General features: G+C 43.9%; 34 protein-coding genes and 3 pseudogenes. 8 read left to right on the top strand and 29 right to left on the bottom strand.

Annotation, left to right across the window (positions count from 1 at the left end):
* Window positions 1-137: 137 nt before the first annotated feature.
* A complete protein-coding gene (locus ACKTT2_RS14700; protein ID WP_407888052.1) occupies window positions 138-2,468 on the top strand; it encodes a beta strand repeat-containing protein in 2,331 nt (776 codons plus the stop codon).
* Between the two features lie 47 nt (window positions 2,469-2,515).
* Here ACKTT2_RS14700 and ACKTT2_RS14695 read toward each other — a convergent pair whose 3' ends face one another.
* The 23 genes and pseudogenes from ACKTT2_RS14695 to ACKTT2_RS14585 all read right to left on the bottom strand — a co-directional run bounded on the left by ACKTT2_RS14695 (window position 2,516) and on the right by ACKTT2_RS14585 (window position 31,098).
* Window positions 2,516-3,433: a hypothetical protein gene (locus tag ACKTT2_RS14695; RefSeq protein ID WP_407888050.1), complete on the bottom strand. Its 918-nt coding sequence runs from the start codon at window positions 3,431-3,433 to the stop codon at window positions 2,516-2,518.
* Window positions 3,434-3,707: 274 nt separating this feature from the next.
* Entirely contained in the window at window positions 3,708-4,673 is a 966-nt protein-coding gene (locus tag ACKTT2_RS14690) for an SGNH/GDSL hydrolase family protein (protein ID WP_407888048.1), read from the bottom strand.
* 358 nt (window positions 4,674-5,031) lie between these two features.
* Complete coding sequence (locus ACKTT2_RS14685) at window positions 5,032-5,187, bottom strand: hypothetical protein (RefSeq protein WP_407888046.1); 156 nt, start codon at window positions 5,185-5,187, stop codon at window positions 5,032-5,034.
* A gap of 98 nt (window positions 5,188-5,285) precedes the next feature.
* On the bottom strand, window positions 5,286-5,408 hold the full coding sequence (locus ACKTT2_RS14680) for a hypothetical protein (RefSeq protein ID WP_407888044.1): 123 nt from the start codon (window positions 5,406-5,408) through the stop codon (window positions 5,286-5,288).
* 39 nt (window positions 5,409-5,447) lie between these two features.
* Window positions 5,448-6,044: a cytochrome c oxidase subunit 3 gene (locus ACKTT2_RS14675; protein ID WP_407888042.1), complete on the bottom strand. Its 597-nt coding sequence runs from the start codon at window positions 6,042-6,044 to the stop codon at window positions 5,448-5,450.
* A gap of 26 nt (window positions 6,045-6,070) precedes the next feature.
* Window positions 6,071-7,723 (bottom strand): cytochrome c oxidase subunit I, encoded by a 1,653-nt coding sequence (locus ACKTT2_RS14670; protein ID WP_407888040.1) that lies wholly within the window; start codon window positions 7,721-7,723, stop codon window positions 6,071-6,073.
* 407 nt (window positions 7,724-8,130) lie between these two features.
* Entirely contained in the window at window positions 8,131-9,030 is a 900-nt protein-coding gene (locus ACKTT2_RS14665) for a cytochrome c oxidase subunit II (RefSeq protein ID WP_407888039.1), read from the bottom strand.
* Window positions 9,031-9,040: 10 nt separating this feature from the next.
* Window positions 9,041-9,661, bottom strand: coding sequence for a DUF2231 domain-containing protein (locus tag ACKTT2_RS14660; RefSeq protein ID WP_407888037.1), 621 nt, complete (start codon window positions 9,659-9,661; stop codon window positions 9,041-9,043).
* Window positions 9,658-10,152, bottom strand: coding sequence for a DUF2231 domain-containing protein (locus tag ACKTT2_RS14655; RefSeq protein ID WP_407888035.1), 495 nt, complete (start codon window positions 10,150-10,152; stop codon window positions 9,658-9,660). The genes ACKTT2_RS14660 and ACKTT2_RS14655 overlap by 4 nt, the downstream gene beginning before the upstream one ends.
* Window positions 10,153-10,168: 16 nt before the next feature.
* Entirely contained in the window at window positions 10,169-11,623 is a 1,455-nt protein-coding gene (locus ACKTT2_RS14650; protein WP_407888033.1) for an NAD(P)/FAD-dependent oxidoreductase, read from the bottom strand.
* A 1-nt stretch (window position 11,624) separates the two neighbouring features.
* Window positions 11,625-12,572 (bottom strand): heme o synthase, encoded by a 948-nt coding sequence (locus ACKTT2_RS14645; protein WP_407888031.1) that lies wholly within the window; start codon window positions 12,570-12,572, stop codon window positions 11,625-11,627.
* Between the two features lie 123 nt (window positions 12,573-12,695).
* Window positions 12,696-13,235, bottom strand: a complete 540-nt coding sequence (locus ACKTT2_RS14640) for a general stress protein (protein ID WP_407888029.1) — start codon at window positions 13,233-13,235, stop codon at window positions 12,696-12,698.
* Window positions 13,236-13,333: 98 nt separating this feature from the next.
* Window positions 13,334-13,723 carry a LuxR C-terminal-related transcriptional regulator gene (locus ACKTT2_RS14635; protein WP_407888027.1) on the bottom strand — a complete coding sequence of 130 codons (390 nt, stop codon included), beginning with the start codon at window positions 13,721-13,723 and terminating at the stop codon, window positions 13,334-13,336.
* Window positions 13,724-13,987: 264 nt separating this feature from the next.
* Window positions 13,988-15,067: a LysM peptidoglycan-binding domain-containing protein gene (locus ACKTT2_RS14630; protein WP_407888025.1), complete on the bottom strand. Its 1,080-nt coding sequence runs from the start codon at window positions 15,065-15,067 to the stop codon at window positions 13,988-13,990.
* 160 nt (window positions 15,068-15,227) lie between these two features.
* Entirely contained in the window at window positions 15,228-16,559 is a 1,332-nt protein-coding gene (locus ACKTT2_RS14625) for a glycoside hydrolase family 30 protein (RefSeq protein WP_407888023.1), read from the bottom strand.
* 161 nt (window positions 16,560-16,720) lie between these two features.
* On the bottom strand, window positions 16,721-17,551 hold the full coding sequence (locus ACKTT2_RS14620) for a chitinase (RefSeq protein WP_407888021.1): 831 nt from the start codon (window positions 17,549-17,551) through the stop codon (window positions 16,721-16,723).
* A gap of 590 nt (window positions 17,552-18,141) precedes the next feature.
* Window positions 18,142-18,804, bottom strand: coding sequence for a response regulator (locus tag ACKTT2_RS14615; protein WP_407888019.1), 663 nt, complete (start codon window positions 18,802-18,804; stop codon window positions 18,142-18,144).
* A gap of 54 nt (window positions 18,805-18,858) precedes the next feature.
* On the bottom strand, window positions 18,859-19,668 hold the full coding sequence (locus ACKTT2_RS14610) for a PAS domain-containing sensor histidine kinase (RefSeq protein WP_407888017.1): 810 nt from the start codon (window positions 19,666-19,668) through the stop codon (window positions 18,859-18,861).
* Between the two features lie 21 nt (window positions 19,669-19,689).
* Complete coding sequence (locus ACKTT2_RS14605) at window positions 19,690-19,767, bottom strand: hypothetical protein (protein ID WP_407888056.1); 78 nt, start codon at window positions 19,765-19,767, stop codon at window positions 19,690-19,692.
* Between the two features lie 198 nt (window positions 19,768-19,965).
* Window positions 19,966-24,940: pseudogene (locus ACKTT2_RS14600) on the bottom strand (protein kinase domain-containing protein); the annotation flags it as partial.
* An 801-nt stretch (window positions 24,941-25,741) separates the two neighbouring features.
* A complete protein-coding gene (locus tag ACKTT2_RS14595) occupies window positions 25,742-28,030 on the bottom strand; it encodes a CHASE2 domain-containing protein (RefSeq protein ID WP_407888015.1) in 2,289 nt (762 codons plus the stop codon).
* A gap of 183 nt (window positions 28,031-28,213) precedes the next feature.
* Entirely contained in the window at window positions 28,214-28,993 is a 780-nt protein-coding gene (locus ACKTT2_RS14590) for a DUF928 domain-containing protein (RefSeq protein WP_407888013.1), read from the bottom strand.
* 104 nt (window positions 28,994-29,097) lie between these two features.
* A complete protein-coding gene (locus ACKTT2_RS14585; protein WP_407888011.1) occupies window positions 29,098-31,098 on the bottom strand; it encodes a two-partner secretion domain-containing protein in 2,001 nt (666 codons plus the stop codon).
* A 309-nt stretch (window positions 31,099-31,407) separates the two neighbouring features.
* Between ACKTT2_RS14585 and ACKTT2_RS14580 the strand changes: the two are divergent.
* Window positions 31,408-31,574, top strand: a pseudogene (locus tag ACKTT2_RS14580) (DUF4277 domain-containing protein); the annotation flags it as partial.
* 8 nt (window positions 31,575-31,582) lie between these two features.
* On the opposite strand, the gene ACKTT2_RS14575 reads toward ACKTT2_RS14580, so the two are convergent.
* Window positions 31,583-32,212 carry a response regulator gene (locus ACKTT2_RS14575; protein WP_407888009.1) on the bottom strand — a complete coding sequence of 210 codons (630 nt, stop codon included), beginning with the start codon at window positions 32,210-32,212 and terminating at the stop codon, window positions 31,583-31,585.
* A 362-nt stretch (window positions 32,213-32,574) separates the two neighbouring features.
* Between ACKTT2_RS14575 and ACKTT2_RS14570 the strand changes: the two genes are divergently transcribed.
* A complete protein-coding gene (locus ACKTT2_RS14570; RefSeq protein ID WP_407888007.1) occupies window positions 32,575-32,865 on the top strand; it encodes a DUF1634 domain-containing protein in 291 nt (96 codons plus the stop codon).
* A gap of 203 nt (window positions 32,866-33,068) precedes the next feature.
* Complete coding sequence (locus ACKTT2_RS14565; RefSeq protein ID WP_407888005.1) at window positions 33,069-37,157, top strand: two-partner secretion domain-containing protein; 4,089 nt, start codon at window positions 33,069-33,071, stop codon at window positions 37,155-37,157.
* Window positions 37,158-37,212: 55 nt separating this feature from the next.
* Here ACKTT2_RS14565 and ACKTT2_RS14560 read toward each other — a convergent pair whose 3' ends face one another.
* Window positions 37,213-37,695 (bottom strand): hypothetical protein, encoded by a 483-nt coding sequence (locus tag ACKTT2_RS14560; RefSeq protein ID WP_407888003.1) that lies wholly within the window; start codon window positions 37,693-37,695, stop codon window positions 37,213-37,215.
* A 649-nt stretch (window positions 37,696-38,344) separates the two neighbouring features.
* Between ACKTT2_RS14560 and ACKTT2_RS14555 the strand changes: the two genes are divergently transcribed.
* Both ACKTT2_RS14555 and ACKTT2_RS14550 read left to right on the top strand, forming a co-directional pair.
* Window positions 38,345-39,730, top strand: coding sequence for a class II fumarate hydratase (locus ACKTT2_RS14555; protein ID WP_407888001.1), 1,386 nt, complete (start codon window positions 38,345-38,347; stop codon window positions 39,728-39,730).
* A 2-nt stretch (window positions 39,731-39,732) separates the two neighbouring features.
* On the top strand, window positions 39,733-40,338 hold the full coding sequence (locus tag ACKTT2_RS14550; RefSeq protein WP_407888054.1) for a malic enzyme-like NAD(P)-binding protein: 606 nt from the start codon (window positions 39,733-39,735) through the stop codon (window positions 40,336-40,338).
* Here ACKTT2_RS14550 and ACKTT2_RS14545 read toward each other — a convergent pair.
* Complete coding sequence (locus ACKTT2_RS14545) at window positions 40,331-40,534, bottom strand: hypothetical protein (protein ID WP_407887999.1); 204 nt, start codon at window positions 40,532-40,534, stop codon at window positions 40,331-40,333. The genes ACKTT2_RS14550 and ACKTT2_RS14545 overlap by 8 nt on opposite strands.
* 373 nt (window positions 40,535-40,907) lie before the next feature.
* Here ACKTT2_RS14545 and ACKTT2_RS14540 point away from each other — a divergent pair, with 373 nt between their 5' ends.
* Window positions 40,908-42,545 (top strand): alpha-keto acid decarboxylase family protein, encoded by a 1,638-nt coding sequence (locus ACKTT2_RS14540; protein ID WP_407887997.1) that lies wholly within the window; start codon window positions 40,908-40,910, stop codon window positions 42,543-42,545.
* A gap of 286 nt (window positions 42,546-42,831) precedes the next feature.
* Window positions 42,832-43,185, top strand: a complete 354-nt coding sequence (locus tag ACKTT2_RS14535; protein ID WP_407887995.1) for a hypothetical protein — start codon at window positions 42,832-42,834, stop codon at window positions 43,183-43,185.
* Window positions 43,186-43,660: 475 nt separating this feature from the next.
* Here ACKTT2_RS14535 and ACKTT2_RS14530 read toward each other — a convergent pair whose 3' ends face one another.
* The 3 genes and pseudogenes from ACKTT2_RS14530 to ACKTT2_RS14520 all read right to left on the bottom strand — a co-directional run.
* A complete protein-coding gene (locus ACKTT2_RS14530) occupies window positions 43,661-44,767 on the bottom strand; it encodes an RNA-guided endonuclease InsQ/TnpB family protein (protein ID WP_407887993.1) in 1,107 nt (368 codons plus the stop codon).
* 93 nt (window positions 44,768-44,860) lie between these two features.
* Entirely contained in the window at window positions 44,861-45,463 is a 603-nt protein-coding gene (locus tag ACKTT2_RS14525; protein ID WP_407887991.1) for an IS607 family transposase, read from the bottom strand.
* Window positions 45,464-45,583: 120 nt separating this feature from the next.
* Window positions 45,584-46,632: pseudogene (locus tag ACKTT2_RS14520) on the bottom strand (hypothetical protein); the annotation flags it as partial.

The raw sequence follows: 46,632 nt of genomic DNA, 5'->3' as shown, positions 1-46,632 counted from the left end.
CCTGATAGTGGCATTTTTTCCCTGACCCAAGTTGTCCCCTTCATGGCGCTCGCCCTTTTACCCCCCTGAACGGTTACCTTTTTGTCAGCACTGGTGGACTAACTTCTTTCTCGAATGGACAGGGAAATGCCAGCACTGTGAATATTAATGCCCGCGATACCGTCTCTTTTGATGATTACGCTAGTATATTGACTAAAGTGCAATTAGATAGTGTCGGTAATAGTGGTGATATCAACATCACTACTGGCTCATTTTCTCTCTCCCAGGGTCAGATCTCTTCCTTCACTGCCGCAACTGGCTTGGGAAATGCAGGCAATATCAATATCAATGCCCGCGATACCGTTTCGATCGCGCAAGGGGCTTCGTTGTCTTCCAGCACTACTGCACCGAGGATTTCAGGTAGCGTGAACATTAATGCTGGCAATAGCGTCTCTCTTAATAACGGTGCCAGTGTCAGTACTAGGCTGAGCGGTACTCAATCCCTAACTCCTGGTCGTGGTGGCGATATCAACATCAATACGGGCACGTTTTCCCTCACCCATGGCAGTTCCCTGGCATCCGATACAATTGGACGGGGAAATGCAGGCAACGTGAATATTAATGCTCGCGATACCGTCATCATAGATGGTGAGTCTGACCTGATATTCAGCGGCATCTTTAAAATTCAATTCCCCAGCCAGATAACTACAGGAGTGCTTTCAAACAATCTTTTTGGTCGAGGAGCAGTGGGTCAAGGTGGAGATGTTAATATCACCACTGACTCACTGTTTCTGACTAACGGGGGTGCCATCAATACCTCCACGCGGGGACAGGGAAATGCTGGTCGCGTCACTATTCATGCTCGTGACTCTGTAGAGATTCGTGGCACAGCGCCGACTTTTACCGATGTCCGCAGTGGGGTGTTTACTTCAGCCGAGGCAGGTTCGGTGGGAAGCGGAGGGGATGTCATTATCGCCACAGGCTCACTTGCTGTTTCCGACTCGGGCAGAATCAGTACGAATGCTGGGGCACGAGGCAATGATATCTACCGAGGCAATGATATCTACCAACGCAGCAGAATCGACACAAATGCTGGGGCGCAAGGCAATGCAGGAAATATCCAGATTCAGGCAAGCGGGGAAGTCTCGGTTGATGGCGCACAGTTAACTAGCACGCTCGATCCGGTTGCAGTAGGCAGAGGCGGCGATATTGATATTACCGCGCAATCCCTTTCACTGCTCAATGGCGCTCAACTCTCAGCTTCCACCCGTGGAGAAGGAAGCGCTGGTAACATCACCGTCAGTGCTGATACAGTAGGCTTGAGCAGTGGCGGGCCAGTACTGACCACGACTGCGAGTAACAGTCGTGCGGGCGACATCACAGTGAATACTCCTAACCTGCAACTTAGGGGGGCAACTAGTGGTCTATTCGCCGAAACCACCAATGCCGGGGATGCAGGCAACTTGACCATTCAACCCCGTGGCAACGGGCAAAATGTGCGGGTGAACTTGCAACAGGGCGCACAAATCTCTGCTTCCACAAGAAGTAGTGGTCGAGGTGGAACGTTGAAGATCGCTGCCCCAGAGTCGATTACTCTAACTGGAAATGGTTCGGTAATTGCCGCCGAGACGGGTGGCACTGGTACGGGTGGCAACTTAAATCTTCGCACAGGTACACTCAGTATTCAAAACCAGGCACAAGTGACAGTCAGTAGTTCAGACACAGGAAGTGCTGGCAATTTATTTGTGGATGCCGATCGCATCTTTCTCAACAACCAAAGTAAAATTCGGGCAGATACAAACGGTAGTGGTGGGAATCTTAATTTGCGATCGCGCTTAATCTTGTTGCGCAACGGCAGTAACATCACAACCAATGCCACTGGCAACAATATTCCTGGTGGCAATATTGAAATTGATACCCAGTTTTTGGTAGCTGGCAAGAATGAAGACAGCAATATCAGCGCCAATTCACAGGATTTTCGCGGTGGTAATGTCAGCATCAATGCCTATTCAATTTTTGGCATTCAACCGCGTCTTCAGCCTACCCCCCTGAGTGACATTACTGCCACGGGCGCGAACTCTACCTTAAGTGGCACGCTCAATGTCACCACAGCAGGAATTGATCCGACTTCTAGTTTAGTTGAATTACCGACTGAATTCTACGATCTGTCGCGGTTAATTGCTAATACCTGTCCCGCACAAGAGGGTAACTCTTTTATCATCACTGGTCGCGGTGGTTTACCTCCCACTCCGGAGCAGCAATTAGACGATGACGCCGACTGGCAAGACCGACGCAGGTTTACAGTTGCTCAACATACCCCACAGCCTACGCCTCATACCCGAACCAATCACACAAGTCTCAAATCCCACACCCCAATTATTGAAACAACTCAATGGCGGAGAACTCCCACTGGAGAAGTTATCCTAGTTGCCTCCACGCCCGATCGAAGGATGCAGCATCCTTTGAACGAGCCAGTTAGATGCAGATGATTACCTTTGTTGGGTTTGAGGTATCAATGCTCTCAGGTTGAAATTCTTCACTTTGGTAAGTTTGAGCGGGATTGGTAGTACCACTGGTGGATTGAGTGATTCCAGGGACCCTGTAAGTTTTGATATACAAACCAAGTATTGCTCACTAATTCTAGAAGGGCAATCAATACCCAAATCGCTAGAGTGAGCATTGTCGGCAAGATGAGGTTGGGAAAACTATTTTGTAGTTCAACGATGCCAAATAGCAACAAGAATAAAAGCGAAATTCCGAGTAGAAAGGATAATCGAGCGATCGCCAGAATAAATCGTCCCATCTCCAAAATGCGGTTGTAGAGCATGAGGAACCCCTCAAGAATTTCCTCCACATTGTTGATAACCAGAAAAATTTGTTGCATATGCAGACGGGCAGCTAAGGGAAGTTGTTGCTTTTCAGCCCATTCATGTTTGAAGTTCGCTAATAAATTTTCTAGGATTATTATCTCTTCATTATCGGCAGTTGATAACAAGATTGGAAAATCCTTCATTTGCAGAGGGACTAAATAATTAATCACCTCCACTAACATTTCTTCTAACACACTCAATTCGGAGGGAAGTGTCTGAGTCAAACAGATCAGTTGTTCAATTTGCGTTTGCAGGGCACGGTAGTCATCTAATCGCCTTTGAGAAATTAACTGACTTGTTACTGTCAGAAAAACAATTAAAACCCCCAATAATGCAGCCAGAGATTGTGAAACAGCAGAGAAGAACTCGATCGCCACTTGTCGTTTTATCGTTAGCCAAGGAGTTGGGTTGTGAATGGCAAATATTAGTGTCGCCACAAACAGACTTCCCATAAGCCATAGCTGGTAGCGATTTAAAGCAGCGCTACAGACCCGCACTATGGGAGTGTCGCTCAGTTGAACTAAGCGTTGAAGTTTTCGCGGTATTTCAGAACTATCGAATGATTCGAGTTTTTGGAACGGCATGATTGGGGTTATAGTGTTTGGTTTTCAATGAGTGGCGTCATCTGTTGATTCGTGGGTTGTAGTATAAATCCACCAACGGTATCCCATCGTTCCAGCTAAAACTGCGATCGTAATCCCGGCGATCGCTACAATAGACATCTCCGGAAATTAACTATGCATTACCCGAAAGTCTTGGTAGGGGCGCAATGCCTTGCGCCCCTACGTCTTTTCCACCAGATGTCTAATCTATTTCCTTTAAATTATTCATAGGTGGTTTAAAATCATCGATGGAATTTCAAACCTGAAGAGGTACATTTGCTGACACCAGCAATGAAAACGCTGATTTTGCCAGTATCAAATGAACGGCAGTTGTTGGATGCATGATGTCCCAGAAGAAGAACTTGTCTTTATAACCCTGAAATTGGGCTACTCGTTCTAGTTCGGCATCGGTTATATTGGTAAAATTAAATTGCGCTGGATTGGTAAAGACTTGCTTAAACAGTGAATAGACATCAAGTGGAATAATGTTTACACTGGAACCAAATGATTTGCTTAATGCATTGAGGGACGATGCTAAATTAGAGTTGTGGGCTTGAGTTAAGGTATTGAGAGCAGTAGATTGCTGGTTATTACCACGATTTGCCGGAAGATCCCCCAAATCTGGCAAGTTGGGAACCATGATGTGTTTTGCACCAACAGAGACGAGTGATTTGACAGCATTTGTCAAGTTTTCAACAGGTATAGCAGGATTGGTGACACCACCGCCTAAATAATCATTAGCACCTGCCCACACAATATAAATCGCTTTGGAATCAGCCCGATCGTTACCTGTTTTGAACGGGGCGATAAAGCCATCAACTTGTTGTTGTAAACCTAGTAAATTAGCTGAGTTGTTTGCAAGATAAGTATTGGTGCTACCCGTATTGGCTCCTCCAGTTGCAAAGTTAGTATGCAAGCTTGAAGGAAGTTGAAGTAACCGGGCAAGATATTCTACCCAGATCGAACCATTAGAAAAATGCCCTAAAAAGTAAGGTTGTAAGGGTGGAAGCCCTTCTCCCTGAGCTTTTGTTGTGAGATTAAAGGCATTGCCAATATCAGAAAGACTGTCGCCAAAGACATACATTGCGTTAAATTTGCGATGTCTTTTAGGAAAATTCAACGGTAGAATATGTGACAGGAGGGCGTCTATAGTTAAATCTACTGCACTTAAATTAGCATGAATCCCTCGGTAGCGATTGGTAACGTTAAATAAGTCAATCATAATAAATTCCTTTTGAAATCTTAATTTGCGAGCGATATAAAACACCATCGGGCTTTGGATCGCTAATTCCTGAAATGAGGGTAAAAACGAGAGCAATACCGCTGTCTTCCGTTAAGCCAGAGGCTTATCGCAACTCAGTTCGATGTATTGTTTCGATCGGATATTCGCTCAAACGTATATAACTGCGAGTGACCTGTTCTAGTTGGAGCCGAAATGATAAATCGACGCGCCCCTTCCTCCCATTTTGCGCTTGCATCAACAGTGTAGGGACTAACGCCTGTCAACCCACGTTTGTTGTAATTAATCCCCGACCCTATATCGGTAACTATTTCATAGTCCCACCCCATGTTTTTCGCACTCACCCGCCAGCACAATCGACTGACGTTGTAAATCCTCTTTCTGTGGTCGAGTACAAACCCAAAGCATAACAGATTATCTTTCCGTCACGCTCAGCCGTTCCTAAAAGTTTGGCAACATCATATCTTCGCTTGTCCGCCACTAGTACGTTCTGCAACAATTTTACCTTCTTCCTCCCACATAGCTCAAAGTATCAGGATGTACTCCTCACAAATCACTGGCCTCTTGTAGGGAAATCTTGGGCATAGTTTAGATCTACTCAACTTTACCTAGATTAACAGAGAATTTTATTGTGCAGCACTCACCCGATCGCAGTAATCCAATCGTACCAATTATTAACATTCCAGCAATCAATTGTTTTGTTATTTGTGTTTTCATATTTTTATGCTTAACCGACAAGTATTGGGATACGGCGAGCTACCAGATGTAGAGCAACACAAACAAGATAATCCAAATAACATCAACAAAGTGCCAAAATAAGGAGACTGCACTCACACCTTGATGACCAGTGTTGTAATTACCAGGAACCAAGGAACGAAAATATATATATAGCAGCAAGACTATACCAGTTAAGACGTGCATTCCGTGAAAGCCAGTTATCAGATAAAAAGTTGCTCCTGCTAACCCGGCATCTAAACCAAAGGGCATATTGCGCCATTCAATCGCCTGTCCAATCAGAAAAATCACACCCAGTGCAACCGTCAGTAACCATAATCGACGGAATTTGATAAGTTTATGCTGCTTGAGTGCGCGTTCGGCAAATAACATGACAATGCTACTAGAAACTAAAATCACTGTATTGATTGCCGCTCTCGGAATGTCTAACCCAGAAACACCCGGTGGAAACCAATTTGGGTTTTTCCAGCGAAGCAGCACATAAGTGACAAAAAAGCTGACAAAGATGATGCTTTCCGATAGAAGAAATAAGGGAAATCCAAATGCAAGATTATCCCGTGTTGGGATTGAGCGAATGTTTTCTGGGGATGAATTCCCTGGAGCAGTCGGGCTTTGCATTACTAATTCCTAAAATGAAGTTCTCTCTAAATAGACGACACATCGGTTGTTAATCGGTGAGATTCTCCGTAACTATAAGGTTCTAAGGTCACGGTTGGAATTTCTTCAAAGTTTTCGAGCGGTGGTGGCGAAGAAGTTGTCCACTCTAAGCCAGTTGCATTCCAAGGATTATTAGGCGCTTTGTGTCCCCGCAACCAAGAACTTACCATATTGGCTATAAAGGGTAAAGTAGACATACCTAATAGGAAAGCTCCTAAGCTAGCAACCACGTTCCATCCCGTGTACTGAGGGTCGTATGAAGAGATGCGGCGCACCATTCCCTGTAAGCCAACCGGGTGCATTGGAAAGAAGTTGAGGTTTGCTCCAATAAAGGTGAGCCAGAAGTGGAGCTTGCCCCATCCTTCAGAATACATACGTCCGGTCATTTTTGGAAACCAAAAATAGATTCCAGCGTATATCGCCATTGTTACGGTGTTGAAGACTACATAGTGAAAGTGTCCCACGACAAAGTAGGTATTGTTGACGTGAATATCAAAGGGTACTGCAGCTAACATCACTCCAGTAATGCCTGCAAACACAAACATAGTGACACCGCCCAAGGCAAATAGCATTGGGGTCTGAAAATGTAGTTTACCTCGCCAAATTGTCGCAGTCCAGGCAAACACTTTGATTCCCGTCGGCACTGCTACGAGCATTGATGTTGCCATAAACAACATTCGCATCCAGTCGGGTGTGGCACTGGCAAACATATGATGCACCCAAACGAGAGTGCTGACAAGAGAGATGAGCAAGGAGGAAATGGCGACAGTTTTATAACCGAACAGTGGTTTACGGGCAAAGACAGGAATAACTTCTGAAAAGACTCCAAACGCAGGCAACGCCATGACATACACGGCAGGATGAGAGTAAAACCAGAACAAGTGCTGATAAATAACTGGATCGCCCTGTTTGAAGGGGGAGAAAAAGTCTGTACCTAAGGAGAGGTCGAACAGCAGCAAAATCGCTGCACCCGTGAGGGCTGGCAAGCAAAACAGTTGTAGCAATTGAGCACTAAGAGTTGTCCAAACATACACTGGCATCCGAAGGAAGGACATCCCCGGTGCTCGCATTTGCACAATTGTAGTAACTAAATTCACAGCGCCCATGATGGACGAGATCCCAGAGATTGCCACTGCCAATAACCAGATGAATTCTCCATTGATTAAGTGACCAGACGGATTTTGGATGCTGACGGGAGGATAAGACCACCAACCAGCTTGAGCCGTGCCACTAGGTAAGAAAAAACTGAGTAACAACAAGACTCCTACAATTGGGATTAGCCAAAAGGCGATCGCATTCAACACTGGAAACGCAGTTTCTCTCGCCCCGATCGTCAACGGTATCAGAAAATTTGCCAATCCCACATTTGCCGGAAAGATCCACAAAAAGATCATGATTGTGCCGTGCATCGTGAACAATCCATTGTAAAGGGAGCGATCGACGACATCTAATTGTGGAGTCAGCAGTTCGGCACGAACAATCATGGCGAGCAAACCGCCAATCAGGAAAAAGATAAATGCTGTGACTAAATACTGAATGCCAATGACTTTATGGTCGGTGCTAAAGCTGAAGTAGTGCTTCCAGTCCGCCTGTTCAGGTCTGAGCGAGTCTTCAGCAGATGAAATAGAAACGTCTTTCACTGAATTACCTTTTTAGTATAGAGCTTTAAAGTTTGGATTGTAAAAATTGAATCGAGGTAATACCAAATGGAAAAAAGAATGAGACAGATAGTTTGGTGAAACTAAGCCTAAGAGGATGTTTGAAAAGTCACGATCGAGGTATTAAATATTTCTTACCCCACCCTAACCCTCCCCGATGTATTGGGGAGGGAATTAGATTTTTCTTATTTCCCCCCAATACATCGGGGGGACTAAGGGGGGTAATAATGTGATGAAAATGACAGCAAACCACTTTTAAAATATCCTCTAAGTAAGACTTTCTCAATCCAAAATCTAAAATCTAAAATCCACGCATGGTATAAGTCGAGCAAGAGATTTTGTAAAACTGTAGCTCATCTGCAAATCCAGACTGACAGAATGGTGCAGAATTATTGGGCGGGATTCACAACGGGAGGCTTGCGAGGTGGAACAGTGTGCCAATTGCTCCGCAACGGTATTTCCGGAGGTTGAGTATGTTCGGACAGTGCTGGATTTACTGCCGGAACGGGCGGGCGAGTGGCGGCTTGGGCTAACCACTGGCTGTAACGTTCGGGAGAATCGACATACACGTTTGCTTCCATTAGAGCAAAATAAGTACCACTGAATTGAGAGTCGTGCAGTTGATATTGACCGATACGATTGGGGGTGAACTTTAACTCAATTGTCCGGTTCGGAACGATATCTTGCTTAATTCGGAAGTTAGGTACATAAAAGCTATGCACTACATCCTCAGACTGCAACATTAAATGAATTGGCTGGTTGACTGGAAGATGTAACTCCGTACTAGTGACATTCTGGCTGGGATAGTGGAACGACCAAGACCACTGTTTTGCAATGACCTCAACTTGTTCAACAGGGTGCCGATCGCTACTGTCCGTCTGGGCATAGGCGGGGGCTTCTAAGGGGTGTAAATGAACCAGTGGCAAAGCACCGAGAATGTTCATGCGCTGGTAAATATTGTAGCTGTAGGTTGCAATCCACATCACTAGTAAAATCGGAATCACCGTCCAGGTAATTTCCAACTTTAAGTTACCGCGAATGGGAGGTGCATCGCTAGTGTCGTTGCTAGCTGCTCGGTAAAATACAATTGAATAGATTATAATTCCCAATACACCTAGAAAGACGATGGTTCCGAGTTGAACTAGGAAACTAAACAAATGACCAACTGGTTCTGCTTCTGCTGCTGCTGCGATGGGTAGCCAATTATAAGCTTGCTGTCCCATTACATGGCTGGCAAAAATAGTCACTCCTACAAAAATGGCTAATAGTGCAAGATTGAAGTTTCTCATGATAAAACGTTTAGGATTGCTGCAGAACTTGATTGGGGTTTTTGCCTTGTCGAATCAAATGGGCAGCTGTGTTATGCACGCCAAACTCAGCTCCTAATTGCGCCCCCAATGTCCCGTGAACGAACATATATCCCAAAATAAAAATTCCTACTAGCAAGTAACTCCACTGCACTTGCCGAGGATTGGTTTTGCACCAGAGAAAGCGCTGGTATCCCCGCCAAATAGTCATTGCTACAATCGCGGTTAGCAATAGGACTCCGCCTACGCCATGCAACAGCATAGTTGTACCAGCACCCAATCCCCAAGCACTTTTCATATCCGTGGGGGGGTCTGCCAGCAGAATCTCGAAAAAGCCTACCGCCACAGTAAAAAACGAAATTACAGCTGCTGCCACAGTATTATACCACGCCACATCAAAAAAGTTAGATCGACTGACTGGCATTGAAAAAAACTTGAGAATCGATCGCTCTAAAGGAAAGAACGAGCCAGCGAAATCAAAGGCGATCGCGATAATGAACAAACCCAATGTTAGATGCACGAAGTTGGGATGCAGTGGAAATCGATACGGCAATCCGTTCGCCCCCAATTCAATTCCCAATTGCTGAAGTTGTTCGATCGATTGTGCGTTCATTTTATGAGTCCTTGTTTCGTTGCTTCGACCACAGGCAAAGTGTGTAGCCCATATACCCAATCCACTAGATCGCCAAGATAAATTTGCAAACAGACGAGACAAATCAACAATGTTGCTGCACTCAGGTAGATTACAGGTATCTTTAGTGGATTGCGAACCCGAATAATACCGCGCCAAGCTGTGATTGTAACCAAAATAGCTGAAATTGACCAACCATTCACCGTATGCCAATTTAATGCTGGTTGAGCAGCAGCATAGGGTTGTGCCAAGGCTGCTTCAAGTTCACCAAAAATAACGGCAACAAAAACAGCAACTGATGCAACAACTAGGTTCCACCAACTAACTTCAAACATCCGGTGATTGCGGCTGAGATATCCGGCGATGTCACAAAAATAGGCAAAAAATACCATTGCAATTACAAAATGGACGACGACCGGATGAATGGTATCTGGATAAGGAAGATTCTGGTCATTCAATGGCGGTAGGGGCATCGTTTTCTCCTAGGTGCTATGGAGTTGATTGCATAGTTGAATTCGTCTGCGGTTGCCTAAGACGTTCGGCTGGTGGAGTTCGCAATGCTAAATAAGCAGCGATTGAGAAAGCAATGGGGGCAAGAATCGCCAGCACTTTCACTAGCGATCGCTCTCTTCGATTGGTAGAAGAGAGAGGCTGTTTTGTAGCAGTTTCCGAAACTAACTTGGATTGGTGGTAACGATGAAAAACTTCTTCCTGAAGCCATTCGGTTGTCGCCTTAAAATCATGTATCGGAGTAGGTAATAGTTCTAAATATGCTACGTTGCGTATTATATCGCCCGGTTTACCAGTAATTTGCATTTTGTCAAACAGATTTGCCACACCATTGTTCAATCCCAATTTCATCAGAGTACCGCGAAGACTCACATGGATTGGTCTAGGCTTTGCTCCCTTGGCAAGATCAATTAGATTGTGGGCAATGCTTGCGCCTTGCTGATATGCCACCTGTGCTAGAGCGGGTTGTCGCTGTTGTTGCACATCTGCACAATCACCTGCTGCAAACACTTCTGGAAAATCTAGCAGTTGCAGACTTGGAGTTACAAGCGGTAGACCATGCGAATCTAAACGATCTGCTTTTATCTGATGGCTGAGGCTTTGGATGAGTGGATTTGTTGCCGTACCTGCTGTCCAAATGGTCGTTTGTGTCAACAGGGTATTTATTTCCGAGCTATTAGCAGACTGATACTCCAAACTTCCTTTGTGAACCGCTTTCACTCCCACACCTAAAAGCAGTTCAACAGGTACAGAGCGGGTTTTAAAAGCCTGTAATGCTATCTCCTTCAAAGGAGCGTTAGTATCTCCTGAGAGAATGGTGTTGCCATGATTGATTAAGACAATGCGAATCTCATGAATATTGCCACCGAGTTTGGCATACCAGGATGGCAACAGATCTGCTAGCGTTGCTGCCATTTCTACACCTGTTGGACCTGCCCCAACAATAGCAAATGTCAAGAGCGATTGCCGTTGCTGTTCGTCCTTTGTTTGACTAGCTAGCAGCAAGCAATCTCGTAACTGCCGTTCTAAAGCAAATGCATTCTCTCGCGTCCGGAATGCAAATGTGTTCTCTTGCGCTCCTTCCGTTCCCAGATAGCCCTGAACACTGCCGACTGCCAAGACAAGATAGCTGTAGGTATAATCTGAGCCAGAGGCTAAATGAACCTGTTTTTCGTGTAGATCGATCGCTGTCACTGTGTCCCGTACAAAGCTGATATCACTACCTTGTAGCAATTCTTCATAAGTTGGACAGACTGTACGCTCTGGCAGTTCACCCGTCAGTAGCTCATACAGCATGGGCTTAAAGACAAATCGTTTCTGCGGATCGATGAGGATAATTGAACGAAGATCGTGCTGATGACGCAGATGCAAAGCTGTGAAAAGACCTGTAAAACCAGCTCCGACAATAATTGTAGGGCGAGTTGAGGAATTCATTTTAAAAAAGGGAGGTAATGGGTAAACAATCGATTATGATTCCAATCGATAGTAGCATTATGTAAATAATGGAGTAGTAAAACAGCGATCGCGCTAACTCCAAATTTGAGGGAAACTGCATTAACAACCAAGCTTTATAAACAAAAATGCTACCAAGAACGATCGCAACAAGTAGATACAGCCAATTCGTTATATTGAGCGGATAGGCAAGCAGTAAGGTAACTGGAATCAGGATTAAGGTGTAGGCAAAAATTTGTCGAGTCGTAGTTTCATTCCCTGCAACCACAGGCAGCATGGGAACATTAACTTTGGCATAGTCATCTTGAATTACCATTGCCAATGCCCAGAAATGAGGAGGTGTCCATAGAAAGACGATCGCAAACAAGCACCACGCCGCCCAACTCAAATTACCTGTTATGACTGCCCATCCAACGAGAGGTGGAATTGCCCCAGCGGCTCCTCCAATCACAATGTTTAGGGAGTGATGCCGTTTCAACCAATGGGTGTAAACTAGCACATAAACAAGAATCCCTACCATTGCCAAGCTAGCACTTAATAAGTTAGCAAAGACAGCCAGGAGCGTAAACGAAATCAGTGTGAGTGCGATCGCAAAAAGTAATGCCTCATGAGGTTGTATCTGACCTGATGGAAGCGGACGATGACGGGTTCGTGCCATTGCAAAATCAATATCGCGATCGTAAAGACAGTTTATTGTATTTGCTGCTCCGGCGGCACAAGCACCGCTCACTAATGCGATCGACAGAAGCCAGGGATCGACGTGCCCTTTTGCTGCCATTACCATACTGGCAGCCATTACGATCAGTAACAGTAAGATGATGCGAGGCTTTGCGAGCTGAACATAACTTTGAACCACTTGCCAAGTCGTTTGATGGTAACAAGTCGTGGAATGAAAAGTCATGGGTGAAGTTAATATTCTGTCGAGCTTCATGGGATTTCTTCTAAGGAAAAGATTGGGCATTGGGCATTGGGCATGGGGTGAAGCAAAAACACTATTGAAATTAATTATGTCCAATTACTTATCAAGACATCATTGTATGGCTGCTGCTTCAGTCTAAACAACAACTGTTTCATTGACTTGATGACCTGCATTTTGCAAAATCTGTTGCGCTTGATTAATTTCCTCATCTGTACCTGACACAATAACTAGAAACTTGCCTGCTTTGATTTGTATCTCGTAATTTAGGGCTTTGTCTTTTGGAATTCCCAATCCTACAAGAGCACCTACCAGCCCCCCTGCAACAGCAGATCCTACACCTCCCACAACCATACCTTCAAGCCAACCTGCTAATACTCCAGCAACGTGTCCAGCAACAATCACAGGACCTACTCCTGGAATAAAGAGCAAACCGACACCTGTAAGAATACCGAATAGTCCACCAAAAAATGTGCCCCAGTAGCCTGCTTCTCCGGCTCCAGCTTTAGCCGTATCTTTCCATGTCAGAAATCCACGTATATGCTCAGTGGTTTGATAGTCTTTGCCGACGATTGAAATCTTTTGCATATCAAAGCCTGCTCTTTGCAGTTCTAACACAGCGGCTTCTGCTTCAACATGGGATGGAAAAACATTCACAGCTTCATGCTTAACTGACATGGTTCTATCTCCTTGAAAATTACAAATCGTTCTGTTTAGCGGACAAGACCGAATCGAAGCGCCCAAACTACTACATGAGTGCAATACGGCTAAAGCTGTTAAGCCTCTAGCTTATCGCTCGCATAGAGCTTCTTCATAATATTGCGAACGTGGGCTTTCACGGTATTCTTAGTGATGTAGAGCTTCCGGGCGATCGCACTATTGTTATGCCCATCAACAATCAATTGCAACACCTCTAACTCGCGAGCGGTCAAAGGTTCAATTGTAATGGTTTGCATATATTCTGCCTCAACTGCCCGAATAGCGATTGTCTTAGCGCGATCGATACCGTCAGATTGAAAAGGATAAGCTCGTTGAAGCAACTCAGTAACCTCTTGTGCAACAGCCATAAGTGCATAATTAATAGAGGAATTACCAAATAAATCAGTCTGAGTTGGAACTTTTAGGTATTCAAAATCATCTTTAACTAGTAATAGATTGGATGTCATAAAACTATCCTCCGTGAAGCAAACTTAGATATAACAACGAGCATTGCTATCAATGTTTGCATGAACTCAATATATACAATTACCTCTCACTTGTCGTCCACTTTGAGTTGAAATTTTTAATCAATAAAGTGATTGATGAATTAGTCCATCTTAAAATAGAAGGTAAGCTCCAACTAAAGTTGGAATCCAAATTCCAACTTTAATACAACTTGCTGATAAACTAGATCTCACTGAAAAACAATGTAGAGACAGTTGATAGAACATTTAAGTTAGTTTTTGCGTGAAGATTCTTACACTTCGGATTAGGAAATATGCATCTCGCAATTTGGGGTTATTTTTTGTGTCCCAAAGGTATCCACCGCATTTTTCTAATCCTCCAGGGAAAACATTGCCAGCCCAGTCTCCGCACAAAGTCGTATTAATGACCATCTCCATGTCTTTGAAATATCCGGGACACGCATTGAAACTGACATAAGGGTTTCCCCATTTGCTTGGGTCAGGTGAATCTCCAAGGACATCCCTGCGGATGTCAGCACGCTTCCAAAACCAGATTTTGATTGTTTGGTCGTAGAGCCACTCGCAAGCATATACTCCACCGCCATTCTCGTTAAATCCGTAACCGAAAGAGTTTTCCGGTCCTATGATACCACATCCGGTAAAAGCGTTGTTAGCGTTGCAGTCGGGATTCAATATATGTGGGACGTTCTGCTGGACACATCCGTTTTTAGTGTGCAATGTTGACTGGTTGTTGTTGTTCGCCGAGGGTGTCGAGTTGACTCCTTCAATGATGTCGATTTCTCCATTCTCAGGCCATGTAAGTCCCGTTCCAACAAGCCATATCGCTGGCCATACCGCCATTCCCTCAGGTATATGGTCTAAATCAATAATGAACAATCCTCCATTATACTTTTTATCTGTGTAAATACGGATCGCTTTTCTTTGACGTTTTTCTTCGGGGTTGTAGCCATCAGATTCAACGTCGATTTTAATTTTGTTGCCATTAACAATGTTAATAAGTTCGTCCCACTTCCCGTATTTTACATAGCCGTGGGTTGGGTCGTCATCAGCGAAAAAACTCCATTTGTCACCTTTTTCATTTCCGTCGATCAACTGATTTCCAATCCAACTATCTTGAAGCTGCCAAATATTAGCACCACCGCCATTATTACCAGAGCGATCGGGAATAACAAGTACCATTCCAACTTGAATTTGTTCGGGATTATCTCCAATGACATTGCGATTAGCTTCATACATAAGATGCCACTGATTGCCATCTCCGTAAAATTTTTCAGCTATCTTTGATAGCGTGTCTCCTGGTTGTACGGTATATGTTTGCACTGACATAGTTGATAAGTAACTGAACTAAATTAAATACACTCGAAAAGATTGGGCATGGGGCATAGGGTGAAGCAAAAACAATATTGAAATTAATGATGCCTGATTACTTAATTACTTTTGTAAAAGGGAACGGAGAACAGTGACTCCGAAGCCAGTCCGCTCAACGTTAGGAACCCCACTTGAATGTGACCGCTGCTTTTTCAGGTACAGTATATGTAAATGACTGCGAACTCCATTGAATTTTTACTGATTTCTGAGTTGATGTTCTGTTGGATAATACAACTACTTTAGAGCCATCAGGGTTTTTGTATGCTACGTCTTCAATGTCGTCTGCGAATGAATTCGATTCTATTCTGTATGCTCGTGGATCGACAAACTTACTTGTATGACCCATCGAATAATATGATGTATTCCTGGTTACACTGTCTGTAGAATCTGACCTTATTGTCAGGAAACCACGGTTTGAATTGGATGAATCTACGCCTGCAAGCTTTGGAGCAGAGTTTTGGTCAAGAGCTATATTCCAAAAAACTACAGACTTAGACCAGTTCCTGGGCGAACGGATAGTGTGATACATTTGATCTGCAAACTGGGCGGAATCATCACCTATCCACGTACCGCTACCTGCTTCTGTTAGCCATACATCTTTAGCTGGATATTGATTGTGTACTTCAGTCATTTTTTCGTGTACACAAGAAACACCTCCACAGTAAGGATGCCATGCTGAACCAGCACAATGATCGTATGCGCCAGATACTAACACATTAGCAGCAAAGTTTGTACCTCGATCGTCAAAATTGTGGTCAAAGCATATGATTTTTGTAGTTATACCGTTTTGTTTAAATTTAGGACCAATGTAGTCTCGAATAAACCCTATTTGATCCTGTATAGACATTGTCATTCCAGGATATGCATCAGGCGCATACTGAGGTTCATTCTGAATTGTTACTGCATCTACAGGAGTTCCTTTAGCTTCATATTCCTTAACATACTTTACAAAGTAATCAGCATATACGCTGTAGCATTCAGGACGCAGGTATCCGCCGTTCCCAAAAAGTCCTTTATTTAAGCGCATCCATGCTGGCGGACTCCATGGGCTAGCAAATATCTTTATGCGACCCGGATTTACTTTATATGCTATGTCGAGCATAGGACGTATGTAAGCATCTTCCCTCCAAAGAGAAAAGTTACTTAAAGACCAGTCATCCGTGTTATTGTTAGCATCATCAAATGTCCAAGCTTCCCAGCTAAAATCAGATGCTCCTATAGGCTGGCGAAGTAAGCTAATATTTATTCCTGACGCTCCGAATAAATCCTCCATGACTTCAGCCCTTTTCTGCTCTGTAAGCTTATACTTTAGTAACCAACATGACGCATCAGTCAGTGAGCCACCAAATCCGTCCATCTGCTGATACTGTGTACCTTCGTCAACAATTATTGTATATTTCTCGTTACTGTTATCAACCGCAAAATGATTATCTGCCTGCCTTACCAGCATATTGCTTGTACCTGGTACAGATAACCATACCTCGACACTGTCTCCAGATGAGTTAATGTTGAGACTCATAATTATGTTCCTAAAATAACTTTCAAAAATCTTGGTGTTACAGTAAGTAACTGGACTAATAAAAGTTGGGCATTGGGCATTGAGCATTTTCTCTAGCAAGAGAGGTTTTCACCTGGGGTAACACCTAACACCCCGGTAAACTGCTGGTAGAGTTGTATTCTATGTTGAGCTTGTGGAGTTTGCTGCCCTTTGCCACATTCAATACCTCCATTAATGATGTTAATGGTCATGCCGAAGCCAGAAGTGCCGATCGCATTGTGGCATGATGCTTTGGGTGGTTGCGGAGTCATCCAAAACCACAAGGCAGTCATGAAGGAAATGGCACTATTCGTTGAGACGAGTTCGGGATGGTTGAGCAGATCCTCTCCGATGGCTTCTCCGCATGCACCGTAGTTATAGTTCCACGACAATTGGATCGGTCCGCGACCATGATAGTTTTTGCCCGCCGCGCATGGATAGCTAGTGTTCATCGGATCGCAGTAAAGGCTTTGCGGGTTTTGCTCTTCAATGTAGTGCAAACCTCCCGTCTCGTGGGAAATGTTGGCTAGGAAAGCAGCTGCTTCGCGTTTACATTGCTCCACTGAACCTTCGTTGCAGAACAGCGAGTACTTCTGAACTGCCATCATTAGACTTTCATAAGTGTAGAAATTATTACGTTGGGGGAATATAGTCTCGTAAGTTTGACGAGACACTAAGCTTGCAAAACCATTGCCTGTACTTCCACCTGTGCTTCCATTCCCAGACTGAGGAATGCATACTTCCTGACCAATTTGTAAATTTTGAACATCTTCTTCCGTAAATGAAGTGCCATCTGGTTTCAGGATTTCATGCCAACGATCGCCACTATTCAACTGTTGTTGGGCAATGTTAAACAGCGTATCTCCCATTTTGATGATGTATGAGCTACCTATTTTACAACTCATGATTCCCCTTTTAAAAAATTAGAAGTGTAATTTTGTGTAATAGACATAGGCGTGAAAAAGATGTAAGGATGCAAGACTGCCGCATCTCTACCAAAACTTTCTGGTAATGTATAATTAGTTTTTGGAGATGTTTAATTGGAATTCAAGTGATTACTTGCAATCTTTTTGTAGTCGTTTAAGAATAGAAAGGACGCGATAACAATAGAGATCGCGATCGCTTTCAAATCTGTTATCTTCCTGTTCGACTGACAAGACCAAATCGAAGTAGTCTTTGCTATCAAGGTTTGCCTAAATTCAATATATGCAATTGCCTCTCACTTGTCATCCACTTTGAGTTGAAATTTTTATTCAATAAAGTGATTGATGAATCAGTCGATCTTAAAATAGAAAGTAAGCTCCAACTAAAGTTGAAATCTAAATTCAAACTTTAGTACAACTTGCTTATAAACTGAGAAATCTATGATATCACGTCTATTTTCGATTAACAATTACAACAATTTCTGTTCCCTGTCCTAGTTGACTCTGAATTTTCAATTGCGCTCCAATGCGCTCTGCCCGTTCGCTCATTTCTAATAAGCCAAACCCCCTACTCAATGGAAATGACAACGTTTGGATCGCGGTAAACTCACCATACCCCGCTTGAGCGCTGTTATCACTGCCTGAGTGCGATCGCTAACATTTAATTTATTGAGAATATTGTTAATATGCGTCTTAATCGTACTCTCAGAAATATGTAAAGCAGCCGCAATCTCCAGATTACTTTTACCCGTTGCCATAAGTTCGAGAACCTCTCGTTCCCGTTTACTCAGTTCTGGACTTTTCATGCGCTCTGCAAGTTTAGCTCCTACCTCTGGGGGAATAAACGATTGCCCGGAGTGTACGGTCTGGATGCAATTTAGCAATTCTTCACGAGGCACATCCTTAAGTAAATAACTCTTAGCACCCGCTTGTAAACCCCGATAAATATCTTCATCACTATCATAAGTTGTCAGGACTATCAGACGGGCGTGAGGAAATTGTTTCCGAATCGCCTTAATAGCTTCCACACCATCCATTTCTGGTATCCGCAAGTCAATTAACGCGACATCAGGTTGGAGTTGAGCAAACATTTCAACAACCTTCCTGCCATTATTTGCCTGACCCACCACAGTTATATTTGCTTCAGGATCGATTTCTAGTATGGCTGCTAGACCCGCCATAACAACTGGATGGTCATCTGCAATTAAGATACGAATGGGGTTTTCCTGGCTCATTAATTGACTCACTTCCTATTGTATTGGTTAATATCAGCAATGCATGCGAAGACATTATAAAGGAACGACAGCAAGGATTTCTGTACCCTCCCCCGGCTGGCTGGTGATGAACAACTTACCCCCCAATCCTTGTATGCGTTCTCGCATCCCCACAAGACCAAAACCTTTTGAACTCTCTAGCTTCGATTGAAATCCGCGACCGTCGTCTCTGACACGCAAACAAATTGCTTGAGATTCAAATGTCAATTCAACATGGATCGCATTGGCTTGAGCATATCTAAGAGCATTTACGATCGCTTCCTGTGCAACCCGTAATAAATTATTTTCTACTTGTTGCGGTAAATCTTTTGGAGCCTCTTCTATCTGACACTGAGTTTTCAATTGCGTACCTACAGTGAGTCTGTTTACCAAACTGGTTAAAGTTTGACTCAAACTACCTTGTTCCAAAATTGGCGGACGAATTGCCAGAACAGAACGCCTTGCTTCTGTCAAACCATCACGAGCTAAACTTTGCGCTTGCGTGATGTGTGTTCGTGCTTTGGAATCTTCCGGTATCACAACCTTTGCTGCTTCCATATGCACAACAACACCCGTCAGTACTTGAGCAAGAGTATCGTGTATTTCGCGAGCAATACGATTGCGTTCCTCCAGAATAGAAGCCACTTCAGCTTGTTTGCGCTCGGTAATATCTTGACCGATATTAATAATCATACCATTGGATAGCCGAATACTTGCCCAAGACGTATCCACGTAACATCCAGAGCGAACTTTGGTTTGAAAGTCCTGCCATTTACCACTAGCCGTTGCTATATGTTTCAAAGCCAAAGCCCGATACTCGGTATCGGGATAACATTCTGCTAACAAATCAATATTGTCTATCTCATTTTAAGACCAACCTAAAACCCCTTCTAACTCCCGATTCACTAATTTAATATTGTTTTGTGCGTCAAAAAGCGCTACCATCACGGGAATGTTATTAAAAATTGTTTGCAAGAGTTCTTTCTGTTCTTGGAGTACCTCTTGCTTGCGCTCTATCTCAAGCGTGCGATCGATTACCTGCTGTTCTAAAGTTTGGTTGTAATCAGCTAGCAATTTCTGTGCCTGTTTGCGTTGTGTAATGTCTTGAAAAGCCGCGATCGCGTGAGCAATTTTGCCTGTCTTATCAAAAATCGGCGTACTTGAAACTTCCAGAGATATAATTTTACTAGGATGGTGAAGCTCCATATCATCCACTTGAACCGTTTCACCTGCCAGAGAGCGCACGGTAGGCAATAACTCTGTAGGATATAACTCTTTAGTTCCGGCGATATAAGCTTGATAAGTTTGTGCCAGTTGTTCGATTTTCGCTTCTGGTAAAGTGTTGATGTTGCACAACTCCATAGCTTTTTGATTGGCGTAGGTAGTTCGTCCCGACACATCGTGTACAATAACGCCAACAGGCATAGCATTGATAAATTGTGTCAACTGGCTCTTTTGTTCCGTAACCTCAGCATAGAGTTTGGCATTAGTAATCGAAATAGCAGCCTGACCAGATAATAACTGTATCACTTGCAAGCGATCGGCACTAAAAGCACCAGTTGTGAGATTATTCTCCAAATAGACAATACCACTGAGTTGACCTTGATTAATCAAAGGCGTACACAAAATAGATTGAGGTTGGTGCGATTGAACATAAGGATCGCGAGTAAAATGTCCCTCTTGAGTGGCATTATTTAACACTAAACTTTCCCGAGTGCGAACGACATAATTAATAATAGAGACGGGTAAATTATTTTTAATCGGAATAGATTGCAACACTATTGTAGCAAGAGCCTTTCCACCCATTTTTATATCAATTTCACCAGAAGCTTCAATCGCCCATTCGCCTTCAGGTTCCAACGGATTCACAGAACGTAAAATGAGACAACCTGTTTGCGCTCCTGCATTCTCAATCAAAATCTTCATCAAAGAACTCAGTAACTTTTGCAACTCCATTTCACCCGAAATTGCGAGTGAAGCTTTCATGACAGTTGCTAAATCCAAAGCTTCTTTCGAGCATTGGTCTGCAACATAAGAATGTAGAGTGCGACTTGCTGATGGTAATTGAGCCAATAATTCTGGGTATTTAGCTTCTAAATCAACAACTTTCGCTTTAGCCCCCCAACACTTATAGCAGTAGTGTGCTTCTATCATATACGCACGAGCAATTTTTGTTCTACCACGTGCCAGATAAAACTTCGCTGCTAGCTCATAAGCTAACGCTTCTTCTTGAAGATACTCGTTATCCCTTGCACCTTGAATGGCTCGTTCATACAACTCCTCAGCCTCCAGAATTTTCTCTAACACTCGCGCTTTTTCAGCTTCTACCAGATCGTATTTGTGTTGAAAATTCATTGGTGCATAAGTTGCCCATTTTTGCATCTTATCTTGATTCAGGCTAATCCGATTCATCCAAACTTCTTTTTGTGGAGTAGAAGCTTCAACAAATGCCCCTAAATGTGCTAGAGAGTCGTAAAAATAAAATATAGCAACAGCCACCCGTGCGATCGCACCATCTAAATATTGTTCTGCCATTATTCCGTTATTAACGGCATGATGGTAATTGCCAAACAGATAAGTTAAGATAAGTTTATTCAAATAATAGAATAGAATTTCACTGCGATCGTTCACTTCAATAGCACGAGACAGCGATCGCTCTTCATTGTACGCAACACCAATTAAACAGTTAGGGTTTTCAGCCCGCCCCAGTAAATTAAGAACGGACTGCCAAAGAATTGCAATCCAATTCAAAGGGCTTTCCCGCCTAACTCGATCGATAACTTGACTGTAAATGGCTATTTCCTGTTCTAGCCCCGTCAGTTCGCGACCAATAAAATAGAGATGTTCTGAAATATGAAATCCACAATAGCCTACATATTCAAAACTTCCTGTTTCCACTGCACTTTGATAACTCTCCAGCAAAATTGGAACTGACTCCTTAAGATGTTCTTGCCAATGCATGACAGAAGCACAAAAGGTAGTATATATTTTAGCCTTAACTTCCTGAGAATTTAATTGTTTGGTCAAATTTAAAGCTAATCTTCCAAATTTATAACCAGCTTCAATATTCCCAATGATTCCACACAAAATAATACCATAGACAACATAACCGTGAGGCGACAAAGTTGCATTACCATATTGAATAGATAAATTCACCTCTGATAATGAAACTAACAAAAATAAGTTAGGAGCAGCAATAAATGTTAGGGAAGTTATGCTAGACAAAATCCGCATAGCAGCTAATGGTTCAGCCTGAGTCATTTCTCTTAAATGAATCAAATCTGTTATTTCTTGGAAAGCTAAAAGAGAAGAAGTTTTTTCCAGTTCTCTTTGAATATCCAACGGACTCGGTTCTTCAGGTAATCTCACACCCAATCCTTCAAGCACCATAAGTCCGATTTTAATAGCTTGTTTTAGATTCCCTTGAGATGCAGCTGCTTGGATTTTGACATCATAAACTTTTACTTCATCAAAAACTGTTTTAGCATTATAGTGAATAACAGAAGCCAATTGTTCCATACCAGTAAAGTTTCCACACAAGTACTCTACCTCTGCTGCTGATTCATATAAAGCTAAAGTTAAGCCATAGTTGGTGCGCCAGCCGTCAAAATCCAAGAGCGATCGCCCGCTCTTAAAATATTTGACAGCAGCATTATAAGCTGTTGCTGTTTTAGCCTTATGACCCGCTATTAAATTCAATTTAGCAATGTCATCTAGTTCCTTTTGAGATAAATTATGCGGTGTCTCCATAACACCTAAATTCAAATGATCTACTATTTTAAAAATTTTATCTAGTAAATTTTCCGGCTGACAGTTTTGCAATAATAACCGACCAATTTGTAAATGAACGACTTGTTTTTTAGAATCATCAATTAAAGCATATGCTGCTTGTTGCACCCGGTCGTGCAGAAACTTGAAATCTTGAATTAATAGTTCCTCATCTAATTCAGAAGCAGGCAAAATCACTCTCAGGTGAACAGCTGCTACCAAATCTTGAAAAATTTCGCTCTTAGGTTTTTCACCGATAACAGATAAAGTAGTCAAGTCAAAATCAGCCCCTACACAAGCCGCCAGACGTAAAACCTGCTGTGTAGGAGCGGGTAATTTCTTCAACTTATCAATCATCAACTCTACGACATTATCAGTTATACCCTTAGCTTCAATCTGAACCAGATCCCAATGCCAAAAAGTAGGAATTACAGGCGCAGTCCCTTGAACCCCAGTCAGATTAGGGAGTTGAGTAGCCGTTAATGCGTTATAATTAAAGGCGATCAAATTTTCCAAATACAGTGTTTTGAGAAACTCATTCACAAAGAAGGGATTACCATCAGTTTTACGCAGAACCAACTCTGCAAAAGGTTTCACCGTACTGATATCGCTATGTAAAGTTTCAGCAATAAGTTGAGCAATTGGTTCTAGCGTCAAAGGTGTCAAAGTAATAGAATTAACAACCGCCCCTTGTTTTCTCAGTTTCTCCACCGTCATCATCAAAGGGTGGACAGCCCCACCATAGCGATTTAAGCGATCGTGCGCCTCCAAACTATCATCCTTCTCCACTTCATTATTCCGATACGCCCCGATAAGAAACAGATACTGCATTTGTGCATCCGTCATCATCAACTCAATCAACTTCAAAGTCGCCAAGTCCGCCCACTGTAGATCGTCCAAGAAAATAACCAAAGGATGTTCTCTAGAAGCAAAAACTCGAAGAAAACTTTGAAAGACGTGATGAAACCGATTTTGCACTTCCGCCGATCCTACATCTGCAAGAGGCGGTTGTTTGCCAATAATAAGTTCTACTTCCGGAATGACATCAATAATAACTTGACCGTTAGCACCTAGAGCCATTAAGAGTTGTTCGCGCCAATGTTGCAGACTCGCTTTCTGTCAACAATTGTCGCACCAATCCAACAAAAGCTCCTACCACTGCTGAATAGGGAATATTGCGTCTAAATTGGTCAAATTTACCTGAAATAAAATAGCCACGCTTTTCTGTAATTGGCTTATAAATTTCTTGTACCAGGGCTGACTTACCTATACCAGAGTAACCAGCAATTAACATCATTTCAATTTTAGGTTTTGGATTTGAGATTTTGGATTCCCAGTCTTGTAGATGAGCAATACCTTCTTGCGTTTCTGCTTTCTCCGGATATGCTACGCGCACAAAAGCTGCTAGTAAAGCTTGAATTTCCGCCTCTCGCCCATAAAGTTTTTGGGGAATTTGAAACTTATCGGAAATATCAAAAACTCCCAATTGAAATTCTTCAATTCGACCTGTGGTTTCTAGTTGCCTTTTACATTCCTCCAAGTCTGCTATGATACCTCTAGAGCTTTGATAGCGCTCCTCGGCATTCTTTGCTATCAACTTCATAACAATGTCAGAAACAGCTTTCGGACAGGCCATCCCTCGAATTTCATGAGGTGGTACGGGTTGTTTGGCAATATGACAATGTACCAATTCCAACATTTCTGTTGTTGTAAAGGGTAATTGTCCTGTCAGCAATTGATAACAAGTGACTCCCAAGGAGTAGAAGTCAGTGCGGTAATCTAACGAGCGGTTCATCCGTCCCGTTTGTTCTGGCGATATATAGGGAATAGTACCTTCTATGTCATTGGGATTCTTAAATGTTGGATTGGAGTAGCTGAAGCTAGTTGCAATGCCAAAGTCAATAATTTTAACAATTCCAGTTTTTGGATTCAGAACGATGTTGCTTGGGTTAATATCTTTATGAATAATGTGAGCGGCATGAATTTCCCCAAGAATCTGCGTTATTTGTATAGCAAGGCAGAGAAATTCCAGTAAGGGCATTGGACAGTATGCACTTGGCAATTCTTTCATCCATTTGTGTAAAGACTCGCCGCCGAAATCTTCAAAAAGAATGACCAAAGTTCTTTGATAGGTTTGTTGGCTGTAAGCTGCGATCGCGCCAGAGATATTTAACGAGCGAGCAATCTCATATTCCTGCTTGTAGCGAGCGATGGCGGATCGGGTAGGATAGTCTTGCTTGAGAACTTTGAGGATAACTGGTATATTCTCAGATTGTAGAACACCTCGATACACCAGAGAATCGGCGCTCTCATAAATCTTTGCTTTAACGGTAATATCATTTAGAAACATCATGTAATCAGTTACCAGTGAGCAGTGACCAGTGAACGATGGTTGATAAACCCAACTACCCGACCATAATTTGTCCTATATTTTTCAACAAACCGATAACTTTTGACCCTCCAAGACAAGACTTGTGACAACAGTTTTGCTTAACTCCCCTGTCCGTAGTAGCGCTCTCGAGCGCATGCATTGTGACTACAAACTAATAACGATTATTGACTACGACCTACTGATGATAACGCAAAACCTCACCCAACCGATAGCTCCCAACACCAATTGTTAAAAAAATCAACTTGCTATCCAAAATCCTTGAAGATCTGCCTTATGTCTGCGAAGATTCCTAAAGATTTTAATTATAACCTAATCTAAAATACACCAAGCCCTACTGTTCCGGTGCGGAATTGAAAGCACACAAACTACTAGAAAAACTGGTAGCCCCTACATCCGAGACTGACTATCACGCGGTGTAAAGCGGGGGTGAAAGCAGGAATAGGCGGTAATAGCTGAAAGCACCTACTGCAAGCAGGGGCTAGTAACTGTCACTTAATTACTATCACTACCTACCCAATGCTACCCTTTTTGAGGAGGTTCGTTTACCTCGTTAACTTCAGGGGAAAAGCCCTTATGGATGCGATCGATACGATCGCTCGGTTTAGGAGCTACAGAGACAGCCCAGCATCTGTAGGTGAGACTTTAACTCTTACCAATAACGTAGTCAATTAAGACTAAATCGCGGTCAGCTAACTAAAATGCACTAGGCACGAAGCCCCGTCACTAAGCGTGCAGGGTGCTGACAGTACAGCATTCTTTTCATCCTCGATTAACAATTACAACAATTTCTGTTCCCTGTCCTGGTTGACTCTGAATTTTCAATTGCGCTCCAATATGCTCTGCCCGTTCGCTCATTCCTAATAAGCCAAACCCGCCACTCAATGGGATACTACCCACACCAAAGCCCCGTCCATCGTCTTTAACCCGCAAAATGCACTGGGCATTGTCATACGCTAACTCAACCCGAATTTCGCTAGCACCTGCATACTTAATTGCATTGGTCAATGCTTCCTGTCCAATTCGGAGTAAGTTATTCTCCACTTCGGTAGGTAAGAGATAGGCAGTCCCCTGAACCTCGTTATAAATCAGAGCAGTATCGGTTGTAGCTCGCATTTGAGTCACGAGGCGATGGAGGGCGCTTGATAAATCGCCTTCCTCTAGCAACTGAGGACGCAATGCTGCCACCGACCGACGAGCCTCAGCTAGTCCGGTTCGTGCCAATTCCTCGATTGTGTCCAAGTGAGCTCGGGTTGCTTCTAAATTATCCGTTAGCACTAGGGTTGTAGCACCTACATGGATAAGAATGCCTGTAAAGGCTTGCGCTAATGTGTCGTGAATTTCTCGCGCCATGCGGTTGCGTTCTTCAATAATGGATGCTTCTTCAGCTAGTTTGCGTTCGCGTAGCTCGCACTCAAGCCGTTCGCTGATATCTTGTCCAATACCAACAAACAGGCGATTAGAAAGCCGAACATTTGCCCATGAGGTGTTTACAAGGCGCTCGCCTTTGGTTTTAATTTTTAAGTCTAACCATTTTCCAGAGGCTGTCAACATATGGTCTAAAACTTGCTGATGCTCCTCTTGATTGGAGCAGCATTCAGCAATCAGATCAATATGATGCAAATCTGTGGTTGACCACCCCAAGATCTGTTCTAGCTGACGATTAACGAATTCTACTCGCCCCTGTGCATCATAAAGAGTAATCATCACGGGGATGTGGTCAACGATGGTTTGTAAGAGTTGTTTCTGCTGACTCACCTTTTCTTGTGCTTGTTTTCGTTCAAAGATTTCCTGTTCTAATCTTAGGGTACGCTCTTCCACTTTTTGTTCCAGTGTTCGTGCATACTCCTTCAGATTTTCCCACATCAGGTAGCTACTGCTTGTAATTGCAGATCCCACAATAGCAAGGAGGGGTGGAATAATAATCAGCCACCAACCTGCTAAAAACAGCATATATGTACCGCCTAAAAGAGCAATGCTCAAGAAAAAAACTCCAAATACTGTCCGTCGAGGAGAAGGGGATGTCCAACCTATAACTGCTCCTATAGTTGACCAAAGAACAATCCACAGCCACTCTAAAGCTTCTGCCCAAACATGGAGTAGAGGACGTCCATCTAAAGCGGCACATAACAATTGGCTTGTTAACAAAGCGTGAACTTCAACACCAGCAGGCGCTGTAGTTGGGTCAGTAACGTAAGATGTGAAAAAGCGGTCTTCAATGCTCTCTGCTGTTATCCCAATGATGACAATGCGATCGCGTATCAAATCTCGTGGCATTCGACCCTGCAACACATCCGTCATCGAAATTGTCCGGAAGCCATTTTTCAACCTGGGAAAGTTTGATAAAATTTGATACCCCCCACTGTCAACACTAACATAACCTCCGTCGTTTGGCTGCAATGAAGTAAATACTGCTCGACCTAACCGAAACTGATTCTGATGACTGCCAAGAGGTTGGCGACGGATACCTTCACCCTCAAGATACGTAAATGCTAACTGTGCTCCCAGCGTAGATATCGATTGATTGTCTTGAGTTCTCAAATACAGCAAACTGCGGCGAGTCCTGCCATCGGCATCTAACAGAAGATCGCTTGAACTGACTTGCTCGCGCTTTTTTAAGATAGGTGGTGCTTGAATAATCTGACCTTGAGTCGTTTCGATCGTTTTCTCAATCCCAATTAAATTGGGAGTCGTCTTGAATACTTTGACTAATTCTTGATGACCGGGTTCTACGGGTAAATCTCGAAATATATCAAGACCAATTACTCTCGGTTGTTGTTGTTTGAGCGATGAGATTAAGCGAGCTAGTACTGCATCAGACATAGGCCACCGTCCGATCTGCGTAATATCCGATTCATCAACCGTAACTAGGACAATCCGGGGATCTTCTGGTTCAAAGGGGCGCATACGAAACATCTGGTCAAGCGCCACTAGCTCCAATAACTGTAATGCACCTGTTAGCCGCAAAATCAACAATCCTCCAGCAATGCTGGGAACAGTTATCATAACTCCACGCCATTGCCAAATTTGCCGTTTCAGCTTTGCCCACATAGGATAAATGCAATTGCTCAACGCGAATTGTTTAATTTACGAGCTTTTAGGGACTTCCAAATAAAAAAATATACAACTTTCTCTTGTGGTGCGGGCGTCCCGCCCGCCACCAATATAGAACGGGCGAGGACGCCCGTACCACAAGACGGATAATTTATTCCTTGGAAATCCCTGATTCGGGACTTAATAATCAATATTAGCATCCACTCCACCAGATTGAAGGAATTCGCGCCAAACTGTACTGATGCTTGAGTCATTGGGTTGAGTGCGCCGAGCTTCATATAGGATAAGGAGTGCATCGTACCAAATGTTAGCTTTCTGGTATAGTAAGATGCGTTCCTTGAGAGATGCTTCCTCAATTTTGCGCAAGCGAGTTGGATCGATTTCAGTTCGTTGAACGATGCCTGTGACAGATCGATCTTCAAAGCGATCGCTTGAGTCGCAAATGATGGCAAACGACCACCTATACCGTTTCTGAATCTCTAAAGGCGGTACATTAGATGGTAAGCTGATACGGACAAGTTCAGGAGTCTTGCTTAAGGTTAATGTTGTTCGATATACACCGCTACCACTTTGATTGCGTAAACTAAATTCTGCAGTTTTAGCACTAGTTTTTGGCACGTATACAAAAAATGTTGGACGCTCTGCTAGAGTTAAGGCTGGTTTAGTTGTTGGGCTGAGGGCAGTGAGGAATCGATCTGTTGATGGCGCTTCAGGATCTTGAGGACAAGCCGTTCGGTCGCGCCGTCCTCCTGGTGATGAGCCACGAGGATTCCTCGGTGGTGGTGGAGGCTTGGACTGTCCAATCTTGCTCTGTGAGACGGTCGGCAGTTCTCCTGCATCTAGTTCTGATGCCAAAACATTGGGTGCGAGCGCCATTGGGGCGCTAAGGGCGATCGCCAATTCAAAAGCCAGGGCAACTCCGAGGTAAATACTACAGAGTAAGGTTTTTCTGCAATACATAGTGTTAAGTAACTGGACTAGATTAAATACACTCGAAAAGGTTGGGCAATGGGCATAGGGTGAAGCAAAAACACTATTGAAATTGATTATGCCCAATTACTTAATTACAGCCAATTTCCTAAAAGAACAAACGGTACCCAGTAATAAGGAGAATTGTAATCTTCTTGGTGTAACAAAGCAACTTGAGCGCGACGCAGAGCTTCGGCTTTCGTAACTCCCGGTTTACTTAACTGATGGTAGAACTCAATCATCAGTGATGCTGTAGAAAGATCGCTAACCGACCACAAGGAAGCAATCGTGCTTCGCGCTCCTGATTGTACCGCAAAACCAGCCATTCCTAATGCCGCCCGCCGATCGCCAGCTGCTGTTTGACAAGCACTCAGTACCAGCAATTCGATGGGGCTGAGTTTTCCCTCTCTAGAACGCAGCAGCTGATTCAATTGTTTGACACTGATAGGTTTAAGCGTATCAGCGACAAGCAAGATCGCTCCAGAGGGGGTAGTGCGCCATCCTGTTGCTTCTACCAGCATCATTGGAGAACTGCGTTCGCTTTGGGAGCGAGAAGCCCAAGCCGGTAAAGAATTCTCTGAGGAAGAATTTTGGGGTGGGCGATCTACTGTTAACCGGCGTCGGTCTTGCCAGTCGGCATCATCGTCCAATTCCTGTTCGGGAGTCAGGGGCAAACCACCCCGCCCAGTCGTGACGAAGGAATTGCCTTCGCTAGCGGTACAGCCAGTAGCAATCAGGCTGGATGAATCAATGACAGTTGTGGGCAGTGCGACTAAGCCGGAGGAGGGGTCAAGTCGTTGGATGTTGAGTTGGACAGTACCACTTAAAGTGGAGTTAGCTCCTGTCGCGGTGATGTCGCTACTTGGAGTATCTTGGGGGCGAAACTGAATGCCAAAGATACCTCGGGCATTAATCGTCACGTTCCCGCCACGAGCATTCACAGAATTAGCACGAATGTCGCTATTTTCGCCCTCGACGGCGATGAGTGAGGACGTATGAATCTTAATGTTGCCACCGTTACCAGTGCCATCTCGAACTACAAGTTGGCGAGTTGACACGGCAATATTACCTCCAAGTCCACTCCCGATTGTTTCAGTATTCAACCCACCCCTCAACTGACCACTAGGGCTGATGCCACTCAGTTCCAAAGAATCGGCAGCATTAACCCGCAGACTTCCCGCCGCTTGCCCGCCTTGATTTTGAATTAGTAGGAGTGAGCCATGCAAGAGCGAAACTCGATTGCCCTGCACTTGAATTGAGCCACCTGGTGAACCACTGGCATCAGCTAATGCCTGCCGCTTTAAATGAATATCGCCAAACGTTTGGATACCAGGATAGCCCAAAGCAAATCCTGCACCCAAGTTCACAATTCCATCCCGCACGCTGCCTAACTCAATCCTTCCTTGCTCTGCCGTCAGCACACCTCCTTGGATATCAATGTCTCCCCCAATCAATGCCAGGGTTTGTCCTGGTGGCACTTGCAAACCTGTTAAGGCATTTCCTCTAACTAGAGGAGTGATGACAGGAGTAGTCCCTGATAAGTTGTACCCATTCCCCTGTACAGCAATCTGCCCTGGATTTGCTCCCATCTGCAAGCCAACGGGAACGCTGACGGTCAATAGCGGTGCAGTTTGGGGATTGGTGGCGCTATAGTAAAAATTATCGGTAAAGTTGATGCTGTTAGCGCTACTGGCAACAAACGAGCCACCAATATTGAGTCGCGCTCCTGCACCAAAGATAATCCCATTGGGATTGAGCAAAAATAGATTGGCTCTGGCATTTGCTCGAATTACACCATCAATCTTCGAGATTGTCCCTCCTGTGACACGAGTGAAAATATTCTCCACATCATCTGCATTGTTGAAGTAGGCAGAACCGAATGGCGGTACTGAAAACTGGCTGAAGCTGTGGAACAGATTGCTACCCCGTCTTGCCCCGCCATCAATCTGATAATTGACATTGCCCGTGACCAGCGAGCGCTCGGACGTTGGCAGTGTGTCATCTGGAATCACTTGAGCGGCGAGCGGTTGGTGACAACTGAGTCCCCACACAGCACTGCCCATCAAAATCCATGTTTTGAGATGCCACTCGCTCATCAGGTCTGCCTCCAGTCTGGCAATGCTCAAAGTACTCTCAATTAGAAACAAATGAAATGCACCTTGAGTTCATATTAAGTAGTTTTTCACTCTCCCTCCACTAATGAGAGTTTGCTTACTTTTCTCTTCGTTCTGGCGCGATCGTCTGTAACCTTTGCACTGATTACACAGGAATGAGTTGTAGCCATGACGTGAGAAATTGAAAAAACCAAACTATGTAACGAAAAGTAAAATCTTTGTATTTAGCTTGTAGTAGCGCTTCAGCGCTAAAGCTCAACTACAAACTAGTGATGATTATTTGCACCGACTTACTTATCAAAACCTTTGTATTTATTTAGCCAGTTTTTTGAAGATAAAGGAAAGGAATTGAAATTTTATTAGGAGAACAGGTGAAAGCCGAGCAGATAAATAACGATAAAATTGGTAGAGTAATGGATAAGTTGTATCAATATGGATTGAATAAGTTCTTCAGAGAATTCGCTCGTTACAAATTGACAATCCCTCGTTTAACAGCAACAATCACCGCTTGAGTGCGATCGCTCACCGACATTTTACTTAAAATTCGATTAACATGAGATTTTACAGTACTTTCACCGATAGTTAAAGCAGTCGCAATGTCTAAATTACTCATTCCCTGTGCCATTAAACGGAGCACCGCTAGCTCTCGCTCGCTCAGTTCTGGATTGCTCATGCGCTGCACTAGTTTTGCACCCACCGATGGTGGAATATACTGCTCGCCGCCATGAATTGTACGAATTGCACTCAGAAGCTCGTTAGGTTTAGCATCCTTGAGCAGGTAGCCTTGAGCACCCGCATTTAGTCCGCGATAGATATCTTCATCGCTGTTGTAGGTTGTGAGTACAATAATCCGAGCCGATTGAAATTCAGCACAAATAGTAGTAATTGCTTCAACTCCTCCCATCTGTGGCATACGCAAATCCATTAGTGTGACATCCGGTTGATGTTCTCGAAACAGATCGATCGCGTGTTGTCCATCTTCTGCGTGAGCTACGACAGTCATTTCTGGATCGTGGTTGATGATGGCTGCCAATCCTTGCCTGACAATGGAATGATCGTCAACAATTAGAACGCGAATTGTAATAGATTGACTCATCTTTACTACCTAATCCTCATACACCAACTTAACATGAATGAAGCTAGCATGAGCATATTTGATGGCATTAGTTAATTGTTACATTTCTTAACTTCACTACCACTACCTCTCTTCATAATTGGCAAAGGTGTTGGTTAAAGTTGGAATCCAAATTACAACTTTAGATGGAGCTTATCTTCTATTTTAAGATCGACAGATTCATCAATCACTTTATTAAATAAAAAGCTCAACTTAAAGTGGACGACAAGTGAGAGGCAATTGTATATATTGAGTTCATGCAAACATTGATAGCAATACCCGTTGTTATATTCTAGCGAGCAGTATTCAGATGATTTATAACGGCATCATAGGAAGAATTTAATATGGCAAGAACACACCAATGGACAGACCAGCAGGTTGAAATCACGATTAGTACTTTTCTACGATTTGGAGTGACTCTAGCAGTAGCGATCGTTGTTGTCGGAAGTATCCTGTACTTGGTTCACCACGGTTATGAGACTCCTGAAGAGCGCGTTTTTCGAGGAGAACCAGCAGATCTGCGCCCTCCGGGTAACGCTACGCAATGTAGGCTATGCCCGTTAGGGCTATACGCCAGTCCCCTACGGCGGGAGACCCGCCTACAGGACTGGACTCACCGTTTTTTCTCGTCCTAATGTCAAGCACTCAAGAGCATAGAGAAGCAAATACCAGATAAAATGGATTCAAGTTATCACTGCTGAACCGTTGACTGTCTGTAAGTTTGAAGTGCTACAATTGATTGTCGATGGATATAGAAATTCCATTATTGCCGCTAATGTTAATTGAACGATATTAGGAAGTAGTCAGTCGAGCGTGACGGTAGAACCAAGGTCGCAAAATGAACCAATCGCGTTTAAGGGCATGGGTTTTGACGGGTAATATCATGAGTGCATTGCTTTGTGCTCAATCGACCGCCGCGCAAGTCGTTCCTGATACCACGTTGCCAGTGGGGGAGCGATCGCTGGTCACAGGCAATGGCAATGTGCAAATTGATGGTGGAGCCAGACGGGGTGACAATCTCTTCCACAGCTTCAGTCAGTTTTCTATCCCCATGGGGGGGACTGCCTTCTTCAACAATGCGGTTGATGTGCAGAACATCCTGACACGTGTTACAGGTCAGTCAATCTCGAATATTAACGGCTTGATTCGGGCGAACGGCACGGCAAACTTATTTTTGATTAACCCAAATGGAATTATCTTTGGACCGAATGCCCGCTTGAATATTGGTGGCTCGTTTGTGGCTAGTACAGCCAGCAGCATTCAGTTTGCGGATGGCACAGAGTTCAACGCGGTCAATCCTTCGGCTCCTCCTCTATTGACCATTAGTGTGCCGATCGGCTTGCAGTTCAACGGTGGGCAAGGAGATATTGTTGTGCAGGCTCCTGTTCCTAATAATCCGTTCACTGAAGTTGGCAATGCCGGTCAGCTTCTCAGTACAGCCCAGCCCAACGACGCGATTGATGGCACAACCTTTAACACAATCTCTGGCAATTTTGCCAATGGCGACGATGTTGACCTGTACAAAGTGACCTTAACCAAAGGTGTGCCATTCACGGCGACCACGGTGAATGGCACTAAGCTGCCATTGGACACTCAGTTGTTCTTGTTCAATGGCAGTGGCTTGGGTTTGTCTAGTAATGATGACACGGCTGACGCCGTGCTATTACGATCGACTGTACCCTTGAACCAACCCTTCATCCCGGCTGCCTCTGGCATCTATTACCTGGGCATTTCCCTTGTCCCTAACAACCCCCTCAGTCCCCAGGGTTACATCTTTGGCAGTTCGGGTGCGCCGAACGGTTCAGGCTCCGAGTTACCCTTGAGTGGGTGGGATGCGAAGAATAACCTCAGCGGCAGCGCTAGTTATACGATTACTCTCAACCCTCACACGCCGCTTCAGGTGCAACCGGGCAAAACGCTAGCGCTGGTGGGTGGCAATGTCACGATCCAGGGGTCAAATTTGCAGGCTCCTAATGGTCGAGTCGAGTTGGGAGGAGTCGCCCAGTCGGGACGGGTGGGGCTGAATGTGGATGGCAACAACATCGCTGTGAGTTTTCCCAATCAAGTCGTGCGAGCTGATGTCTCCTTAAGCGAGGGTAGTGGCATTGACGCGACAGGAATCAGTGGCAGTATCAGAATTCTTGCCCGAAACATTGATATCTCTAGAAGTGTGCTTCAGATGGGAATTCCCAGCGCTTCAAGATTACCCGGTACCCAAAGAGATCTGGATCTGAATGCAACGGGCTTGCTCACAATCAGTGATAATAGCTTCTCGATCAACCTATTGAATGGACAGGGAAAGCTCGGCAACATCAATCTAACAGCAGGCGATCGCGTTTCTTTGGATAGCTCTAGTGTACACAATACGGTGCAACTAACGGGCATCGGTAACGCTGGTGAGATTAACATCACCACCGGGTCGCTTTCTCTGACTAATAACGCTCAACTGCGTTCGGAGATAAGTGGGCAGGGAAACGCAGGCAGCATAAATATTAATGCCCGCGATGCCGTCTCTTTTGACAACAGTAGAATCTACAACAATGTGCAATCGACTGGTATTGGCAATGCTGGCGAGATCGACATCACTACAGGGTCATTTTCTGTCAGGGGCGCTGGGCTGACTTCGTTCTCGAATGGACAGGGAAATTCCAGCACTGTGAATATCAATGCCCGCGATACCGTCTCCTTTGATGATTTCGGTAGTATATTGACTCTGGTGCAATTAACAGGTGTCGGTAATGCTGGCGATATTAACATCATTACTGGCTCATTTTCTCTTGAGCAGGGTCAGCTATCTTCCTACGGGACTGGTCTGGCAAATGCAGGCAATATCACTATCAATGCCCGTGACACCGTTTCTCTCACACAAGGTGCTTTCTTGTCTAGCAGGGCGTCTGCACCGAAAAATTCAGGCAGCGTGAACATTAATGCTGGCAATAGCGTCTCTCTTGACGGCTTTTCTCAAGTCAGTACTAACTTCGGTATCAACATCACTACAGGCGACTTTTCTCTCACCCGTGGCAGTGTTCTAAATTCCTATACATCGGGACAGGGAGATTCAGGCAGCGTGACGATTAACGCTCGCGATCGCGTCACTATAGATGGTGAATCGGATCTGTTATATGGTACATTCCGATCGACCAGCCAGATATTCACATACGTGTCTTCAAGTCCTACTCGTCGAGGAGTGGGTCGAGGCGGAGATGTTAGCATCACGACTGGTTCGCTGTTTTTGACCAATGGGGGGGCTATCAATACCTTCACGCAAGGGCAGGGCAATGCTGGTTATGTCACCATCAATGCTCGTGACGCGGTTCAGATTAGTGGCACAGCTCCTAGTTATCTTAGTTATTCTCCTCCTACTTCTCCTAATAGTGACTATAGCGCTTATAGTGGGGTGAGGACCTCAGCGGAGTTAGGCTCGGTGGGAGACGGAGGGAACGTGAGCATTACCACAGGAACACTCTTTGTTTCTGATTCTGGGACAATCAACACAACTGCTCAAGGGCAAGGTAGAGCGGGGAATATCCAGATTCGGGCGAGTAATGCAGTCTCGTTTAATGGAGGCAATGCCATCAGTACCCTTGGGCAAGGTGCGGTGGGTAGAGGTGGTGATATTGCTGTTGAAGCGCGATCGCTCTCAGTCCTGAATAACGCTCAATTCTCAGCGTCCACCGCTGGCAATGGAAATGCGGGCAATATTACAGCCAGTGCGGATACGGTGAATGTGAACAGCGGCGGGCGACTGCTCACCACAACATCCAGTAACAGTCGAGCAGGCGACATCACGGTAAAGACTCCAAACTTGCAATTATCAGGCGCAACCAGTGGTCTCTTTGCTGACACAACTAGTGCCGGGAACGCGGGTAATTTAACGATTCAGCCACGCGGGAATGGTCAACGTGTCCGTGTGAATCTTCAGGACGGGGCACAAATTTCTGCCTCTACCTCTAGCAGTGGTCGTGGGGGAGATCTGACGCTCGCCGCGCCTGAATCCATCACGCTCACGGGAAATGGTTCTATCATTGCGGCAGGAACAGGAGGCAGCGGCGCGGGTGGAAACTTAACTCTCAAAACGGGCACATTTAACATTCAAAATCAGGCAGAAGTGACGGTCAGTAGTTCCGGGACTGGGCGTGCAGGCACTTTGTTTGTAGACGCCGATCGCGTCTCCCTCAACAATCAAGGCAGTATCCGCGCTGACACCACTGGTGGTGGCGGGAATATTAATGTGCGATCGCCCTTCATCCTTCTCCGCAACGGCAGTAACATCACTACGAATGCGAGGGGCAGCAATATTCCCGGTGGTAACATTGGCATTGATACTCGCTTCTTAGTTGCGGTACTCAGTGAAGACAGCAATATTAGCGCCAACTCCGAAGATTTTCGCGGCGGCAATGTTCGCATTAATGCCTCTTCCATCTTCGGCATTCTACCCGATCTAATTTCCACTCCCTTGAGCGACATCACTGCTACAGGTGCGACATCTGCCTTGGGCGGCACAATTGATGTCACCACTGCTGGCATTGACCCCACCTCTGGTTTAGTGGTACTACCGACCGACCTAGTCGATTCATCAGGGTTGATTGCTCAAGGGTGTTCAGCCAACCAGGGTAACTCCTTCGTCATCACAGGTCGCGGTGGTTTGCCGCCCAATCCCGAACAACAGTTAGACGATGATGCGGAGTGGAGCGATCGGCGCAGGCTGGTCGTGGCTGGGAGAGAAAGACAAGCAGACAAGGGGACACAGGGACACGGGGAATCACTCGCAACCCGCTCCGCGTCCTCGATCCCCTACCCCCCAATCATGGAAGCAACTGGCTGGCAGAGAACACCCACGGGAGAAATCCTCCTGGTTGCTAACTCATCTAACCCAGCCGTGCAGAATTCAATGCATCAACTAGCTGCCTGCAACGGTAGGCAGTGAACCCTTGAGCTAAAATTAACCCCTTCTCATGCAATCGCTGCATTGGCACTACCAATTAACGACAAACTCCAGAGTAAGTTTGCCCTGCATGAGTTAACTGCCATTTAGAGTAATCATTTTTTAGTTTAAAAGTTACTGGTGTCCCAGTTTGAGTTTGACCTTTAAACTCATTATTACCCGTCAAATTTGTTTTAGCGAGCGCCACTGGTTCTAATTCTGGATTCGTTATGGACTCAGACTCAATGTTTGTTACCGAGACACTTTGTTTTTTCTTATCAAGAATCAGCAAATCACTTACTGTAATCTCAGACTGAGTTTCAAGCATTGTTACGGATACTGGCTGTTTCTTCTTAAACGTATTACCATCAATTAAAGAAGTATAAAAGTAAACTTGTCCCCGTCCTTCTTTCTTCTTTACAATACAGATAATACCGTCATCAAGACTAGGGGAAGCAGCAAATGAAGGCAGCAATGAACTTGATACCATAACAGTTGTTAAGGTAGTAATATAAGCTGTCTTACTAAGTAATCGAATCATTTTTTACTGTTATGTTAATATTTTCTAGCTTTGATTATTTGAGCCATTCTCTCAAATAGAATTTAAGGCTTTAAAGGCTCGTCACTTACTAATATTATGTAATGCAATCAAAATGTGTACTAGTCAAGATAAGCTAGTTAACTGGAAAATTCAGTTACTCATTAGCAGTTCATAGCGGAGTCTAGAACGCTGGTACAGTAGTCAAAGCAGGAGCAAAAAACACGTTTCCTCTCTGCTGTAAACCCTGATATTGCGTTAATGTAGAGACCGTCTAAAATTTTGTCAGCGCAATTGTTACCATGACTTTGGAGAGATTACGGCTCTTGCTTTGATTGGCGTGTAGAACAATATTCAAACAAGATAAAATTTTCTGTAACTTGTTTTTAACATAACTATCTTGCCTATTCAAATCAAGAAATTTAATTGATGATAAATAGAGTTGCTGTACTCAAGCAAAGCTGACAAGCCAAAGTTAAGCTTCATTCCAAAAGAAGTAAAACTAAGCTAAACAAGCTTTAGATTTACTAGACGTGCTTTGCAACTTTTTTAGTCACTTTGACATAATAAACTGTCTATTTAGTGTCATAAAAACCCTCTGTTCTTAGCTGCATTAGCAAAAGTTACAGATTAACTATGACTACAATTCGCATTGAAACTGATAGCCTTGGCAAAGTTGAGGTTCCCACAGACAAACTTTGGGGAGCGCAAACGAGCGCGATCGCTCGAACACTTCAGCATCGGAGACGACTTAATTCCACGGGAAATGATCCTTTCCTATGCAGTGCTGAAGAAAGCAGCCGCGATTGTCAATCATCAAGCAGGACGATTGGGTGACGAACAAAAGCACCTTATTTGCGAGGTTTGTGACGAGATTTTATTAGGTCAACATCCAGAGCAGTTTCCTTTGCACGTGTGGATGACCGGAAGCGGCACTCAATTCAACATGAATGTCAACGAAGTGATTTCCAATCGTTGCTGTCAATTAGCAGGAAATCCACTCGGCAGTAAGACACCTGTGCATCCGAACGATCATGTGAATATGTCCCAGTCATCTAACGACTCATTTCCATCAGCAATGTACATTGCGGCAGCGCAGGGAGTGAATGAGAAATTGATCCCTGTAGTGAAAGAATTACGCGATTCCCTCAATGAGAAAGTAAAAGCATGGAAAGAAGTTGTTAAGATTGGTCGCACCCATCTACAAGATGCCACCCCTCTGACATTAGGTCAAGAATTTTCTGGCTATGTAGGACTGTTGGATGATAACCTGGAGCGTTTAACTGATAGCTTAAAAGGGGTCTATCGGTTGGCATTAGGGGGAACCGCAGTTGGAACAGGAATTAACTCAACACCTGAATTTGCAGAAGCCGTAGCCGCAGAAATTGCCCAGCTAACAGGGCTACCTTTTGTTACCGCTCCCAACAAGTTTACGGTGCAGGGCAGCCATGATGCACTGGTGATGCTTAGCGGTGCGCTCAAAACTCTAGCAACCTCCTTGTATAAAATTGCCAATGACATTCGTCTTCTGAGCTGTGGACCTCGCTGTGGTTTCCACGAACTAGATGTTCCTGCCAATGAGCCAGGGTCATCGATTATGCCGGGAAAGGTGAATCCTACCCAGTGTGAAGCCCTAGCAATGATTGCAGTGCAAGTGATGGCAAATGATGTAGCGGTGTCGTTTGGTGGAGGAAGTGGCTATCTGGAGATGAATGTTTATAAGCCGCTGATCGTTCACAATATCATGCATTCGATTCGGATTATGACTGATGGATGCCAGAACTTTAGTCGATTTTTGGTGGCAGGAATGCAGGTCAACCAAAAACAGATTAATACTTTTGTCGAGCGATCGCTAATGCTGGTGACTGCTCTGAGTCCGCTCATTGGGTACGACAAAGCCTCGCAAATTGCACACTATGCTCTCGAGCGCGATCTGACACTCAAGGAAGCTGCTCTGAAGCTAGGGTATATTTCTGCCGAGGAGTTCGATCGGGTGGTCGATCCGGCAAAGATGGTTCATCCCTACGTTGCGAAGTAGCGATCGAGCCTTATGCACACCCACACTCTCCGACCAAAGACTTTGTTGCTGCAATTGAAAGCATCAAGCCGACAACGATTATCGGCGTCAGTACGGTCGGGGGTGCTTTCACTCAAAAGGTTGTCGAGACTATGTCGCGGTTGAATGAGCACCCTGTGATTCTAGCGCTGTCGAACCCGACCGAACATGCAGAGTGTACACCCGAACAAGCATACACTTGGTCAAAGGGCAAAGCAATCTATGCTGCCGGGGTTCAGTTCCCGCCAGTTCACTTCAACGGTCAAACTTTCTTACCAGGACAAGCCAACAATTTCTACATTTTTCCAGCAATTGGATTAGCCATCTACGCCACACAAGCCAAGCGTGTCTCCGATGAGATGTTCATTGAGGCAGCAGCAGCAGTCGCCGACCAAGTACCAGTGGAGATGCTAAAACAAGGACTCATTTATCTACTACAGTCGAACATCCTGGAAATAGAGATTAAGACAGCAGTGCGGGTGGCAAAACTAGTGTTTGATAATGGGTTGGCACGGATCGATCGCCCTACCGACATAGAGGCATTCATTCGTCAGCATATTTACAAGCCGGAGTATAAGAAGCTCATTTGAGAGAATCGATCGCTATTGTCGGTGTTAACACTGTCTTTACGATACCGTCGGCAGTTTCAGCGCAAAATCGCGATCGCGGCAGCCCGATAAGGGGCTGCATATGTCCTAGTGTCAAGCAGTTAAGACCATGGTGAAACAAATGCCAGATAAAAATGTTCGCAGCAGGAGAAACTTCCTTATAAAGGTTTTTCTGCAATACAAAGTTACTTTGAATTTGGATTCCAACTTTAGTTGGAGCTTATTTTCTATTTTAAGATCGACCGCTTCATCAATCACTTTATTGAATAAAAAGCTCAACTTAAAGTGGACGACAAGTGAGAGGCAATTGTATATATTGAGTTCATACAAACATTGATAAGTAACTCGACTAAATTAAATACACTCGTAAAGGTTGAGCATAGGGCATAGGGTGAAGCAAAAACACAATAACTCGCAATATTCTAAAGGACTTCCAAATAAAAAAGTTATTAACTTTCTCTTGTGGTACGGGCATCCTCGCCCGTACCACAAGATTGGGTAATTTATTTTTTTGACATCCCTAACACTGATAAATCAAGAGGAATAACAATATGGTAACGGCAGATTCTATTGGAACTTACTTAATTAAAAGGCTTTACGAACACGGTGTTCATCATATCTTCGGTGTACCCGGTGATTATGTTCTAGGCTTTGACAAGTTGTTAGAAAATAGTCCGATCCAATTTATTAATACCTGTGATGAACAAGGTGCGGGGTTTGCAGCAGATGCTTATGCTCGTCTACGTGGATTAGGTGCAGTTTGTATTACTTATTGTGTAGGTGGATTTAAAGTAACAAATACTACTGCTCAAGCTTATGCTGAAAAGTCTCCCGTAGTCGTAATTAGCGGCGCACCAGGTATGAATGAACGCATTCAACATCCATTGCTACATCATAAAGTAAAGGATTTTAATACTCAGTACAAAATCTTTCAAGAACTCACCATTGCATCTACGGTACTAGATGACCCTAACAAGGCATTTGAGGAAATCGATCGCGTGCTTGCTACTGCGTTGCGTTACAAGCGCCCGGTTTACATCGAAATTCCTCGCGATATGCTCAATCAACCGGGAAATCCAGATTATCAGTGGATTCCTCAGCCAGATGTCAGCGATCCAACTTCTTTAGCAGCAGCCCTTGAGGAAACTGTGAGGCTAATTAGTGCCGCCCATCAACCTGTGATTCTAGCCGATGTGGAAATTCATCGATTTGGATTGCAGCAAGCACTGTTACAGTTGACTGAAACAACAAATATCCCAGTAGCAGATACGATTTTAGGTAAATCGGTAATTAATGAACTACACCCTAACTACCTAGGACTCTATGCTGGCGCTTTGGGAAGTGAGTTTGCGCGTCAGTATGTCGAGTCTAGCGATTGCGTGATTATGCTAGGTGTTTTTCTTATGGATTTGAATTTAGGGATGTTTACGGCTCACCTCGATCCAAGCCGTGCCATCTATGTCATGAGTGAAAAAACGTCGATTCAATCCCACGAATATAAAGGGATTCGTTTACAAGATTTTGTTCAAGGATTACTTCAAGCTGACATTTCCTTTCGAGAACTCAGTTTCTCCTATAGTTCTCAACCGCTTACTTCTTTTTCTCCGATTCCCGATCAGCTAATCACAATCAAACGGTTGTTTGAGCGATTGAACACTTTTATCAACAGTGACATGATAGTCCTTGCAGACATCGGAGATTCGCTGTTTGGGGGATTAGATTTATTTGTTCATGGTAAAACTCGATTTCTATCCCCTGCTTACTATGCCTCTTTAGGGTTTGCCGTTCCTGGAGCTATGGGTGTTCAGTTTGCCAATCCCCACATTCGTCCACTCGTGTTAGTGGGTGATGGTGCATTCCAAATGACTGGGGTGGAGTTATCTACAATCGCCCGCTATGGGCTTAATCCAATTGTGATTGTCCTCAACAATGGTGGATATGCAACAGAGCGTCCGTTGCTTGATGGCAAATTCAATAATATTCGGCTCTGGCAATATAGTCGAATTTCAGAGATACTGGGTGCGGGTCGTAGATTTGACGTTCACACAGAAGGTGAGTTAGAAGCCGCACTCCTAGAAAGCCGATCGCATCCTGAAAGCTTTTGTATCTTAGATGTACATATTGGTTCAGATGATATCTCCCCCGCATTGCAGCGAATGACCAGCGAACTTGCCAAACAGGTTCATTAGCTAAAACGTCATTTGTCAATAGATAAAACGCCAGAATTGGGGTTAATTTTATACTACACAAACCTGATTTCGATGTAAGAAAAAGTCTGAAAACAAAGCATAGTAAAGATTGTAGTAATTCATCTCCAGTTAATAAATTCTCAATAACATTTTTTATTGAGAATTAGAGAGAAAAATCAGGTATCCTGGGTACTAAAAGAAGTAAAATGAATTTGTGATGAATTCATTCTGTGTATGAGTAGTAAAAAAGCATTAAAACAAGATCGAAGGGGGGGAAGACGTGAAAATGCTGGCAGGAAGGCGATTTGGAAGAATAAAGACACTTCAGACAATCCGTGTACCAAAATTAATTGCAACACAAGTACTGAAATTAGCTCATAGACTTGATTCTGGGGAAAAATTTGATTTCGGATCTAAATCAAAAGCAGCAGAAAACGAAAACGTCAGAAAACATTTAATTTATCGGAGAAAGGCAGGAGGCAGAGGGCATCCGTGCTGGAGGAATCAATCTTTGTGGGAGACATTAGCTTTGTGGATGATAGCAAGTGGTGGACCAATACTCAAGATTGATTTGCTGGGCTTGCGATCGCAATCTGGTACAAACGTTATAACCCTAATTCTTCCGTTCCATTTTTTCTAACCGTCTAGAAAATGAGCAAACCGGGAGTAATTAGTATTTGAAATCGTTTTTTGCTTTGCTTCTATTGCAAAGTCATTCATGATTAAAACTCATATCAGTTCATCAGTACATGACTGAAAATTATCTTTTCATCATTATCCCCTTGTCAATAACATTTGAGATGCGCTAACCCTGGATACTGAACGAACATTTTATATCAATTTCCCCTCTCTCTACGTTCAAAAATATAAGCTTACTAGATAGTTTAGTTCCGGATAGTCAAATATAGGCAGACGTAGCTTTCTATAATAGATAACTGCTACTTCGTTCGCGGAACTTTTAAGGCATTTAGAATGGCGTCAAGCTTGGGGCTTTAAAACCACCTAAATTTACCCGAATTGGGTCAACTAAGACCTCCCTATCCCCTATCCCGAAGGCATTGGGGAATTCTTTAATTAGGATATTTAAACTAGCTTGAACATCGGCATTGATAAGTCTACCAGATTTGGATCTGTACAAACCGCTTCGGAATGCGCTTACCTGATGGTTTCCAATCCGATGGTTTGCTCCCATAAGTAGGAATAAAATCATCATCTAAGAACGATGCACGACTAGTGTAACTCTCCTCACGTTCAATTACTTCAATTCCTACTCTTGCTCCTTTGTATGTAAGCATATCGATTAATTGAGTGTGAGGGACTTGGATAAAAGCTTGATTATTAGCTCTACCAATATTGCAATTGCGCTTCCAGTCAGGATTATGACCTATTACCAGTTTAGTAATCTCTTTCGCTACCAACAAATCAATGACGTGAGTACTCGCACGATGCAGGTAATTTTTAACTTTCAGATTGCGATCTGTCGTAAATGCTCTTAATCGTTTTGATGTGAGCATCCCACTTCGAGATTGAAGCTGAGCACGTTTCTTGTTGAAAAATTGGTTTATACTCTTTAATGGTTTGCCATTAATGAGAACTGGTTGAAATCCAGGCACATTTGATGTTACAGCCATTAAATTGTCTATCCCCATATCGATCGCTGCTATTCTCTCTGACTGATTTAATTCAACATCTGGCACCTCATACACTATTTCTAAAACGTAATGATCTAATTTGGGGACTATACGTGATTGACAGTATTTCGATTGTTCAATGTCTTGAATCTGAGTATCAAACTTGTAATCGATATCTGTCAGTTTAATTTGTCCCGTTTTTTTGAAAACCTTTTTTGAGGTAGATTGCTCTGTAAATACCAGTAAAGCTCTGCCATCTTTTTTCTTGTAACCGGGGATTTTAGGTAACCCTGTAAATTTGGATGGCTCCAGACGAAATACTGTTATTGCTTCATTATAGGATTTCCATGATTTATCTAATAATTTAAGTACTTGTTGTGCTACTTTAGCAGGCAACGATTTATATTGCTCTGTGGGCTGCATTAACTTATCCATTTGGTTATAGGATGGTACTCCATGTCCATAGATAAATGATTGCCGGATTGAGTACTGCGCTGCATTCCACAAATTTTTGGCGGCAAATGACATCTCATCTATTTGTTCCCACGCCGGATGTCCAATCTTGATAATTCGTTGTTCCACTAACTGCATTATTATCACCTCCTATTTCTAGATTAATCTACAAACGACTATATAAGCTGATTTTTGATAATATTTTTACACTTCTTTACACTTAAATTCCGCCTATTCGTCAGTATTAGAATTAGATTGCAGCTCTGCGATAATCTTCTCTGTTTTACGCTTTGCTCTTCTTTGCCCGTAAAGTCTTGCAGCAAATGATCTAATTATTGAAACTAAATCTGTCATAAGTTCATCTGTGCCATTTTCCGATAAATTAACGACTTCAAGCGTAATTCCCAACCGTTTCAGCAGTAAATCAATGTAGTTAGTCCCAAAGCGAGCTAATCTATCTTTATGTTCTACGATTAAAACTTCGTATCCTGACTGAGATAAAAGACTCGCTAGTTGTCTTCTAGAGTCATTTAACCCACTCCCAACTTCTTTGACGATTTTGACAACTTGATATCCTTTGGCAGCTGCGTATTGAGTCAATCTCTCTGCTTGTGAATCTAAGTTAGTTTTATTTTCAGCACTGGAAACACGCGCATAAATTGCTGCTCTTTTTGTCATTCCCAATACTGGATTTCCTTGATTTGGATCGAAGTCTACAATTACCGTTCCCGATTTAAGTTGATATGCTCTATGAGGTAACACACCTTTTTTAAATTGTCTCCATGCCGTTTGGTACGATACCCCTAGATATTTTGCATAATCAGATAATTTCATAAGTTTCAAATAAATGACGTTATCTGATTATATTAGACTATACTTTTATTGAAGTTACCTCATACCAAAATTGTGTTGTTTGGATCGTGCCATCAAACCAGGGAAGATAAGTAAGTTTGCTCACTTAAGCGATTGACTACTTTTCCCTTCTGAACAGACAGCCGATCGATTCAACAGATTCTGCATAACTGGGCTAGAGGAATCAGCAACGAGAAACACCTCTCGAGTGGGAGTTACTTGGATTCCGGTGGCTTCGATGATAGGGGTGTCGCGAAGTTTTGAATTTTGAGTTTTGAATTGTAAATTTTGAGAAACCCTGCGTCTTTGCGTCCCCGTGTCTCCGTGTCCTCCCTTATCAGCCTGCTGACCCACAACCAGCCTGCGCCGATCGCTCCACTCCGCATCATCGTCTAATTGCTGTTCCGGTGTGGGCGGCAAGCCTCCGCGACCTGTGATGACGAAGGAGTTACCCTGGTTCGCAGGACACCCTTGAGCAATCAACCCGGACCGATCTACAAGGTCAGTGGGCAATGCCACTAACCCAGAGGTTGGATCGATGCCTGCGGTGATGACATCAATCGTGCCACTCAATGCAGAAGTTGCACCTGTGGCAGTAATTTCACTCAAAGGGGTGGAAACCAGGCTGGGCCGAATGCCAAAGATGGAAAAGGCATTGATGCGGACATTACCACCGCGAAAGTTCTCAGAATTGGCACTGATGTTACTGTCTTTGTTCGGCACCGCCACCAAGAAGCGAGTGTCAATGCCAATGTTGCCGCCGGGAATGTTGGCTCCAGTGGCATTGGTGGTGATGTTACTGCCTGCACTGCCAGTACCCAAACTGCTGACGCTGACTTTTGCCTGATTTTGAATGTTGAGGGTTTCGGTACTGAGATGGATATCACCGCTGCGTCCTGTGGAGTTGAGTTCTGTGTTGGCAAACAGCCCACTGCTGGCACTAATCGTGTTAGTCAGTTGACCAAATCGAGCGACTCGATCGGCGAAGGTGGGGTCAAAGCCAGAAATAGTGATTTTGTCGGTGGCATTGATGATGGTGTTGCCTGCTCGTCCACTGCTATGGGTAGTGGTAAGGAGTTTTCCACCACCGGTCATGTTAAGGGTATTGACGTTAAGAGTAATATTACCACTATCGAACCGGTTATACGTTC

It is taken from the genome of Scytonema hankhaensis NUACC26, from assembly GCF_045865695.1.
Lineage (GTDB): Bacteria > Cyanobacteriota > Cyanobacteriia > Cyanobacteriales > Nostocaceae > Scytonema.
Note: the sequence above shows the minus strand (reverse complement) of the source record. Positions and strands in the feature narration are given on the sequence as shown.

Coding starts and splice junctions, on each gene's coding strand:
- ACKTT2_RS14695 (WP_407888050.1), bottom strand. CDS start 3,433: ATGCCGTTCCAAAAACTCGAATCATTCGATAGTTCTGAAATACCGCGA.
- ACKTT2_RS14595 (WP_407888015.1), bottom strand. CDS start 28,030: ATGTGGGCAAAGCTGAAACGGCAAATTTGGCAATGGCGTGGAGTTATG.
- ACKTT2_RS14615 (WP_407888019.1), bottom strand. CDS start 18,804: ATGAGCCAGGAAAACCCCATTCGTATCTTAATTGCAGATGACCATCCA.
- ACKTT2_RS14660 (WP_407888037.1), bottom strand. CDS start 9,661: ATGAACGCACAATCGATCGAACAACTTCAGCAATTGGGAATTGAATTG.
- ACKTT2_RS14680 (WP_407888044.1), bottom strand. CDS start 5,408: ATGAAAACACAAATAACAAAACAATTGATTGCTGGAATGTTAATAATT.
- ACKTT2_RS14565 (WP_407888005.1), top strand. CDS start 33,069: ATGAACCAATCGCGTTTAAGGGCATGGGTTTTGACGGGTAATATCATG.
- ACKTT2_RS14650 (WP_407888033.1), bottom strand. CDS start 11,623: ATGAATTCCTCAACTCGCCCTACAATTATTGTCGGAGCTGGTTTTACA.
- ACKTT2_RS14655 (WP_407888035.1), bottom strand. CDS start 10,152: ATGCCCCTACCGCCATTGAATGACCAGAATCTTCCTTATCCAGATACC.
- ACKTT2_RS14605 (WP_407888056.1), bottom strand. CDS start 19,767: ATGGTAGCGCTTTTTGACGCACAAAACAATATTAAATTAGTGAATCGG.
- ACKTT2_RS14630 (WP_407888025.1), bottom strand. CDS start 15,067: ATGTCAGTGCAAACATATACCGTACAACCAGGAGACACGCTATCAAAG.
- ACKTT2_RS14575 (WP_407888009.1), bottom strand. CDS start 32,212: ATGAGTCAATCTATTACAATTCGCGTTCTAATTGTTGACGATCATTCC.
- ACKTT2_RS14525 (WP_407887991.1), bottom strand. CDS start 45,463: ATGAAATTATCTGATTATGCAAAATATCTAGGGGTATCGTACCAAACG.
- ACKTT2_RS14690 (WP_407888048.1), bottom strand. CDS start 4,673: ATGATTGACTTATTTAACGTTACCAATCGCTACCGAGGGATTCATGCT.
- ACKTT2_RS14585 (WP_407888011.1), bottom strand. CDS start 31,098: ATGAGCGAGTGGCATCTCAAAACATGGATTTTGATGGGCAGTGCTGTG.
- ACKTT2_RS14560 (WP_407888003.1), bottom strand. CDS start 37,695: ATGATTCGATTACTTAGTAAGACAGCTTATATTACTACCTTAACAACT.
- ACKTT2_RS14645 (WP_407888031.1), bottom strand. CDS start 12,572: ATGAAGCTCGACAGAATATTAACTTCACCCATGACTTTTCATTCCACG.
- ACKTT2_RS14665 (WP_407888039.1), bottom strand. CDS start 9,030: ATGAGAAACTTCAATCTTGCACTATTAGCCATTTTTGTAGGAGTGACT.
- ACKTT2_RS14675 (WP_407888042.1), bottom strand. CDS start 6,044: ATGCAAAGCCCGACTGCTCCAGGGAATTCATCCCCAGAAAACATTCGC.
- ACKTT2_RS14625 (WP_407888023.1), bottom strand. CDS start 16,559: ATGCTGGTAAGGCAGGCAGATAATCATTTTGCGGTTGATAACAGTAAC.
- ACKTT2_RS14535 (WP_407887995.1), top strand. CDS start 42,832: ATGCTGGCAGGAAGGCGATTTGGAAGAATAAAGACACTTCAGACAATC.
- ACKTT2_RS14570 (WP_407888007.1), top strand. CDS start 32,575: ATGGCAAGAACACACCAATGGACAGACCAGCAGGTTGAAATCACGATT.
- ACKTT2_RS14640 (WP_407888029.1), bottom strand. CDS start 13,235: ATGTCAGTTAAGCATGAAGCTGTGAATGTTTTTCCATCCCATGTTGAA.
- ACKTT2_RS14540 (WP_407887997.1), top strand. CDS start 40,908: ATGGTAACGGCAGATTCTATTGGAACTTACTTAATTAAAAGGCTTTAC.
- ACKTT2_RS14620 (WP_407888021.1), bottom strand. CDS start 17,551: ATGAGTTGTAAAATAGGTAGCTCATACATCATCAAAATGGGAGATACG.
- ACKTT2_RS14530 (WP_407887993.1), bottom strand. CDS start 44,767: ATGCAGTTAGTGGAACAACGAATTATCAAGATTGGACATCCGGCGTGG.
- ACKTT2_RS14590 (WP_407888013.1), bottom strand. CDS start 28,993: ATGTATTGCAGAAAAACCTTACTCTGTAGTATTTACCTCGGAGTTGCC.
- ACKTT2_RS14635 (WP_407888027.1), bottom strand. CDS start 13,723: ATGACATCCAATCTATTACTAGTTAAAGATGATTTTGAATACCTAAAA.